This window comes from Rhodopirellula europaea 6C (assembly GCF_000338295.1).
Taxonomy (GTDB): domain Bacteria; phylum Planctomycetota; class Planctomycetia; order Pirellulales; family Pirellulaceae; genus Rhodopirellula; species Rhodopirellula europaea.
In genome coordinates, this window is the sequence record NZ_ANMO01000228.1 from 1 (window position 1) to 54,130 (window position 54,130).

The 54,130-nt window shown below is 55.3% G+C and carries 40 protein-coding genes; 12 read left to right on the forward strand and 28 right to left on the reverse strand.

From position 1 onward, the window contains the following. Positions 1-108 precede the first annotated feature (108 nt). The 3 genes from RE6C_RS32550 to RE6C_RS24090 all read right to left on the reverse strand — a co-directional run bounded on the left by RE6C_RS32550 (position 109) and on the right by RE6C_RS24090 (position 3,357). On the reverse strand, positions 109-273 hold the full coding sequence (locus tag RE6C_RS32550) for a hypothetical protein (RefSeq protein WP_008660809.1): 165 nt from the start codon (positions 271-273) through the stop codon (positions 109-111). A 71-nt stretch (positions 274-344) separates the two neighbouring features. After that, positions 345-2,258, reverse strand: coding sequence for a glucosamine-6-phosphate deaminase (locus RE6C_RS24085; RefSeq protein ID WP_008660810.1), 1,914 nt, complete (start codon positions 2,256-2,258; stop codon positions 345-347). A gap of 43 nt (positions 2,259-2,301) precedes the next feature. Beyond that, the gene (locus tag RE6C_RS24090) at positions 2,302-3,357 is read right to left on the reverse strand and encodes an ROK family protein (protein ID WP_008660812.1); all 1,056 of its coding nucleotides are present in this window, start codon (positions 3,355-3,357) and stop codon (positions 2,302-2,304) included. Positions 3,358-3,534: 177 nt separating this feature from the next. Between RE6C_RS24090 and RE6C_RS24095 the strand changes: the two genes are divergently transcribed. Continuing rightward, complete coding sequence (locus tag RE6C_RS24095) at positions 3,535-4,425, forward strand: alpha/beta hydrolase (RefSeq protein WP_008660814.1); 891 nt, start codon at positions 3,535-3,537, stop codon at positions 4,423-4,425. Between the two features lie 17 nt (positions 4,426-4,442). On the opposite strand, the gene RE6C_RS24100 is transcribed toward RE6C_RS24095, so the two are convergent. Beyond that, positions 4,443-5,306: an AraC family transcriptional regulator gene (locus tag RE6C_RS24100; RefSeq protein WP_039963293.1), complete on the reverse strand. Its 864-nt coding sequence runs from the start codon at positions 5,304-5,306 to the stop codon at positions 4,443-4,445. A 932-nt stretch (positions 5,307-6,238) separates the two neighbouring features. Between RE6C_RS24100 and RE6C_RS24110 the strand changes: the two genes are divergently transcribed. From RE6C_RS24110 to RE6C_RS24120, 3 genes are all read left to right on the forward strand, one after another. After that, positions 6,239-7,471, forward strand: coding sequence for a DUF1559 domain-containing protein (locus tag RE6C_RS24110; protein WP_008660821.1), 1,233 nt, complete (start codon positions 6,239-6,241; stop codon positions 7,469-7,471). Between the two features lie 81 nt (positions 7,472-7,552). Next, positions 7,553-7,753, forward strand: coding sequence for a hypothetical protein (locus tag RE6C_RS24115; RefSeq protein WP_008660822.1), 201 nt, complete (start codon positions 7,553-7,555; stop codon positions 7,751-7,753). A 14-nt stretch (positions 7,754-7,767) separates the two neighbouring features. Further along, a complete protein-coding gene (locus RE6C_RS24120) occupies positions 7,768-10,872 on the forward strand; it encodes a CRTAC1 family protein (RefSeq protein ID WP_008660823.1) in 3,105 nt (1,034 codons plus the stop codon). Between the two features lie 42 nt (positions 10,873-10,914). On the opposite strand, the gene RE6C_RS24125 is transcribed toward RE6C_RS24120, so the two are convergent. From RE6C_RS24125 to RE6C_RS24200, 16 genes are all read right to left on the reverse strand, one after another. Next, positions 10,915-11,856 (reverse strand): metallophosphoesterase family protein, encoded by a 942-nt coding sequence (locus RE6C_RS24125; protein ID WP_008660825.1) that lies wholly within the window; start codon positions 11,854-11,856, stop codon positions 10,915-10,917. Positions 11,857-12,387: 531 nt separating this feature from the next. After that, complete coding sequence (locus tag RE6C_RS24130; RefSeq protein WP_008660827.1) at positions 12,388-13,989, reverse strand: glycoside hydrolase family 183 protein; 1,602 nt, start codon at positions 13,987-13,989, stop codon at positions 12,388-12,390. A gap of 3 nt (positions 13,990-13,992) precedes the next feature. Next, complete coding sequence (locus tag RE6C_RS24135) at positions 13,993-14,277, reverse strand: ArsR/SmtB family transcription factor (RefSeq protein WP_008660829.1); 285 nt, start codon at positions 14,275-14,277, stop codon at positions 13,993-13,995. A gap of 184 nt (positions 14,278-14,461) precedes the next feature. Further along, positions 14,462-15,847 (reverse strand): putative sensor domain DACNV-containing protein, encoded by a 1,386-nt coding sequence (locus RE6C_RS24140; protein WP_008660830.1) that lies wholly within the window; start codon positions 15,845-15,847, stop codon positions 14,462-14,464. A 110-nt stretch (positions 15,848-15,957) separates the two neighbouring features. Next, entirely contained in the window at positions 15,958-17,247 is a 1,290-nt protein-coding gene (locus tag RE6C_RS24145; protein WP_008660831.1) for a DUF1593 domain-containing protein, read from the reverse strand. Positions 17,248-17,669: 422 nt separating this feature from the next. Continuing rightward, on the reverse strand, positions 17,670-18,587 hold the full coding sequence (locus tag RE6C_RS24150; RefSeq protein ID WP_008660832.1) for a ThuA domain-containing protein: 918 nt from the start codon (positions 18,585-18,587) through the stop codon (positions 17,670-17,672). Between the two features lie 52 nt (positions 18,588-18,639). Next, positions 18,640-19,521 carry an NAD-dependent epimerase/dehydratase family protein gene (locus RE6C_RS24155; protein ID WP_039963285.1) on the reverse strand — a complete coding sequence of 294 codons (882 nt, stop codon included), beginning with the start codon at positions 19,519-19,521 and terminating at the stop codon, positions 18,640-18,642. 124 nt (positions 19,522-19,645) lie between these two features. Next, a complete protein-coding gene (locus RE6C_RS24160; protein WP_008660834.1) occupies positions 19,646-20,977 on the reverse strand; it encodes a DUF1593 domain-containing protein in 1,332 nt (443 codons plus the stop codon). A gap of 79 nt (positions 20,978-21,056) precedes the next feature. After that, complete coding sequence (locus tag RE6C_RS24165; protein WP_008660836.1) at positions 21,057-22,502, reverse strand: DUF1593 domain-containing protein; 1,446 nt, start codon at positions 22,500-22,502, stop codon at positions 21,057-21,059. After that, positions 22,499-23,446, reverse strand: a complete 948-nt coding sequence (rbsK, locus tag RE6C_RS24170; RefSeq protein WP_008660838.1) for a ribokinase — start codon at positions 23,444-23,446, stop codon at positions 22,499-22,501. Before rbsK ends, RE6C_RS24165 begins: the two co-directional genes overlap by 4 nt. Position 23,447: 1 nt before the next feature. Then, positions 23,448-24,419 carry an ABC transporter permease gene (locus tag RE6C_RS24175; protein ID WP_008660840.1) on the reverse strand — a complete coding sequence of 324 codons (972 nt, stop codon included), beginning with the start codon at positions 24,417-24,419 and terminating at the stop codon, positions 23,448-23,450. Next, complete coding sequence (locus RE6C_RS24180) at positions 24,413-25,948, reverse strand: sugar ABC transporter ATP-binding protein (protein WP_008660841.1); 1,536 nt, start codon at positions 25,946-25,948, stop codon at positions 24,413-24,415. The genes RE6C_RS24175 and RE6C_RS24180 overlap by 7 nt, the downstream gene beginning before the upstream one ends. Next, the gene (locus RE6C_RS24185) at positions 25,945-26,544 is read right to left on the reverse strand and encodes a DUF2291 family protein (RefSeq protein WP_236618485.1); all 600 of its coding nucleotides are present in this window, start codon (positions 26,542-26,544) and stop codon (positions 25,945-25,947) included. Before RE6C_RS24185 ends, RE6C_RS24180 begins: the two co-directional genes overlap by 4 nt. 53 nt (positions 26,545-26,597) lie before the next feature. After that, positions 26,598-27,587, reverse strand: a complete 990-nt coding sequence (locus RE6C_RS24190; protein ID WP_008660844.1) for a D-ribose ABC transporter substrate-binding protein — start codon at positions 27,585-27,587, stop codon at positions 26,598-26,600. Positions 27,588-27,629: 42 nt separating this feature from the next. Then, positions 27,630-28,037, reverse strand: coding sequence for a D-ribose pyranase (rbsD, locus tag RE6C_RS24195; protein ID WP_039963299.1), 408 nt, complete (start codon positions 28,035-28,037; stop codon positions 27,630-27,632). 154 nt (positions 28,038-28,191) lie between these two features. Continuing rightward, the gene (locus RE6C_RS24200; RefSeq protein WP_039963287.1) at positions 28,192-29,361 is read right to left on the reverse strand and encodes a zinc-dependent alcohol dehydrogenase; all 1,170 of its coding nucleotides are present in this window, start codon (positions 29,359-29,361) and stop codon (positions 28,192-28,194) included. A 288-nt stretch (positions 29,362-29,649) separates the two neighbouring features. On the opposite strand from RE6C_RS24200, the gene RE6C_RS24205 reads away from it, so the two are divergent. Beyond that, positions 29,650-30,444 carry a helix-turn-helix domain-containing protein gene (locus RE6C_RS24205; protein WP_390175928.1) on the forward strand — a complete coding sequence of 265 codons (795 nt, stop codon included), beginning with the start codon at positions 29,650-29,652 and terminating at the stop codon, positions 30,442-30,444. 141 nt (positions 30,445-30,585) lie between these two features. Here RE6C_RS24205 and RE6C_RS24210 read toward each other — a convergent pair whose 3' ends face one another. The 3 genes from RE6C_RS24210 to RE6C_RS24220 form a co-directional block, all read right to left on the reverse strand. Next, positions 30,586-31,800: a type II secretion system F family protein gene (locus tag RE6C_RS24210; protein ID WP_007328284.1), complete on the reverse strand. Its 1,215-nt coding sequence runs from the start codon at positions 31,798-31,800 to the stop codon at positions 30,586-30,588. 84 nt (positions 31,801-31,884) lie between these two features. Then, entirely contained in the window at positions 31,885-33,576 is a 1,692-nt protein-coding gene (locus RE6C_RS24215; protein ID WP_008660850.1) for a GspE/PulE family protein, read from the reverse strand. Continuing rightward, positions 33,573-36,506 (reverse strand): secretin N-terminal domain-containing protein, encoded by a 2,934-nt coding sequence (locus RE6C_RS24220; RefSeq protein WP_039963288.1) that lies wholly within the window; start codon positions 36,504-36,506, stop codon positions 33,573-33,575. The genes RE6C_RS24215 and RE6C_RS24220 overlap by 4 nt, the downstream gene beginning before the upstream one ends. Before the next feature lie 323 nt (positions 36,507-36,829). Between RE6C_RS24220 and map the strand changes: the two genes are divergently transcribed. Then, on the forward strand, positions 36,830-37,627 hold the full coding sequence (gene map, locus RE6C_RS24225) for a type I methionyl aminopeptidase (protein WP_008660853.1): 798 nt from the start codon (positions 36,830-36,832) through the stop codon (positions 37,625-37,627). Positions 37,628-38,021: 394 nt separating this feature from the next. On the opposite strand, the gene RE6C_RS24235 is transcribed toward map, so the two are convergent. After that, positions 38,022-39,017, reverse strand: a complete 996-nt coding sequence (locus RE6C_RS24235) for a DNA integrity scanning protein DisA nucleotide-binding domain protein (protein ID WP_008660854.1) — start codon at positions 39,015-39,017, stop codon at positions 38,022-38,024. 135 nt (positions 39,018-39,152) lie between these two features. After that, a complete protein-coding gene (locus RE6C_RS24240; RefSeq protein WP_008660855.1) occupies positions 39,153-40,484 on the reverse strand; it encodes a hypothetical protein in 1,332 nt (443 codons plus the stop codon). Between the two features lie 26 nt (positions 40,485-40,510). Here RE6C_RS24240 and RE6C_RS24245 point away from each other — a divergent pair, with 26 nt between their 5' ends. After that, positions 40,511-41,071: a shikimate kinase gene (locus RE6C_RS24245; RefSeq protein ID WP_008660857.1), complete on the forward strand. Its 561-nt coding sequence runs from the start codon at positions 40,511-40,513 to the stop codon at positions 41,069-41,071. A 111-nt stretch (positions 41,072-41,182) separates the two neighbouring features. Here RE6C_RS24245 and RE6C_RS24250 read toward each other — a convergent pair whose 3' ends face one another. Then, entirely contained in the window at positions 41,183-43,096 is a 1,914-nt protein-coding gene (locus RE6C_RS24250; protein ID WP_008660858.1) for a DNA gyrase/topoisomerase IV subunit B, read from the reverse strand. A gap of 88 nt (positions 43,097-43,184) precedes the next feature. After that, complete coding sequence (locus tag RE6C_RS24255) at positions 43,185-45,662, reverse strand: DNA gyrase/topoisomerase IV subunit A (RefSeq protein ID WP_008660859.1); 2,478 nt, start codon at positions 45,660-45,662, stop codon at positions 43,185-43,187. Positions 45,663-45,995: 333 nt separating this feature from the next. Between RE6C_RS24255 and RE6C_RS24260 the strand changes: the two genes are divergently transcribed. The 3 genes from RE6C_RS24260 to fliD all read left to right on the forward strand — a co-directional run bounded on the left by RE6C_RS24260 (position 45,996) and on the right by fliD (position 49,955). Beyond that, positions 45,996-46,544: a hypothetical protein gene (locus tag RE6C_RS24260; protein ID WP_236618487.1), complete on the forward strand. Its 549-nt coding sequence runs from the start codon at positions 45,996-45,998 to the stop codon at positions 46,542-46,544. A 98-nt stretch (positions 46,545-46,642) separates the two neighbouring features. Further along, on the forward strand, positions 46,643-47,023 hold the full coding sequence (locus RE6C_RS24265) for a hypothetical protein (protein WP_008660861.1): 381 nt from the start codon (positions 46,643-46,645) through the stop codon (positions 47,021-47,023). A 550-nt stretch (positions 47,024-47,573) separates the two neighbouring features. Beyond that, positions 47,574-49,955 (forward strand): flagellar filament capping protein FliD, encoded by a 2,382-nt coding sequence (gene fliD, locus RE6C_RS24280; protein ID WP_008660863.1) that lies wholly within the window; start codon positions 47,574-47,576, stop codon positions 49,953-49,955. Between the two features lie 28 nt (positions 49,956-49,983). Here the strand turns inward: fliD and ispF are convergent, their stop codons facing one another. Further along, a complete protein-coding gene (ispF, locus tag RE6C_RS24285; protein ID WP_008660865.1) occupies positions 49,984-50,481 on the reverse strand; it encodes a 2-C-methyl-D-erythritol 2,4-cyclodiphosphate synthase in 498 nt (165 codons plus the stop codon). A 332-nt stretch (positions 50,482-50,813) separates the two neighbouring features. Between ispF and RE6C_RS24290 the strand changes: the two genes are divergently transcribed. Both RE6C_RS24290 and RE6C_RS24295 read left to right on the forward strand, forming a co-directional pair. Then, on the forward strand, positions 50,814-52,211 hold the full coding sequence (locus RE6C_RS24290; RefSeq protein WP_008660866.1) for a peptidylprolyl isomerase: 1,398 nt from the start codon (positions 50,814-50,816) through the stop codon (positions 52,209-52,211). Between the two features lie 159 nt (positions 52,212-52,370). Then, positions 52,371-53,795: a Gfo/Idh/MocA family protein gene (locus RE6C_RS24295; RefSeq protein ID WP_008660868.1), complete on the forward strand. Its 1,425-nt coding sequence runs from the start codon at positions 52,371-52,373 to the stop codon at positions 53,793-53,795. The last annotated feature ends 335 nt before the right edge of the window (positions 53,796-54,130 follow it).

Here is a 54,130-nt window from a genome sequence, read left to right on the forward strand (position 1 = left end):
CTGCAAGACCTCCTACGTGGAGGGTCTCGCTTGGCTGCAGGTCTCCATCACGAAACCGCCTTTGTAGATTCAGCATCGAAATCGAAGCCTCCGGCATGAATCGGATCCTCACACACGCAGGAATTGCTGAATGAGCCGAATTACCACAACAACGAACACGATCAACGCAACCAAGAGACCAGCCGTGGCCCCGAATTGGAGGTAGGTGATGCCGCCAATGGCGACGACCAGAGTTTGGCCCACGTAAGATCGATTGATGTCTCGAAGAAGCATGCGGGTTTCTGCGTATTCACTCGGCAAGAGTCATCAGAGGCGAGGTTCGTAGTGCGCCTTCGCTTGAAACCTCAACCCTGGGGCCGCTTGTATTCTACAAAACCTTCGATGGCCTGGTATTGTGCCAAACCGAGTTGATCGTAGGTGCGGGCGGTGTGGGCGTTTCGAGCTTCGGCTCGTTGCCAGAATTCACGAGCATCGGCACCGGGGAACAGGGCTCGGTCTTTTTGCGATTCGTGCTTGAAAATGGCCGCACGCTTTCGATCGACTTCTTGCGGACTCAACGGCACAGCCATTTCAATCTCATGCGGCGCCCATTCTTGCCACGCACCACGGTAAAGCCAAACCACGCACTCGCTCATCCATTCGTCGTCTTGGCATCGTTCACAAGCGGCCAGAAGGATGTCGAGGCAGGTTCGGTGCGTTCCGTGCGGGTCACTGAGATCTCCCGCGGCATAGATTTGATGAGGCTGGACTTCACGAAGGAGGTCCACGGTGATCTGAATGTCGGCGTCGCTGATGGGACTCTTTCGAACCACGCCGGTTTCGTAGAATGGCAGCTCCAGAAAATGCAATCGCTCGGCAGGAACACCACAAACAATCGCTCCCTCTTCGGCTTCACCACGACGGATCAATCCTTTCAATCGCTGCATCTCAGGGATGTCGACCTCGCCGTGATCCTTCGTCCCCAAGAACTCGATCATCCGTTTGGTCAAGTCGACCACCGGCGGTGTGAGCAAGTCAAACTCTTTGCAAAATTCGCGAGCAAACTTGGCAAACCGAATCGCATCGCCATCAAACACGGCGATGTTGCCGGACGTTTGATACGCAACATGCACTTCGTGTCCCTGACCTGCGAGGCGAGTCAAAGTGCCTCCCATCGAGATCACGTCATCATCGGGGTGAGGTGAGAACAGAATGATTCGCTTGGGAAACACCACGCCGGGCTGGTCCGGTTTGCCGGCTGGCCATCCCGTGATCGTGCTTTGCAAATGTCGGAAGACGCGAAGATTGATCTCATAGGCCGATCCATGTTCGGCGAGAAGATCTTGCAATCCGTTCTCGTTGTAGTCTCCATCAACAAGCATCAAGACGGGCTTTTGCAACGACTGAGACAGATCAATCACAGCACGGCGGACCATCGTGTCATCCCAAATGACTTTACCGACCAACCATGGTGATTGAATGACAGTCAACTGAGCCGCCGCCGCTCGGTCGAGTATCAATTCCGCGTCGGCGTGTTCTTGCAACGAAGTCGCGGGAACCGAAGGAGCGAGCTCGCCTTCGATGGTCCGAGCGATGATCGACGATTTACCTTCGCCAAACGCTAGCAGAAAGATCTTGCGAGCTTGCAGGATCGTGGAGACCCCCATCGTGATGGCTCGCCGAGGCACATTTTCGACGCCAAAGAAGTGGCTGGCCGAGTCGATCCGTGTCATGCCATCGAGCGTGATCATTCGCGTCCGAGAATCGGTGCCCGACCCAGGTTCATTGAAACCAATGTGCCCGGTTCGCCCGATCCCGAGCAATTGGATATCGATGCCACCGGCGTCCATCAACTCTTGATCATAGGCGGTGCACCCATCCGCGATGGTCTCGACGGGCTGAGTGCCATCGGGCAAATGGATGTTCTCAGGACGAATGTCAACGTGGTCAAACAGATGCTCGTGCATGAACCGCGCATGGCTCTGCAAGCAATCTGGATTCATCGGGTAGTACTCGTCCAAGTTGAACGTGATCACGTTCGCCATCGACAGGTTTTCTTCGCGGTGCAGTCGGATGAGCTCCGCGTACACGTTGACGGGAGATGAGCCGGCGACCAATCCCAACACCGCCATTCGCGATTCGGCGGCACGTTCACGGATCAGGTCGGCGATCTCATGAGCGACGGCGGCACTCGCGTCGGTCGACTCGGGATACACCCGGTAGGCAATTTTGTTCTTGGGCGATTGTGGAACCAGGTGCGTGGCGTCCGTTCCAGACATGATGTTTCTCTTGGTCGGTTCAGCGAAGTGGAATTCGGCGACGCTATCTTATAGCGGTTCCGGGCCAAGAGGTCTCGCCGGCAACTTGCCGAGAATAGTGAGCCGCACCGACGATCCCGGCATCGTTGCCCAAGGTGGCAAATTCGATCTTCAGATGCGAGCTGATTTGCACCAAGGTCCGCGGGAAACACTCCTCCCGGATCGATTGCAAAAACTGCTTGCCCGTGTCAGTTCCCGGGCCACCAAACGTCATCGCTCCGCCCAAAAGCACAACGTCGGGATCCACGACGTGGGAGAACATCGCGATCGCTCGACCGATCACGATTCCGGTTTGGTGAATAACACGGATCGCAACCGCGTCCCCATCGGCCGCGGCATTCGCAATCGCCAAAGGCGTCAGTGACTTCATTCCCCGAAGCGCACTTGCGGCCTCGGTTTGCTTCAGGATCTCGTTCGCCGTTTGAATCACGCCGGCCGATCCGGCATAGGCTTCCAAGTGCCCAGGAAAGCCGCAACCACACATTCGAGCGTCGTTGGAAAAATCAATCGTTGCGTGCCCAATCTCTCCACCGCATCCATTCGCACCACGGATGGGGCGTCCATCCAGAATGACGCCACCTCCCACTCCCGTGCCGAGCGTCAGCAACACCAATGAGTTCGCACGGCACAATCCATGGGCCGACTCAGCCAATGCCGCTGCGTCAGCATCGTTCAATAGAGCAACCGGTTTCTGAAAAACGTCGGCAAGTTGCTGGCGAAAATTCAGATGATGCCAACGATGCAAATTCGCGGTTTCCGCCAAGGCTTCCGCTTTTGGATCCAGCACACCCGCCATCGCTAATCCGATCGCATGCAAATCCTCCAACGTTTGCGAGGATTCCTTGAGCGTGCGTTCGACACTGTCTCGGCATGACTGAAATGCGGCCTCGGGCGATTCAAAGTCATCCGTTCGGATGTGATTTCGCCAAATCAATTTGTCACCGCGAAAAAGGCCAAACTTGATCGTGGTTCCGCCAAGATCGATGCCGAGCACCCACGTTCCTTCACCCGAATCATCTCCGTTGCTGTGGTTCGATTCTTTGGTGGATGCGAAATTCATTGGCTAACGTCAGGATTCCAAATGGATAGTTTACAAGGATTACTGAAAAGCGAGGGGCGTGACTACTGCGGCGACCAGTCTAATTGAACGCCAAGCTAAATCAGCGAGTTTTGTGTGGACTACAATCTCGCTCCCCTCCTTTGTCCTTCCGATGCCCCACCTTGTGCAGGAAATCTGATGAATCGTTTCCCCGAATCATCCACACCGCAGTTGCGAACCGCCATCGCCGCGACGATTGCTGTTTGCGTTGTTTTCACCTCGTTTGCCTTTGCCGATGAGGCACCTCAAAGGATTCCGTTGTGGAAAGACGGTGCGCCGGGATCCAAAGACCGCATGCATGAACCGGAAGTCGTGACCGGCACAAACGTCTCCAACGTTCACCATCCGTCAATCACTCCCTATTTGCCGAGCAAAGAAGCCTCCACCGGAACCGCAATTTTGATCGCACCGGGTGGAGGTCACAGCAAACTATGCCTCGGCCACGAAGGCGACTCGCTGGCGAAGTGGTTTGCCGAACGCGGGGTGGCCGCCTTCGTGATGCGATACCGACTCTGCCGCGAGCCCAATTCCGACTACACGCTGGAAGGCCATGCGATGGACGACACTCGTCGAGCCATCCGAATGATTCGTTCCAACTCAACGGAATGGAACTTGGATCCAAACCGAATCGGGATCCTCGGCTTTTCCGCCGGCGGAGAGTTGGCCGCGTACTCGGCGATGCATCCGCAGTCCGGGAACCCCAATTCATTTGATCCGATCGAACGAGTCAGCAGCCGTCCCGATTTCCAAGGGTTGATCTACCCGGGCAAGTCCGACACGTTCACTGTTTCAGAAGGCATGCCACCGGCGTTCATCGCGTTCGGCTTTCACGATCGCGAAGACATCGCATTCGGAATGGCGAAGGTCTACTTGAAGTACAAGGAAGCGAACGTGCCTTGCGAGATGCACGTCTACAGCGAAGCCGGTCACGGGTTTGGTTTCCGCGAGAACAACAACACCGCCGCGGGACGTTGGCCGGAACGAATGCTGGAATGGTTGACCGACCGTGATTTGCTGACTCAAAAGTAGTACCGATCGTCGACACTTCAACGAGAGCGTTTCAACTGACTCGGTGGCACGCCATAGACACGCTTGAACGCTCTTGAAAACTGAAACGCGTCGGCGAATTGCAGCATCTCGGCAACGTCGCGGACCTTCATTCCTTGGGTGAACAACAGGTCCGCGGCGTAGTTCATTCTGAGTCGCAGCAAGTACTGGTACGCACCTCGCGAGGCATATCGCTTGAATAGCCGCGAAACGTAGACGGTCGTGTAGCCGCACTGTTCGGCCACTTGGGCGATCGATGTCAGATCACGAAAGTTGTCTTCCATGTACTGCCTAATGTCTTCGTAAACTTCGAACGCTTTGGGCGAATCGCTCCCGGTCGTCGACTTCCGCTGCGCGATCTTGATGATCATTGCTCGAGTGATCAACGAAACGATGTCGCGAGATCGAAATTGATCATCCTTGCCTTCGGTTGAAATGATCGAGAACAGATCGGTCAACTCTTTCACGTTCCGGACGTGCAATGGGTAGCCGCGAAGCAGGTTTGCTTCTAGCAGCAAACTCTTTGCATCGGTACCAAACATATCCAGGTAGTACTTCCGCATTCCGGTCTTCGAGCTGTTTTCGATTCGATGCCGAACTCCGGGACCGTAGGCAAAGACAGTGCCTCGTTTCAAATCAAACCACTCATTCTCGAGCTGCAATTTGCCTTCGCCTTGGTCAACGATCTCCAGTCCCCAGAATGGGAAATCGCTGCGTTCGACAACGTAATCGAGAGACGTCCGTTCCACTCCACCACAGACAACTGTGAAACGACTCGAACTATCTGGATCCAAATCCAAGTAGAAGTGCGAAGCTTCAACCGTTTGCTTGGAGACGAATTCTGGCGTCTGGATATCTTCCATCACGTTGCCTCCGGGTGATCGAGACACACAGGCTTCTGCGGTGCGTCAATCGATTTGTGTAGAAATCAGGTGTATAGATTCTTCGCGGCTGCCTTCTTGACCTCGATTGCCGCGTCGAAGCTTCGAATTCTGGCGCCAGCCCGCTGACATCCGCAGCGATTGGCACGGAAAATCGAAAGTTTAATTACTGCTATCGGTACCATAGAATACCCTCTGCTCAATTGCCCCTCCACCGGAGTTTTTCAATTTGCCACGTGGTCCTACCCGTGAACGCTGTGATTGCTTGCGAAAAGCAATATCCATGAAGCTATTCGCCTGTTAACGCAACAGGGGAATGAAAAGACTGCTCGACCTCGAAACGAACCACAGCGTTGCCAACACCGGAATTCCCCGTCGAAACGCTCCATAGGAAACGTGCCTCGTTGAGCAATTGTCGGTACTGCGGTCCGACTTAGTTGCTCGTTATCTGACCTCGGTTCGGCCTGAATCGTTGATGCGCTGACAAAGGGCGAATTGAATCACCATCCCCCAAACATGGTGACTTCGACGCGACCAAACTGGTGTTGGTAGCGCGATTCACTGACAAGTTAAAAAGTGGCATGTAGCGTCCTCCGATATGTCGAGCTATTGGCGAACGACCAGACATTGCAAACGCTCAAGATACATCCAAACCGAAATCTCAATTTGGTAGCTGCGAGACGTGTGTAAGAAAAGCCATCCTCCAGCAATCTAGCTATGGAGGATTCGCAGGCTCAAGGCAGAATAGTCCCCGTTGCAAGCTGACAGTCATCGGCAAAACGCCGTAAGCGAGCAACGCCTGGCACGTTCTCCCATTTCCGTCGGGAGTTGGTGGATCGTCGTCAGAGACAACGTCTTTTCCTCCTTGAATCGTTTCGATTTTCTCATCCCACTCTCGGTTGGAGTACACCTTGATGCAAAAGTCCCCTTCGCAACGAGCAGGCTTCACGCTCGTCGAGCTTCTGGTCGTGATCGCGATCATCGGCGTTCTTGTTGGTTTGTTACTGCCCGCCGTACAGGCCGCTCGTGAAGCTGCCCGTCGCATGAGCTGCAGCAATAATTTCAAACAAATTGGTTTGGCAATTCACAACTACCACAGTGCGTACAACCAATTGCCGATTCATGGTGGCGGTACCACCGATCCCCATTCCGCGCAGATTTGGCGACCGTCGGAAGTTTCTAACAACGGCCGATTAAGCTGGTTGGTCGGCTTGACCCCGTTCATCGAACAACAGGGGCTTTGGGAGATGATCTCAAATCCACTGAACGAAGATTCGCGTGGTGCTAGCCCGCCGGCCGCAAGCGGCAACGGTGGGGTCAGCGGCGGAGCGACTCGCAATGGTGGCCCATTCAGCCCGATGGGACCAACTCCAGACGAGATCCTGTACACGCCATGGGTCACGCAAATGCCTACGTTCCGTTGCCCAAGCGATCCAGGTGTTGGCCTGCCGTCGCTCGGACGTACGAACTACGCAGCCAACTTGGGCGATTCCGCCGAACGCGCTCACCAAGGTGATTGGAACAACAGCGCCCCAATCGGGTACGGCAATATCAGCTCCGGTTTGGCGAACGAGATCCAAGGTGCAGGACGTGGATTCTTCACGGTGCACAAGAGCCGACGTTTCCGCGATGTTTTGGACGGCTTGTCCAACACGGTCGCTGCTGGTGAGATCGCAACAGACTTGGGCGACAAAGACGCTCGCACCGCTGCCCTCAACCGCGGTTGGTCGTTCGTTCGCAACTACCCACCAAACGACTGCGATAACTTGGTCGATCGGGCTCGTCCTCAATTCTGGGATGCATCGCAAACCACCGTCAGCGGTGTCGATGGTCGCGGGTTCCGTTGGGCCGAACACTTGCCAAACTTCAGTGGTTTCTTCACCGCTCAACCACCAAACAGCCCCATCTGCAACGAGCAGAACGCGGGCAACTCTGGTTGGTATTCCGCATCCAGTCGTCACCAAGGTGGTGTCCACGTCTTGATGGGCGACGGTGCGGTGAAGTTCATTACCGACTCTGTCGAAGCTGGCAACCAAAGCCAATTGGGTGTCAACGCGTACCGAGCTGCTGGATCGAAAAGCCCCTACGGCGTTTGGGGTGCATTGGGCACACGATCAGCCAAAGAAATCATCGAAGATGTCTTTTGATCAAAGCTAAATCTGATGTGCGTCTGCTTCACTTGCCAGCGGACGCACGTTCCTTCCAAACATCCTTCCCACAACAGAACCATGAAATATCGATTCGCTTTGTTTGCCTGTCTTGTCGCTTTTTCCCTGACCGTTGGTTGCGACAGCGGTGAACCAACCAACCTCGCCGGCGAAGTGAGCGACAGCGAGATTGAAGAGTACAATCGCATGCTCCAAGAGTCACAAAAGCAAATGGTTGAATCGGACGAAGCAATGAAAAAGGAAATGAAGTCCAAACGCTAACGGAGACTTCTGTTTTGCTGGTTGCCTCCGCTTCCAACTTGAAGACCTGCTCTGAGTTCGACACCTTGCGTGTCGTGCTCAGAGCTTTTTTATGCGCCGCCTTTTGCATCAGTGTCGGATGCGGCCCGACAAACTCGACATCGAAAACCTCGAATGTCACCGATGGCGATGGCAAGGATAGCTCCATCGAAAACGCTGAAGCTGACGCTGAAACATTCGGCCCCGATCAAATTCTGAACGTGGGGCGAACACGCGGATGGAAAGTCGCGGAACAGATCGCAGCCCAAACTCTGATTCGCTCGCCGGACGATGTGGGCATCTTGGTTGCCTCCGCTGAAGTGAAACAGCGTCTCGGTAAGAAGGACGAGATGGCGATGCTATTGGTCGATGCGACATGTGCTGACCAATTCGTGAACGAGACATTGGTTTTGCAAGCGGTCGCGGGCTTGATGGCGAACGGGCAACTCTTCGAATCCATCGAACTACTCGAAGACGTTGTCAAGAATCATCCGGACCGAAATGAAACACGGCGATGGCTGTTTGATTGCTTGGTCAATTCAGAACAAATTAGTCTGGCTACACCGCATGGCCGTCGGCTCATTCGGGATCGGCACTTTGATTCGGTCCTGTTGTTCTCAATGGGACAAAACGAGCAACGCGACCGTGAAGTGGAATCGCTGACAATTCTCAGCCGTCGCAACCCTTCTGATGCCCGGCTCACCATTGGAATGGCGAGACTCGCGCTGGACCGGGGCGAATTTGACGAATCGGGTAAGTTGCTTCAGAAGATTTTGGAACAGCACCCCACGTTCTCGTCCGCATGGTGTTTGGAAGCCGAACGCTTGTTCTTGGCCGGCAAACACGAGATTTTGTTGGACTGGTTGCAAAACGTTCCCGCCAACGTCAAACGAGACGAATGGAAGTTTTGGGCGACCGTCGGCAACGTTGCCTTGAAGAACGACCAGCCTGCATCGGCCGCCCGTGCTTACTGGGAATCAATTCAACGCAATGATGCCGTTGGCAAAATTCATGCGAAGCTGGCGAGATCGTTGCAGCTCATTGCGAATCAACACGAATGGGTCGACCCAGAGCTACTCGAGGATCTGACGCTGCGAGCGGAGTTGCTGGAGCAGTTGGTGCAGGTCAAAGACCGTTTCTACCGCTCAGAAATGAAGTCTCCCGAAATCGCAACTTCCATCGCTAATCTGCTAGCTCAACTCGGTCGCAACTGGGAAGCAGAAGCTTGGCTCGCGAATGCGATTCGAGAATCCAATGGCCAGGCAAAAGCGGCTGTAGAACTGCGAGCCAAGATTGTTGCTAAGCTACGTTCGGATCTTCCATGGCAAATAGAACCCGATTCTTTCACAAAGTTGAATTCGCATGTCCTCGCAAGTCTACCAGAGCTATCGATCGAATCTTTGCTTGGCGAGATCGAACCAACCTCACCCGCACCGATTACGGTTGCCGGCGAAGAAGCAAAACAGGGGGCAAGCGAGTATCGACTGATCGACGAGAGCGAATCTTGTGGACTCGTGGCGACGTCGAACGATCCGATCCAGTTGCCAAACGGAGTGATTCCGATCTATTCTCAGTTGGGATCCGGCGGCGCGTCCCTGGACTACGATCTGGATGGCTGGCCCGACATCTTCGTGGCTGGTTCTTCCGAGATGATAGATTCAAAAAAGCCCCGACTCAGCGAAAGCGATTTCTTTCGAAACGAAGCAGGGCAACTGCGTCGCATTCGTTTGCAATCCAACTTGCTCAACCGGGGATTTCCTCAGGGGACCGTGACTGGCGATTTGAACGCGGACGGGTTTGTCGATTTGGTTCAGTTGAACTACGGCGTGGACCAAGTGTTCCTAAACAACGGCGATGGAACCTTCTCTGAAGCCTCCTCTTGGTTTGATCAAAACGATCTGGCGTGGTCCACCAGTGGTGCGATTGCGGATCTGAACGCGGACGGGATCTCCGACATGATCGTCCTTCGTTATTGCGAGCCTGACGCTCCCCTTCGTGAGCGATGTCGTCGGCCCGATGGTGCGATCGACTACTGTGCCCCCACCCACTACAACGCGGACATTGATCAATTTTTTCGCGGCAGGCCAACTGGCGGACTCGAAACCGCGAACAAGCATTGGGACATCAGACCAACCAATCCTGGTCGTGGACTGGGATTGATTGTTGGGCAATTGGATGAGACGCCATCCATCGATGTGTTTGTTGCCAACGATATGACCAGCAACCACTTTTGGTCGCGATCGATGCTTGACAATTCAAAATTCGCAGAAAGCGGGACCTTATGCGGGCTCGCTTTGGACTGGCGGTCCCGTCCCCAGGCCAGCATGGGAATTGCCGCGGCAGACTTTGATGGCGACCATGACCTGGACTTCTACGTCACCAATTTTGAAAAAGAACACAACACGCTGTACCTGCAACAAAACCCGGGGATCTGGTCCGATCAAACTCGATCAGCCGGGCTTTACGAATCAAGCTTCGAATCGCTTGGCTTCGGAACGATCGCAATCGACCTCGACAATGACACGTCCGACGAGGTGATGATCTGCAACGGTCACGTTCATCACGACTCGCCGTCCGGCTACGAACAGCACCCACACCTTTGGACGCAAATCAAGCGAGGTTTCCAATTTGTCCCCCGCCCCGAATTGTCCAACTACTTTCAAAAGAAACATGTTGGTCGTTCGGTTTGGAAGCTCGATATCAATCGCGATAGCAACACGGATTTGGTGATCACTCACCAGGGCGAAAGCCCAAAGCTTTTGTGCAACCGTACCAAAGAGGCATCGGAAAACCATTCTTTGAAACTTCGATTGGTCGGAACCGAATCAGCTCGCGATGCGATTGGCTCGGTGGTCTTGGTCACCCACGGTAGCCAATCAAGTACACGTTGGCTTCTTGCCGGCGATGGCTACATGGCGTCGTGCGACAAAGTCCTCTCCTTCGGTCTGGGAACAATTGCCGACGACGCTCGAATCGACGTGTCCATCACATGGCCCGATGGAACCACGCAGTCGATCCAAGCTCGGCCAGATCGAGAACTGTTGGTGGTCCAGAATCAAACGACCGCGTTTGTGTTGGACGAAACTTCGAACTCAGAGTGATTGCATCGACGGATTGATGCATCTGACATCTATGCTCGGGCACTATGCATCCCATCGATAGCTGGCCTGGCGTACAAAACCTTTGATTTCGATCGTACCGTCGGGTTGAATATCCATGACTGAATAGCCATTGCTCTCGGGTCCGGATCCTTCGACCATTGCCGCCATGGTGCAATAGTGGATGCCGCCGATCTCATTCAGGTCATTTTGGTGGCTGTGACCCTGGAAAACCGCTACGACGTTCCCGGACTCCTCGAGTGCCTTTCGTACATCCACGCAGTTCTTGACGCCGTGGTTGTTGCTGACGTCAAGACGTTGGTGAGCGAAGACGACAGTTGGCTTGCTGTTGGACTTCAGGTCACCACGCAGCCATTCCAATTCTTCTGCCGACACATTTGCATCAGTCCAATGAAAGTTCCGCCGACCGTAGGACTTTCCGTCGCCTCGAAAGCAAGCGTCCAGAACGATGAAGTGAATTCCTTCGCGATCGAATGAGTAGAAAGAACGCTCTTGCTCAACACCGCCCAGGAATTCATCTTTGGACAACGTGTCGACGCAATGGTTGCCCAAGACGTAGTGTCGATCGTCACAGATCGAAGCGAATTGTCTGTTGATGGTTTTGAGGTATCCCTGTTCAACATCCACCGAATCCGCGGCGTCAATCAAATCACCTAGTTCGACGACGAAGTCCGGTTGATTGGCAGCGAACTGCTTGCTGGCCGTTTCCAACTTGCCAAGCGTTTCCCGATAGTGACGTGATCCCGCAGGTGACTTGTCCGCGTAGTGCAAATCGGTGATCACCCCCACGCGAACCGCTTTGGAATTGCTTTCCGGTTCTTTGGAAAACAGCATTTTATTCGTCAACGCGGTAGCTGCTAGAACCAGCGATCCATTTCGCAGCATTGCGCGTCTTGCAAACGCGTGTCGATTCAACCGGCAGGTCGGATCAGCAGATTCGACGAATGAATTTGATGCAGGGTTCATGATCAGCAGATACTAGAAGGGAATCACGGAAGGTTGGCTTTGAACAATCTATCGATTTTGCTTTGCTGTGAAAGCGAAGACGAGGCCTCGGCGAAAAACAATTTGGTTCAACGCCATCTTCCCGAAGATAATACAAAGACCGTGCGAAGAATTGATGAAGCGGAGATTCGATCATGGTGCAGATATCCAACGCGAGCTAGAACGGCGGAAATCAGACCACCCCACGTCCTGACCGCTTGTACTGCTTGAGATAGATGTTGGGCGTCATCAAGCGATGCATCTCAATTCTGCTGAACTGCGTTGCCCGATTGGGAACCCAGGGAAGCGTTGCCATACAAAGCTCTACGAATAGCATTCGCGATGACGGATCTCAACTCCGGTGGCTTTCGAATCAGCGACACTTTGGTCGCTCGCACAAATCATGGTAGCTAAAAGCCTAAAATGCTTCGTTCTGAACGATCCAAGGATCGCTACGTTTGAATGAGCACACTATCCGGTCCGACAAGCTGAAGACTACATCAATTGTTCTTGCTAATCAGAAGTGGAAGAGAACGTAGGCGGTCGTGATCGATCCAATCCCGGTGGCGGTATTGGCATCTCGATGCGTTCATCGGACACATCAAGACGGTACATCAATTGGTTGTAGTTGTACCGGGGAACGGGAACCGTCGTTCCCGAGAATGTATTGACAAACGTTCCTTCAAAGAAAATCGTTCGTCCGCCATCCCGCATCAACTCCGGATGTTGTTTGGGATTGTAAAAGTCCATGTGCTGACCTGGTCTGGCATGAGTCGCGACCTTCCGGCAATGAACCCACGGACCGTCGGGTGCATTCGCCGTCGCAAACCAGACCTCACCCAAGAAGCTATCACCGCCTTGCTCGCAGAAGAGCATCGTCCAACGCTTCAAGAAAGGATTCCAGGCGACCGACCCATTCGCCACACGAACCGGGTTGTTTGAGGCAACGTCTCGTAATGCAAACGGTGCTTCTTCCGGTTCGAGCAATCCTTCGCGAATCAGCGTATCGATCTGCTTTTGCGAGGCCGGTTGCTGTCCTTGTTTCCAACTGAATCGAATCCGCCCACCTTCATCACGATCGATCGAACCATCGGCGGCGTAGCAAGTCAAACCTTCGTATTCGCTTGAATTTGTCACCGAGTCAAAATCAGCGTGCACACGAACAGTTGGTGGAGCGCCAATGTAAAAGTATTCCGTCCCATTGGCCTTCACTCGTATCGGATGATCTCGAGGGTACAGGAGTGACTCAGTGGGTAGCGGCAAACGACGGTGTTCGATGAAGACCTCTCCGGCATCGTCGTAGACCATCAATCCGGTCTGAGCGACTGAGAAATCCTTGCGAGCGGCCACGTAGCGAGCAACCAACCTCTCCCGTTGGTTGCCGTCACGCACGACCATCAAACCATCGACCCAAATCGGGTGGTTGCCATCTTGTTCCACACGAGCCATTGGGCTAACGAATCCGCCAGGCTGACGTAGGAAATAGCTGAAAGGGATGCCAATGTTCGCATTCAATTCAGACGGCAGTGGCGACGTCGCGCCCGTCATGCTGTAGTTGCCCAAGGCTAACTTCACCTGGTTCGTGTCCTGCCAGAACCAACGCATTTTGCCGTTGTAGATCACGGTCTGAACCGAGTCAGATCCCGCCACTTGCCCGTTGACCAACGGAACATCCAGGGGCGGATTTTTGCCAAGCAACATAGTATCTCTGTAGATACCGACTCCGGTTTGTCGGTACAACCGCTCCGCGACATTTGTCCGCTGGAGTTCCACGACGGATTCGCTGCCGGGTGTGGTTGTTAGTGCGACGCCGCTTGTCCCATACGGACCAACCGGACTTTCGTAGCCCCAACTGCTGACATCAAACCAAACCTGCTGGCTCATCAAACTAGGTTCACGATACGCGACATAACCGTTGCTATCGGTGAAGTATCGAGCCTGGTCCGTCGTGCGCAGTTCGACCAACGGGATGCCGCGACCGGTTTCGCGATCCACGACGCGGATGGCGAAATACTCTTCCGGTTCCGCGTGAGCGTTCTCAATCGAGAGCAGGCACAAAAGCACACACGCCCCGGTGGCCGTCATTGCGGCGAAATGGCGAGGCGACGTCAACATCGACTAAAGCTCGGTGACGAATGATTTGAGCTTCTGCAGACGGTCTTCGTTGATGCAGTAACACACCTTCGGGCCATCCACCTCGCCCTGGATCAATCCAGACTCTTTCAGAATCTTCAAATGCTGAGAAACGGTGGACTGTGCTAGTGGCAACTGATTCACAATCTCGCCGCACATACACGCTTCTCGACCGATCAGAAACCGAACGATCTGCACGCGAGCCGGATGAGCGATCGCCCACGCGAGCTTGGCGAAATCCTCCGCCGTGGGATCGCTTTTCAGCTTCACCGGAGTTGAATCGCAGGATTTCTTCTTCGTTGTCTTTGCCAAACCGTTGCCTCACTTTCCTTTATCGTTGATCTGCGATCGATGCTAGCTGGGTCAGCCGCAGTGGTCAACGGTTTGGCGGGCACAAATCGCGTTCAAACCAAGCTTTCGCGAAAATCTCAACGGGCTTGGTGAAGACACTCGACTACGGCAAATATGGCCAGTAGGTGAGCTTTCCATTGTGATGAGCGACGAATCGAACGTCGCCATCTTGCGAAACAACCACGGCAATCGACTGGTTCAGCCCGTTGACCAAACGGTAGGCCGAGCGATGTCGCGTGCCGGCCGAATCGGCTCGTTCAGCAACGGTCTGGTGCCCCTCGATGTCGGTCGCTCGATGGATCGTTTGGACGGGCGTGTCACCAAGGATCTCTCCGCCGAATCCGATCAATCGAAAGCTATGGTCGAGAATCAATGCTCCATCAACCGTCATCATGTCCGCCAGAAAGTGGCTGAAATCGATCAACTGATCGTCAAAACGTCGCAGCTCCGCGTCACGGAATTGCTGGTAGTCGCTCCAAGTCAAAATGGCCAGCTGCCGCGTTTTCGCGACCTCCAAAGCTCTTGCCATCAATCGCACCATCATGCCGTGGTAGAGCAGCGTCGAATCATCGGACTGAAACTGAACGCGAAAACGCAACCATTGTTCGCACGTTCCATCTTCGTGCGCCCCGTTTGGCAGCACGACCATCAGTCCGCCGTGCCGTCGATTGCGGACCAATCGAAGCACCCGCCGAACAACACTTTGAGCCAAATCTCGTACAAACGATTCGCAAACCTTGGTGGTGACAGAGTTGCTGACATGGTCCTCCGGAAGCCGACTGAGCATTGCCTCCCGTACGCTTGAGAATCGGCCCGAGATCCATGTCGATCGAAACGGATCAAATCCATCGATCAACAACTGGCCTTGGTTGGTCTCGAGAACTCGCATGTACCCCGAGGATGCAACCAAGTGCCCAGGCCGGATCGCTTGGACAACCAAATTGGGAGGCAGCGAAACACCGTCGAAACGACTGCCTTCAACTCGGTTGACCCATTCGGTTCCGGTCACCACCAAGCCCCAAATCACCAACGCGCCCGACTCATCTGTCGTGACGGCGAGCGCGGCACGATAGAAGTCCGCAGCAGCATACAGCTTTCTTAAATTGTGCGGGCTTAGAATTGCTGGTTCCGCAAATGACAACACATGAGGCTGAGGTTCCTGGATCGCCATGCCTCGCAATTGAGTGGGACTCGCGTAAATCACGCGACAACGAACCGGCGTGTCTTCCTCCCGCAGCAAGCTTGCTTGATAGCAAACGTCCAACAAAGAAACCATGGACGCCGTCGACGGTAGCAACTCCAACGGGAACCCACGCGATTCCCACTGTTTCGCTAGCACCGCCGCCATTTCGGCGGGGTAAGAAGAGAACTGATCCATGCTTTTCGCGGTCCCCGACAAGACATTTTCAACTGAATGGCATCCATGCTGCTGCGTGCCTTCGTTGACAATGTCTAGATCGACCGAGCTTCCACCGTCAACACGCAGCAAAAGACTGTATCAATCGGTATGGAAAAGTCGTGCCAGTCACAGCAGGCAGCTTCGTTCGAGGGGGCACAAACGCAGCGATTTGTCACAAGCAATCGCTGGGGCGTCGACTTTCAAGGAAGACAGCGATTCAATCGCAGTTCGAAATCGTGCAGGTAGTCTTCCCGCCAACGATTGACCGTTTTCGCACCACGATGAGGACCCTCCGAGGCCCCCATGGCTGGGTCGTCCGTCCACCAATTTGGTAAGTCCGCAGATGGTTGATTGGCATGCTTTGGTGACGGGTTCACAACCGTGATCGATCCGCGTTGACCGTCCAGCACTGTTAAGTCGCTCTCGATTCGAAAGTCGTATCGCTTGGCGGCCTTGGGACAAAACCGAAATCGAACCGTCGAGTCCTCACCAAGGTGACCTTCCAAACGCTGGTTCTCGACCACCAAGACTGCCTTCGATGGACGATCGCTTGAATCGATCGCTAGCCCCAACTCCAAAACGCCAAAGATCTCCATTCGATCTTCTTCGACTGGCATACGGTCAAGACGAAGCATCGGTCGTTCCCAGGCTCGGCCAAAGCGTCCACCCCAGCTTGGCTTGGATGGATCAGATGGGTCCCCGTGCAATAACCAAGCGACCGTGGGTGTGTCACCCATTTTGATGTCGGCCATTTGACGCACAAAGAATTCACCGAGTGCTCCTCGGCCTTTGACCTTCGATGCGACGAAGCCTTTGTTGCTCCAGTCACCTGATTGATTCCCGCCAACAAACCAACCTCGGTAAGTCGAGTTCGATTCGATCATCCACAATTGCGGATGGTTGGCAACGATGTACTGGTACGCGTCGGCCGACCACTTCTTATTGGGGCCACCAATCCAGTGCACACGCAACTTCGGCAAGATGCCGGGCGAGTCATGCAGTGCCTGAGCCAGATCCTCCAAACCGCCCCATACCAACACATGCAGCGGACGCGAATCCTCGCGATTTGCACACTTGATGATCCAGCGAGACCCTTCGGTTGACTTCCGGAAACCCGCGTACGGAGCCCGCTCGATTTCACCTTGCTTGGTGATTCCGCGGAGTTGATCTGCCGTCGGATAGCCATCGGAATGCTTCCGCAGATTTCGATAGTCCGCTTCATAGCAATCGATCACTCGCAGGATATCACTCTTTCGCCCATCACCAAAAGGCGAAGCGATGAGACCTTCGATGTCCAGCACATCCGCATACAACAACAAGTGCACCATCGACTGAAAGTCATCCGGGTCCGTCCCGCCGATATCAGTCGAAACGATGACTCGATGGCGAACGCTGGAGTCGGGCATCAAAGCGTCCTGTGCGGCAGCGTTAGGGCTTTGAACCAGCAACGCTCCGAATGAGAGCAAACAGATCAGCAATTGATTGGTCATTTGATCAATTCCACGATGACACGGCAGTAGCGGGTGAGTCGAGGTGAACTATGGTTTGTGGATGCCACGAAGGGTTGCATCGTACCGGTACGCGGCGGCATCATTATCGGTGCCGGAACGGTGAACGAAGCTCATGATTGTGCCTGGACAATTATTCGTACCGTTGGGAAGCGAAAGGCATGAGACAGTTTCTAAAACGGAGGGCGCTTGCCTCTTTAACAGTTTTGGTCGTGAAATCCATTCTTGCGGCAAATGTTGTTTGCTAAACCTTCCGGCACCACCAGTTCGTTTCGTCAATTTCTAAGCTTGAGCGTCCTTCAGTTCGTAAAAACTCGTCCCCTGCTCATGCCCAATTTTGACGTTGTCTTCGGGATCGGCAGCGGCACCGGAACCTCGCTCCGGGCTAGTGAATGAGTAATGAACTATTGACGAAGTGAGGTGTGATCTGCGGTTGGAAAATCCTCTGGAACCTTTTGGGTGACTGTTCCGGTAGCTGCCCACTCCGTGCCACGCTGGAGAGTCGTGATGAACCCGACACACTGCAGCGAGTCGACCGGTTCCGTTTGATTGGGAGCGACGTGCCCGAGCGTGGTGTGAAAGACACGGCCCTTTCCGTACTGGATCGTCATCAAGATAGGCTCGTTCTCGCCGGTTCCGTTGCGCATCGACGTGACTGCCGACGCGGTCGCCAGCACGGTCAAATCATTTGCGGGTCCGCGAAGTTGCGAATACAGCTCGTCGTTTGCATGCATCCACATCGATGGCAACCCCTTCATGATCGGATGATCCGGTGCACGGGAGACGACCGGAAAGTCATGACGGGACGGGTGCACGGCGGTACCTGAAGACATGTCCAAGACAGTCTTTCCGTCCCGCCAACGAACCTTCGGCCCCCACTCTTCCGTGCGTCCCCCCCAGCCGCCCAACCCGGTCATTTCAAGGAAGGCTTGCCACTGCGGGAATGCGTTGTTGGTTGCGTGAACGACGACCAAGCCACCTCCCTGTTTCATGTACTCTTCAAACGACTTCTTCGTGGCATCGGGCCAATCGTCGCCTTCGTAGTCCAGCAACACCGCGTCGTAGTCGCTCCACACCGGATCGAACCCTGACATGTCTTCGCCTGATGCGGGGGTCGTCAGCGTTTTCACTTCAAACAACCCAGCGTCCTTGAGAATTCGTTCGAATGCCGTGCTTTGGACTTGCCAGTTGTGGTACTTGGACGATTGGCCCGTGATCAACAACACGTCAATCTTCTCTTGCCCAACCGCCGACCTCCCCCACAGCAACGTCACCAACATGCACGAAAGAGTGACAAAACGAAAACGGAATGCACTGTTCATGATGCGATAACCTGTTGTTGAAAGGGATAGGGAAGAACTGCAAAGGAAATCATCACGCGTTTCGCCAGCGTGATTGCGGTGAGAATCCCAGCATCTCTTTTGCCTTGTCGATGGAATAGAACGTTTCGTATTCACCAAGCTCCCGTCGCTGAGGGACATCGGCGTAGAAATCCTTGATCACTTCGGCGCTCGACATTCCCACCGAAGAATCTTCGTTGGCAACGTTGAATACCTGATACCCAAGTCCATCGGTCGCCAAAGCACGTTCCACAAAGTGGCTCAGGTCACGCGTGTCGATATACGCGAAGATGTTGCGACGTCTGCATGAAGCATCGCTGTTCCATTGAGGAACCAATTCCTCGTACTCATGAGGTTCAATCACGTTGTTGATTCGCAAGGCATAGATGTCCGTGCCCGAACGAGCTTGGAAGCTACGACCGCACGCTTCATTGCAAACCTTCGACATGGCGTAAGCATCATGCGGGACGGTGGGATGCTGTTCGTCCACCGGAACATAGTTCGGCTTGACTTCGCCGTGCGCAAAACATACTCCATAAGTGGTCTCGGACGAGGCAAGCAAGATTTTTGGTATGCCAAACTTTACCGCGGCCTCCAGCACGTTGTATGTCGATGCGGTGTTGATGCGAAAGCATTCTGGGTCGGGACGCAACTGAATGCGAGGAACTGCGGCAAAGTGAACCACCGCATCAAAGGTGCGCGGGACGTTGGCCGCATCCAAGTCCTCGAAGCCGACGATACCTGACATCGCAGAAAAGACTTGTCCCGCATCGGTGAGATCGACGGTCATGTCCCAAACGCCGTCAATGTTCGCCGGAACGAGGTCCAGGTTCATCACCGTGTGCCCCTGATCTCTCAGATGAGTCACCACGTGGCGTCCTGCTTTACCTGAACCGCCGGTGCAAATTATTCTCATGTTGCTTCTTGTTGTTGAGGGCCAAAGTCGTCCGACTGATCCGATTTAAAATTGCGTTTACCCTTCGTCAAGGAGGGGCGAAGACGGAAAAGAGGCAAATGCGTTCACCAACGGATGGGAGTCGCTATCGTACGTTCAGAATCATCCGACGATAGGAATACAAGACCGGCCGACCATCGTCATACACCTCCAAGATCACGTGGATCGCTTTCTTGGTCGCGTCAATTGGAACGGAGATCTCGGCGGATTCGGAGGATGCGTTTTTAATCGCAACGTCGCCCTTGTAGGTAGAAGGTTCTTGGTAGATCGACCATGAGTAGCTGACTCTGTCATTATCTGGATCTTTGGTTCCCATCGCGTTCAGCGAGACGCTCGCACCAGCTTCGACGGATATCTGTTTTACCTTGCGAGTCGTGTCACCATTCAAAACAGCAACTGGATGATGATTGGCGTCCGAGTACTCGTTCGTGACACTCCAGTCCATTCTAGCCGCGAAGTCGTTGTTATAGCCATTGCTCCAGCGTTTGATCGCTTCGGTTCCATCGGAAGTATTTCCCCACATCTCATACGGATCGAATTTTCGCTCCTCGTTTTTCACGCCAGACATGCTTTTGATACTGGTCTTCTTTTCGAAGCTGAATCGTCCGCCCCACCCACCTTGATCAATTTGGTCAGGATCATTCAAGCCATTTGGGTAGATGTGCATGAAGGCGGGCGAGTCGCCTTCCGTCGCCCACTTTGTGTCCGGGTACACCGCACCGAGTGGCCCATGACTCTGAATGTCATTCTTCTGGTAATCACCATTCTTCGGCGGCTGCCAACCGTAAACCTTCGTTGCCCGAATGTAGAAGACTTGCGGGAAATTCTTGGCAATCCACGCTCCCGCATCATCTTGGCCGAGGATGTCGTAGACTCGAAGCTTCGCGAGAAACTTTTCCAGATCGTCCTTTGATCGTGTCTCGCGGACTTTCCAGATCGCTTGTGCGACGTTGTTTGTCCCACCCCAACCGCCGATCCAAATTGGGCGTGGGTCATCCTTGTCCGCAGAAGCGATGATCATATCCGATCCAGGTGAATCTTTGCCGTCGCCAACATCGCTCATGCCATAGCCAAGTTGTCCCATGACTGATATCGACCGCAGATAGTCTGGTGTCGGGAATCCTTCGGCGTGAACATTCAGGTTGTCGAAGCACTCGCCGTAGGCTTCGACAATCTTGTCCAGCATCTCAGTACTGCTTTGCGTCTTTCTCCAGCATCCCGTTGAAACGACAAGACCCTCGATATCAAATTCGTTCGCACTGACGAGCAGTCGAACCAGCGACTGATCATCATCCGGATCGGCCCCCAGATCGGTCGTCACAATCATTCGAGGTTTGGCATAGTCGGCAGAAGACGCCGTTGTCAGACCGATGAAGAACGAGATCGCAACAGCTCGATATAAAATAGAGTGGATCATAGGGGATATTCAACGCTTCAAATTCGTTAGAAAGGAATCGGGTTGGGCATTCGATGTTCTTAATTGCAACCGGACATCACTATGGTCGAACCGTCACGATCACACGCTTGTATCGAGTGAGCCGGGGTGTGCCGCGATCCGTCACTTTCAAGATAAAATGCATCGTCTCAGGCTGGTCAACTTTGGGAGCGTGCCGGGTTACCTGGTAGACGTTTTCCGGAAAGATTCCAAAGTCGACTTTGATGTCGGAGGACGAACCCGCTTCGGGGTACTGCATCCAGGTGAAGCTCAAGCTGTCACCGTCCGGGTCCGTCGTTCCGCCGGCGTCGAGCCTGAATGCTTCCCCGGAATCAACGGTGAATGTTTCTGGATGAGAGAGAGCAGGGACGGGCGGATGGTTGGCGTCTTCGTAGCTTGAGAGACACCAATCCATGCGAGCCGCGAAATCGTTCTGGAAATCGTCACGCCATCGCCACAAGGTGACCCGATTGCCCGTGTGAGCCTCGTCGTCGGGACGTTCGGCACGCCCGTACTCGCGAATAACGCGAGGTCGATACGTATCGTCGGCGTTCGTCCAAATCGTTCGTGTTTCTGGCTTGATCGGAACGCCGCCCTGAACCTCGCGGCCGACTTGGATTTCTTCATCGGTTGGTTGGGACAGTTCATACCGTCCGCCCCACCCGCCCCAATCCGGCCGCTCGGGAACATTCAGTCCGTTGGGAATCAGGCCGAGATAGGCTGGCGTATCGCCTTCGACTCCCCAAGCGACGTCAGGGTAGGCGGCTCCGAGGGGACCGTGAGATTGCTGGATATTGGTGGCGAACCATTCGTTGCTGATCGTTGTATTGTCGATCCCGTCAATGACTTGATTGATTGCTCCCCAAGTCGAACGCTCGTAACGCCCAGGGCTGACGATGTATTGCAGATTGGGAAATTCGTTCCGCAACCATATGCCCGAATCGTCTTGATCGGAAATCGTGTACACACGCAACTTCTTCACCAGCCGGACGGTTTGCTCCGGCGAACGTGTTTCGCGAATTCGGAACAATGCTTGAGCCAGCGTGTTCGGGCCGCCCCAAACAGAGATCCAAAGCGGTCGATCGTCATCGTTATCCAGCAGTTCGATGATGCGGCTCGACCCAGGCGAATCTTTGTCGTCGCCGACGCCCTTCATTCCGTAAAGCGGTAGCCCTTCGGTAACCAGGTCGAGCAACGATTGGACTGTGGGGAAGTCGGCCTCGTGTTTCAACAGATTGGGTTGGACTTTGCCATACGCGTCGATGACACGTCGAATGGATTCTGGCGCCACTCGATTTTTCTGATGCACGGACGTCGTCGCCACAATCGCTTGAATATCGATCGAATTCGCGTAGAGCAACAGTCGAACCAGCGACTGAGTGTCGTCCGGGTCCGCTTCGATATCTGTTAGCACCACCATCCGTGCCTTCGAAGCGGCACCGTCGTCAGCGATGGCGAGCGAGGATATTGCGAAAAGCACGATCAAAAGTTTGAAGAGGTTGATCATTCAATTGGTCCAGTTTGATTCCAGCGATTGACTTCATCGAGCGACGGAAAGGATGTTTGCGTCCCGATGCGTGTCACCGAGATGGCAGCAACGATTGCCGCGCGGCTGGCAGCGTCGGACAAAGGCAAACCTTCGGCGAGCGAGACTGCCAATGCACCGGTGAAGGCATCGCCTGCGCCGGTCGTGTCGACCGCTTTGACCTGCGTCGCCGGAATTCGAGACATCCCGGAATGGTCGAGAGTCAGAACGCCCTCGCCGCCCATCGTCAGTGCAACCTGCCGAACGCCTCGCTGCATCAGTGTTTGGGCGGCCAAAACACAATCAGCTTCTGTCTCGACCGCGTTGCCCGTGATTGCGGCAATCTCCGTTTTGTTGGGAACGCATGCATCACTCAACGCGAGCAATTCATCTGTGACAAGCTTGGCTGGTGCCGGTGTAAGCATCGTGAGCACGTTGGCCGCACGAGCGATCTTGAACGCTTCGATCGCAGCCTCCAACGGCGTCTCCAACTGACAGATCACAACGTCGGCTGCTTCGATCGCTGTCTTGGCCGAGCGGACGTCATCCGCGCACAACTCCGCGTTGGCGCCCGCGACCACGATGATGCAATTCTCGGCCTCATCATCGACGAGAATGGCAGCCGTGCCAGTCGGTTGGTCTTTGGAGTGACGAATGAAATTGGTGTTGATACCGTCGTTCTCATACGCATCAATGGCCTGAGTTGCGAAACCATCGTTCCCAACTCGAGCGACAAACGAAACGTCCGCACCGAGTCGCGCTGCAACGACAGCTTGGTTGGCACCTTTGCCACCCATTCCTTGATGCAACGAGTGTCCCGCGAACGTTTCACCAGGAACGGGAAGCCGTGGCGTGCGGAAAGTGAGATCGACGTTGGCGGATCCGACGACGGTGATTTTCGGTCGAGTGGTTTGGGCGTTGTCCATGCTAGCGATCCCTTTGACTCATGCGGTCGACGGCAACGGCGGCAAGGATCACAAAGCCCTTGACCACTTGTTGCCAAAAAGGGGAAACGTTTAGCAGAAACAAACCGTTGTTCAACACACCGATGATCAGACAACCAAGAACCGTGCCCATCACGCTGCCTCGGCCGCCCGACAGCGATGTTCCACCGATTACGACGGCGGCGATGGAATCGAGTTCGTACCCCAATCCAGCGTTGGGTTGTGCAGAATCCAAGCGAGCCGTGACGATCAGTCCTGCCATGCCGGCAAGCAAGCCTCCCAGCGTGTACACAGCAATTTTGATCCGATCGACGGGCAAACCAGTCAACAAAGACGCCCTTTCGTTGCCACCCACGGCGTACACATGGCGTCCAAAGCGAGTTTTCCGTGTCAGAGCCACAAACACGCCGACCAATCCGCCGGTGATCCAAACGGGCACCGGGATTCCAAGAAGCACTCCCGTACCGATGTAACCGAACGATGAACCAAGCCCCGTGACCGGAAATCCCCCGGTCCACAGCATGGTCAATCCGCGAGCGATGCTGAACATGCCCAGAGTCGCCACAAACGGCGGCAGCTTGAATCGCGTCACCGCGATTCCGTTGAACAAACCCGCTGCGGATCCAACCAATAGCCCGGACACGATCGAACCTATAACGGTGAACTGCAGCTTCACGCCGAGCGGTTCAATCACGATACCGTTCTTCAGCAACCCAGCGGCGACGGCACCGGACAAAGCCAGGATCGCTCCGACGGACAAGTCGATTCCACCGGTCAAGATGATCAAAGTCATCCCAATGGAAAGACTCAGGTTGACTGAAATTTGCCGCAGGATATTCAGGCCGTTCTCGGGCGTGAAGAAGCTATCGGATAACAAACTCATCGCGATCAGCATCACCGCCAATGCGATCAGCGACTGAAATTTCGCGAGGTGTTCTCGTTTGTTCTCTAACATGGAATCGACGTCCTTTTCGGCAGAGCGGCTTGCAGAATAGCCTCCTCGGTGGCCTCCGCCCGATCAAATTCTTGTGTCGCACGTCCTTCGCACATCACCAAAATCCGGTCCGAAACCGCCATCACTTCGGGCAGCTCCGATGAAACCATGATCACAGCCAATCCGTCCGTCGTCAGTTCATCGATCAAAGTGTAAATCTCGTTCTTCGCATGGATATCAATTCCTCGTGTGGGCTCGTCCAACATCAACACGGCGGGTCCGGTCGCCAACCATTTCGCCAAGATGACCTTCTGCTGATTCCCGCCACTCAAGTTGACAATTTTCTCTCGTAACGATGGCGTTTTCACGCGAAAACGTTCGACGAACCGCCGAGTGTGCTCGCGTTCTTTCGCTCGGTCGATGAAGCCAAACCTTTCTGCCTGTTTCAGACTTGCAAGACTCGCGTTTTCAGCGACGCTCATCGACAGCACCAATCCGTCGTGCTTGCGATCCTCTGGGACCAGAGCCAAACCATGTGCAATCGCATCGGCGGGACATTTCAGGCGAACGCATTCGTCGTGAATGCTCACGTTTCCGCTCGAAGTCTTCGGATGCAAACCGAACAGACACTCCAGCAATTCGGTTCGACCGGCACCCATCAATCCAAAGATGCCGAGCACTTCCCCTTTGCAAACGTGCAAGTCAACTTCATTGACCAAGAAGTCCCCGGGGCGTGTCGGGTGCTTCAACGAAATATTGCCCGCGCTCAGTACCGGGTGTTTGTTGGTGGATGATTCTTTGGAAAGAACCTTCACCTCTCGGCCGACCATCATGCGGACCATTTCGTCGTGACTCAACTCGCCGAACTCAGCTGTTCCGATCAAACAACCATCACGCATCACAACGATGTCGTCGGCGATCTGCTCGAGCTCTTCCAAACGATGCGTGATGTAGACAATCGCAACGCCTTGCTTCTTCAGGTCAGCGATGCAGCGAAACAAGACTTCCGTTTCGCGATCAGTGATCGCCGACGTGGGTTCGTCCATGATCAGGATGCGAACATTCCCCGCCAACGCTCGGGCGATCTCCACCAGTTGTTGTTGTCCAACGCGAAGTCGGCGTACGGGCGTCGTTGGTGAGACATCCAGCTCCAACCGTTTCAGCCACTGCGAGGCTTGCCGATTGAGTTCCGAATAGTCGATCAGCGTTTCGAATCGAAGTGGTTCGCGTCCAAGAAAGATGTTTTCAGCAACACTCAAGTCCGGCACCAAGCTCAACTCTTGGTGGATCATTGCGATTCCGTGATCGTGAGCATGCCGCGGACCGGTGAACTGGACCGGCTTGCGATCCACCAACAATTCTCCTTCATCGGGCGGTTGAACTCCCGCCAAGATTTTCATCAGCGTCGACTTGCCCGCACCATTTTCGCCGAGCAACGCGGTCAAACGTCCTGACCTCAAGGTCAAATCGACGCCGTCCAAGGCTTTCACGCCCGGAAACAACTTGGAAATCTTCTTGGCTTCGAGAACCAAATCACCGGAGACAGTCATTTTGCCTCCACGAAGAATGGGACCACTCGCAGAGGATTCAGATCCGTGGATTCATCGCTGACTTGCGCGCAACCGGAAAATTCGATTTCGGTGCCTGGCGTGGCAATGTCTCGCAACGTTGGCAACACATCCGCTTCGATCCGCCGATTCAATTCCGTTGAAATCGCATTGAAGTCTTGTGTGTTTTGGAATTCATTGACATCCAACAAACCCGTCCCGTCTCGGACCGTGTTGCCGAACAGAATACCCGATTCCAAAACCACCTCCGCTTCATCTGATTGATCAGTGATTGCAAGCCCGACAGAGTTCTTTTCGACCGAGACAACTCGCCCGACACCGGTGACAGTCAAAAAATACGATTGACTCAAACCCACCTGCCGGCCGCGTGCTTGACGGACTTTGCCGGGGTTGGCTTGTATTTCATTGACCAACTCCAACGCATCGACCGCGTTTGCTTTCGACGCCAGCAATTTGTCGTTCCAGAACTGATCGACGAACACGATCGGATCGAACTTCGCCGCCGATGCTTTCGCAGACGCCTCGTTCGCATCATCCAGGGAAACGACGCGAAATAGAGGGAACAGGTACAAGAGCACCAAGATTCCAATGGCGACTGCGAAGCGGGAGATCCATATTTTTTGACGGGAAATCACTCGGAACCTTCTTCGTCAAAGTCACCAAACTTCGATGCATTCCCTTGGTGAACCAACTCAACGGCAACCGGTACCTTTTGCAAAAGGTCGTGGTCTCCCTTGAGATATCGATCGGCGTACTCCGCCGCGGTTTTCGCCATCAGCTTTGGAAACTGCATCCCCGTTGCGGTGATCTTTCCTTCGTGAATCATGGCGACCACATCATCGGCACCGTCGAAACCAAAGATCTTGACTTGCTCTGCTTTGTTGGCGGCTAGCAACGCTTGATAGGCCCCCATCGCCATTGCGTCGTTCCCGCAAAAGACAGCCTTGATGTCTGGGTTCGCTTGCAAAATGGCTTCCATGACTTCCAGCGCCTTAGCGCGATCAAAGTCTGCACTTTGTTGGGCAACCATTTTCAGATCGGGATAGCGATCAACCACACTGTGGAAACCGTCGGAGCGATTCCTCGTGTTGTTGTCCCCCACCAAACCGAGCAATTCCGCATATTCGCCGGACTCACCGACCTCTTTGACGAAGTGCTGTCCAATCGCGACGCAACCGGAATAGTTGTCCGACAGAATTTGCGAAACCGCAGCGTCCGTCGCGTTGATTTCTCGGTCCATGCAAAAGACCGGAACGCCAGCCTCTTTCGCTCGACGCACATTCGCGACCGAACCGTCCGCGTCGGTTGGATTGAAAAGGACAGCGGAATAGCCCGAAGCGATCACGTTGTCGAAATGAGCCGTCTCTTTCGCGGGGTCGTTCTGCGAGTCAAACACCACCGCGTCATATCCCAACTCAATCGCACTGTCGCGGGCTGACTCAGCGAGCACAACAAACCACGGGTTGTTCAGCGTCGAGACAATCACCGCTACCCTCTTGGGAGCATCGGAGTCAGCCGAACCATCAGCGTTTTTCGTTTCATTGCGACATCCACCGATCAGCAGTGCGAACACGCACAATAAGAATTTCGCGAATCGGTTGGGTTGCTTGCCTGGGCTCATCGATGAAGTCTCACTGGAAGGTTAATGGGAATGATTGCGGTGTCAAAACACAACGCCGGATTTCAGAATCACGTTCGCATAGGGCGTGCATTCTCCTGTGCGAACAACCGCCTCACTGTCCTCTGTTCGTTGCTTGAATTCGACATGAGAAACCTCGGTGATCTTCGGCGCCATGAGATGAGCTTCGAAGAGTTTCATCATCTGCTCAAACAACAATTGGTTGCGGTCATGCATCTCACTAGCAATCACGATCTCCTCCACCTTCAGCTCGCTCAAGATTGCATCCAACGTTCGCAGGAATGACGGATAGCCGTCCTCGATTGCTAAATCAATCCGCTTCACACCCGAAGGGATCGGCAAACCAGCATCGCAAAGCGTGATCGATGCGGTATGCCCGAGCCGGCTGATTTCATAGCACAGCTCGCTGTTGAGTAATCGGGTGCGTTTCATGAAGTTCGCGAAAGATCGAGTGGGTTTGAAAGGTGAAGATGATGCAACAAACGCATTGCAGCGATGCGAAACCACACGACGAATCTCGTCGGGAACTTCGCAAGAAAGCAACGACAAAGGTTTGATTCAGCCGACGAGGATTCGCGAAGTGACCTCAGCTTTTGTGCGGAATCACTTCGATTTTACAGCATTCATCAAAGTCAGTGACCGTTCCAAACTTGTCGACGAGTTCGTCCAGACTGAATCGATGCGTGATCAAGGATGCAAAGTCGTAACGATTTGATTGCTGATGCAAAATGTTCAGCACGGGGCGCCAATCGGTTCCGCAGTGGAACACGGAATGGATGTGCAAGTTCTTGGAACTGATATGGCGCATGACATCCAAAGCGACAGGTTTGCCGAGGTCGACCCAGTTGCCGACTTCGATGACGGTGCCGCCCTTTCGAACCATTCGAAGTGCTTCAATGAACGCTTCGGGTTCGCCCGCCGATTCAATCACCAAGTCGGGGCCGACGCCTTCCGTCATCTCTTGGACCTGAGCGATCCGTTCGTCAGTCGAAACCTTTGATGCGTTAATCGTCACGTCTGCGTAAAGGTTCTTGGCTTTCTCCAAACGCAAATCTGACAAGTCGGTCGCGATTCGCAAACCGGCACCGTGAATGCTCGCCATGATCCCGTGAAGGATTCCGAGTGGACCGTTGCCGAGCACCGCGACGGAGCAACCAGGACCAAAGCCTTCGTTGACCGGAGCAAACGGGCCGGCGGCTCTTGCCAAACTGTGATACGCGACGGCCATCTCTTCCACAAATACGGCAACGTCAGTCGACATTTCGTCGGGGACTTTGAACAGGTGTGTGCCAGGCCGAATGAAGATGTACTCCGCAAACCCACCTCGCAAGTAAGGAAGCGTGTCCGCGTTGGGATGCAACCCGTAGGCTTGAATTTGGTTCAGGCACGTTGTGTTGTTGTAGTGCTTGCGGCAGTAGTAGCAGTGCCCGCAATTGACCTCGACGGCGATCGCGACGCGGTCACCGACCTGCAAAAGTTGCTTGTCGTAGTCCAAAACTTTCGCGGCGTTGTCGCCAATCTCGACGATCGTGCCGATCACTTCGTGACCACCAACGTATGGGAAGATCGACTTTCCGCGAATCTCGGATGCTTCGCCTTTGAAGATGTGCCGATCCGTCCCGCAGATTCCGGACATGTCGACTTTCAAGATGGCCGAGTCGTGATCCACCGTGGGATAGGGATAGGTCCGCATTTCGGTGGCACCAGGCGCTGTCATCGCAACGGCACGCACGGACTCGGGTTTCACTACGCTCATCAATGAGGTCCTAACTGATATCTGAAGAGGAGTACTTTATCGGTGTCGCGCCGATCGATTCCGCCAGCAGGTCGGATGATCGACGATCATGAAGTCGAATAGCTGAAAAGCGAAAACGGGCTCTCGTTGCAAATCAATTTCAGGAGTAACAATACACCAGGAATTCGCACATTCTCCCTCGAAAGCTCGCCAGACTTGCACTATCCTTAGACCATGCAACATTTTGACACACAAAGACCTGAGTTCGCCCCCTACGGTTTCACCTGTGAGCTGTGGGAACCGGTTCCGATGCCGCGTCCGGACCGTCACGACGAGATCGAGATCAACTTTCTCGACTCTGGGTCACTGACGTATTTGATTGGTGGCAATCGGATCACGGTGGACGCGCACACTCTCACGCTGTTCTGGGCCGCGGTTCCGCATCAAATCGTCGAGTTTCGCGATGTGACGCACTACTACGTCATCACGATTCCATTCGGATGGTTCCTGCAATGGGGATTGCCCGAGAGCCTTCAAACGCAACTGATTCTGGGAAACGTGTTGTCAGGCGACTGTGATTCAACCACAGCGACTCGCGACAAGTTCCTGTTTCAACAGTGGCATTCGGACGTATCGAACGATCCGGAGAACACGCGTGAGTTCGTGTTGCTCGAACTCAAAGCCAGGCTGCTGCGTTTGGCTCGATCGTACAGCAAGAATCCCGTGCTCTCGTCGGACGCACGAGACGCGAGCCTGAAAAACTCGTCACCGAACCTTGCCAAAGCCGAATTGATGGCGTGTCACATCGCTCGCAACTTCAAATCCAGATTGCAAATCAAGGACATCGCCGAATGCGTTGACCTTCATCCGGACTACGCATCGACTCTGTTTCGAAAGACGTTTGGATTGACGCTGAATGGATTGATCACACGTCATCGCGTCGCCGAAGCTCAACGATTGCTGATCTCGAGCAACGACCAAATCATCGACATCGCATTCGCTGCCGGCTTTGATTCGCTGAGTCGGTTCAATCGCGCATTCAAAGAAGTCACCAGCATGACACCTCGCGGTTTCCGAAAGGAATGCCGTCTCAACAATCGATGACGCGGAGACTTCGCGTGGCGACAACCATTAAGCCAGTGCACTAGCCGTTTGGAGTTGGCCACGATTCCTTGAACAAAACCGTGGCTAAGAACAGAAACCGTGGCTAACGCCAAGCGGCTAGTTCTTGAAATCACTGTCTCGTTAAAGACTGGTGCTGCTTTTGAGGACGGGCACGAGCAACGCCATCACGACGGCGAGAACCAGAATCGCCATCACGAGCAACATGATCGGCTCGAGCAATCGCACGAACAAATCCAATCGCCGAAACGTTCGTTTTTCCAACGAATCAGCGATTTCGGGAAGCACCCGGTCGAGCGAGTTGCTTTCTTCGCCGACGCTGATCATTTCCACCACGGAGATCGGGAAATAGCCCGACTGACGAAGCGGTTTCGCGAGGCTTTCACCACTGCGGATGTTCTCACTCGCGTCCGCGATCGATTGGCTGAGCAATCGGTTGCCCGTCGCCGTGCGACTGATATCGAGCGACTTCAGAATCGGAACACCGTTGGCCAGCAAGGTTCCCAAGACGCGGCAGAATCGCGCGACCGAAAGGTTCATCAGAATGTCGCCCAGCACGGGAACTTTCAACTTCACCTTGTCAAAGATGTCTTGCCCGCGTTCGGTCTGCATTTGTTGGCGGAAAAAGATGATCAACCCAACCGCCAAAACGATCAGGATCCATCCGTAGCCCTGAAGAAAGTTGCTGAAGCTCAGCAACGCTTCCGTCATCGCGGGCATTTCACCTTTTTGACGTAGCCGATCAAACAGCATGTCAAACTTGGGAACGAAGAACACCAACAACGCGGAGATGACAACGCTACCGATCGTGAACAAGAACACCGGGTAGGCCATCGCACTGACGGTGCGTCCCTTCAGGTCTTCTTGTAGTTCAGTGAACACGCCGACGCGGTCCAAAGCGTCCTCTAGAAATCCACCTTCTGTACCGGCACGAACCATGTTCACCGCCATGTCGCTGAAGACACCGGGATAGCGAGACATCGTGTCGCCAATCGGTTCACCGTCTTCGACCCGTCCACGAATCTCGGCAAGCACTTCGCCCAGGACCGGCGTGCTGGATTGTTCCCCAAGAATGGTCAACGAACGGATCATCGGCACACCGCTGCGAAGCAACGAGGCGAGCTGGCCATAGAAGGTGGCCATGATTTGGCCTTTGACCTTCTTGCGTTTCTTACCAAAGATCGACAAACCCGAACCAGAAGTTTGTTCCGCAATCTTGGTTGGGAACAAATCACGTCCGGTTAGCAACGACGTCGCTTCGCGCTGCGACGCGGCTTCGAGCGATCCTTGGACGCTCTTACCGGTCATGTCTCGTGCGGTGTATTGAAACGTTGGCATGGTTGTCGAAAGGCGGGAAGCAGGCGGGCTTGGTAGCGGAGGGTGAAAGGCTTATCGACGAGGAAAAGCCGTGGCGAGGATGAGTTAGAGAGCTTCGCCCTTCGTCACTCGAAGAACTTCGTCAACACTGGTCACACCAGCGACAACTTTGTCCCAAGCATCCATCCGTAGTGTTCGCATGCCTTCCTTGACCGCCTGGCGGCGAATGTCCCAACTGCTGGCGCGGTTCTGAGCCATTTCACGAATGTGTTCGCTGCTGACGAGAAGTTCGTAGATCCCCAAACGACCGGAGTAGCCAACGTTGCGACACTCACGGCAACCGACGCTGCGATAGATTTCTTTGCCAGCGATCTCATCCCAAGGAAAATCCTTCGGCAAATCGTCACGATCAGGCCGGATGGCTTCCTTGCAATGAGGGCACAACCGGCGAAGCAGACGTTGAGCCATCACAGCTTCGACCGTACCGGCGACCAAGAACGGTTCGACGCCCATGTCGACCATCCGCGTAAATGCACCGGCGGCATCGTTGGTGTGCAGCGTGCTGAACACCATGTGACCGGTCAACGAAGCTTGCGTCGCGTTTTCGGCGGTTTCCAAGTCACGAATTTCCCCGACCAGCACGATGTCAGGGTCGTGACGCAGAATACTTCGCAGCGACGCGGCGAACGTCAGACCGATCTTCGAGTGAACTTGGATCTGGTTGATTCCATCGAGCTGATACTCGACCGGATCTTCCGTCGTGATGATCTTGTTTTCCGGACTGCGAATTTCCAACAAACTGCTGTACAGCGTCGTCGTCTTACCACTACCCGTTGGACCAGTGACCAAGACGATCCCGTGAGGCAACTTGATCAGTTTGCTGAACCGATCGTAGATCTCTTTGGACATCCCGAGTCCTTGAAGATCAAACACCATCGATGATTTGTCGAGGACACGCATGACCAAGCCTTCGCCGTGGATCATGGGGATCACACTCAAACGAATGTCGACTTCGCGTCCGTGGACTCGGAGTTTGATCCGACCGTCTTGAGGCAATCGCTTTTCGGCGATGTTCAATCGAGCCATGATCTTCAGGCGGCTGATGATTGCCGCTTGGAAACGATTGATCTCCGGAGGAACCGGTTGCGGATGCAAAATCCCGTCGATCCGATAACGAATGACCAAACCATCGGATTGCGATTCAATGTGAATGTCACTGGCTCGCGAATCGACTGCTTCGATCAAAATCTCATTGACCAGCCGAACGACAGAGGCTTCCTGAGCCATCTCCGACAGTTCACTGCCGTCGGTCTCGATGCCCTCCAGCAATTCGACTTCTTCGTCGCCGGCCGCCGCGACCAATCCTTCGACTGTTTCGCTACCGACACCGAGGTGCTTCTTCACCAAACGGCTGATTTCGTTTCGCTCAGCAACAACGGGCACGACCGTTTTACCGGTCGTCGCGCAGGCTTCGTCGAGTGGATACAGATCAAACGGGTCTGCCGTCGCAACCAATAGCGCGCCGTCGTCCCAACCGATCGGGAACATGGAGTGGCGATAGATCAGTTTTTGCGGGAATCCCTCCAAAGCGGACAGATCAATTTCCGACGTGCGAAGGTCGCGAAACTCCAAGCCGACCTCATCTGCGATCGCGGACAGGGCATCTCGCGCCGACACGTACCCCAGGGTCACCGCATTGTCGACGACCGATTGAGGGTCGCCGTTGCGGCTTTGTTCCAATTGTTGGGGCGTCAGCAATCCGCGTCGTTGCAGAATCTCGCCAGCATGCATGATCATCTTCCTCGTCCTCCGCCTGTTTGTCCGCCGCGACCACCGCGACCTGTGTCTCCGCCACCTCCACGTCCGGTCGTGCCACCACGTCCGCCGAAGCCACCTGGAGCTCCGCCGCCACCGCCGAACCGTGATCGGAAGAATTCAATACGACGCTGGATGTCTTCCTGCGACGAACCGGTGGGTGCCGATCCAGATGAACCGGATGACCCACTGCTGGAACCTCCGCTAGTCGATGTTGCCGTGGTGGCTTTGATGCCGAGCATCGACTCCAACGCTTGTTGTAACACTTCTGCACGCACGCCACCTGCGATTGGCATGACAACGGTCTGTTCTTCTTGTTCCATGCCTTGTTGATCCAGAATCTCAACGAGTTCTTGGACTTGCTGGAAGTCTTGAGGTGTGGCGGTCACGACCAAAGCGTTACTGCGTTCATCAACCGCCACAATGATCTTGGTCGGTTCGCTCTTGGGCTTTTCAGCACCGCCACCGCCGCCGCCACGTCCGCCGCGTCCACCACGGAACGCATTGATGATGTCTTCGGGAGAAGGCTGCCGGCCTCCGCCGCCGCCACCGCTGCTCTGTTCTTGGAACATCTTCTCGGCAAAAACGGCTTTCACGATCGCGGAAACGTCCGAAGCCTCTTGATAAATTACCGGAATCAGCCGGGGCTGCGGAACCGTCCGCACCAACTCGGGGCTTTCCTCTTGGTCGATCTCTCGGATCACCAGCCGAATGAATTCGAGGTCCGCGGGGCTGGCTTGAACGATCAATGAGTTCAAGTGACCGTCGGCAACGATGTTGACGCTGCCACGACTGGTCAAGATCGATCGGCTGCTCGAAACCTCTTCGCCACCACCACCGCCCATGCCCAACAAACCGCCCAGCATCCCGCCGCCGAGTCCGCCCATGACGGATTCAGTCAGCGATCCGGACGACGATTCCGATCCACCGAGAACGCTGGCGATCAATTCTGATGCGACGTCGGCTTTGATGTACTTCAAACGAAAGATGGTCGGCAAGTCGCTGGCCATTCCTGACGATGTGCTGATGGAGCTGAGCAATTGCTCAAAGGCGTCGAGAGCTTCGCTGTCCTTCGATGCAATCACCAAACCAGCGGGAGTCATTTGAACGACGATTTCAGCACCAGCGTGTGGATTGGCAGAATCATCCTGCAACAGTTTCGGGCCGGCGACTTCGCTATCGGATTCGTCATCCGCAGATTCCGAGCTATCCGATTCATTGACGTCCAACTCGTCGAAGGCTCGCACCAAGTACTCACCGTTACCGTGCGATTCGCGTTGTTTCCAAGACGCTTCTTGATCCAGATCGCGTTGGAATTGCTGACGGATCGGCTGTGTGTCTCGGCTTCCATCTTGTAGTTGGTCGTCATCACTGGACGTTGGCACGATCACTCGCAATCGATTCTCACGGCCGGTCATCGGCCACAAGCTTTCCAGTTGCCGAAGCGTTTGATTCGCTGACGATCCGGTCATTGGCAACACGCGAACGTTTTCACCCAAGCCACCGGCCAATGGATCGTTCTCGAGTTCATCGATGAGACGTTTGACCGTTTCGATTTGCGCCGCCGTTCCGCGAACCCAAAGACGTCCGGTTTCTGGATCGCCATCAACCGTTGGGCCCTGGCCTCCCGTTTCGGTCACGCCAAAGAACTTGTTGATCGTCAGCAGAGCGTTGGCGGGTTCCAAACGACGCAGGTTGATGATGGCAAAGTTGTCTCCGTCGCCTTCGAGTTCCGAGATCGTGTCGGAGATCAACTGCTGAGTCTCGGGACGAGCCGATGCGACGATGACGCCACGTTTGGTGTCCAGAGCGATGCGAGTTTCCGGTGTTCCGGCCAACATCGTTTGCAAAACGTCAAATGCGGTCTGCAGGTTTGCTGATGCAACCGAGTGCGTTTTCAACACGGGTCTGACAATTTCAACTTCTTCTGCGTCTTCGCTGCCGGGCATCGCCTTGTCAGCTTTGGTGAAGATGCTTTTCAACAACGACAATTTCGCGGGCGATCCCGTCGCGAAAACTCGGTCGCCGTAAAACGAAACCGAGATACGCAGGTCTTCGCCGAGATTCTCACCCGGTTCCAGACCAACCAACGGACGCGCGACTTCCAGAATTTCTTCCGCAGCTCGATGCTCCAGCGCGATTTCAACGACGCTCGATTGAGCTTCCTCGGCGGCGGACAAAACCGTCTCGATGATACGCAGCTTGCCGACCGTCTCGGTCACGACGACTTGGCGAGCTCCCGCCAAGACATTGATGCGTCCCCAAGGCCCGATGATCTGTGACAACTCTTCGCGAGCTTCATCTGGGGACAATCCTCCCAAAGGAAACACGCAACGAACGATGTCGCTGTTTCCGCGTTGGTCGAACGTGTCCGGGGTGACCAATTCGGCCATTTCGCTGATCAGCTTTTCCGCGTTCTCCGCTTCCAAGTCCACCAGCAACAGCATGCGACCTCGACGAACAACGGCCCAGCCGCGATCGAGCAGCAGCCGGTTGATCAAATCCAGGCCTTCGCCAACGGAATAGGTTTGAGTCGGATCGGTGAAATTGACCGTTCCGGCCGGCGCCGAATCCATCTGCAATGACAAATCGGCTTGCTCAGAGAACCAACGAAGGACATCGCCCCAAGGTGCTCCTGAGAAATTGAATTGCAATTCTTTGTCGGAGTTCGTGGCAACGCTCGCGTTTGCGGAGGCTGCTTCGGACGCAGTTGCCTCCTGGGCGGCGGCGTGTTGTGCCCCCGAGCTCAGGACGATCATCCCAGCCAGAGCGGCACCGCGAAGGGCCCATTTGGCACGCAGGCTTCTTCGAATCACGGTCCGGAAAGAGCGAGCCTCCACTTGCGTGGGGTTGCATCCTCGGGTTGACCAAGCAGTAGCGGCTTGCGTCGCGTTGGAGACAATTCGATTCATTTCGATAGATAAGATGTGGGACCGAGCTGGGCGAAGTAAAAATCGTTTGCCTGGAAACTCGGGTGCCAGGATAGTTGCCGGAAAAGCGATCGGACGAGCAAATGGTCTCGTTCCGTATCGAACTAACCCTTCGGGGCCACAAAAGTTCCGACCGAGGGCGTTCCGGATTGATCGAAACCGCCGAATGTACCGATCATTCCTGCCCGGATCCCTCACTTGGCCGGGATCCAAGGCCGTTTGGGTTTGCCAACACCTCAAACCTGCTATGCTGACGCCGTGCCTTTGATGGCCCCAATTCATCCGAACTGACACCATTTAGCAGCATGCTGACCAAGCAACGAAAACTGATCCTTTCCGAAACCCAACGCGACATGATGCGGGCCGCCGGCCAAGCGAATGCGGCGCTACTGGACTACGTTCGGCCACACGTCAAACCGGGGATCACGACGGGCAAGATCGACCAAATGATCCACGATTGGACGTACGGTCATGGTTATCGCGCCGCCACGCTCGGGTACCAGAAGTATCCCAAGAGCTGCTGCACCAGCGTCAACGAAGTGATCTGTCACGGAATCCCGGACGATTACGAGTTGAAAGAAGGCGACATCATCAACGTCGACATCACGACGGTGGTCGATGGCTGGCACGGTGACCAAAGCGAAACGTTCTTGCTGGGCGAAGTCAGCGACGAAAAACGAGCCGTCACCCAGTGCGCCTTTGATTGCATGCACTTGGCCATCGACGCTCTGACCCCCGGTTGCCGAGTGGCAACGATTGGCGAGGCCGTGGTGCCGGAAGCCGAAGGCCGCGGATTCACCGTCGTTCGCGAATATGTCGGTCACGGATTGGGTAAACAGTTTCATCTGGATCCATCGATTCCACACTTCCCAAACCGCCAAAGCCGAATTGATCGGTTGTTCCCGGGAATGTGCTTCACCATCGAGCCCATGATCAACGCCGGATCGCGGTACACCCAATGCGACAAAGCGGACGGATGGACAGTCCGAACCCGTGACGGACGTCCATCGGCACAGTTCGAGCATTCGATCTTGATGACCGAGTCAGGCCCAGAAATTCTGACTCAAACCAAAGACGGTCCCCAAAAGGGACACAAGTTCTAAACGGGCCGCGGCATTTGGATTAGCCGTTTGGGCATCAGCCCCGGTTTTCGAGGCGATCCAGTTTGTTGATGCGCGTATTTATGCTGCTTTCGCGTACATCACCTCTCCTGCTGCGGCTTGCCGATTATGTCGTCAACGAGGTTTTAACGCTTGTAGGATGGGCACTCTTGCCCGTCCAAGTTGCGGATGTCGGCCAAGAGTGGCCAACCTACAGTAGAATCGCTAAGCCCATTGCCAACGGGCGAGGTTCGCAAGACGTCACGAACACAGCACTCAAAACTGCACGGCCCTTTTCTTAAAGGAACCGTGGGCGACGCTTACTCGATCGAAAATGCCAACTCGGCATAAATTCAGAGGCCAGCCCACCTGGACCGGCCTCACTAACGCACGCCGCTTAGTTTTCGTCGGCTGATTGCGGCGGTGGCTCGAAAGCAAACTCCTGCCACTTGATCGCTTTGTCCATCGGGACGATCTGCAGGATCAGGAAGCCGTTCTGATACAGCCTCACCGTTCCGGTCGATTGGCTGACCACGACCGAGACCGCTTTGGTCTTCCGCGTGATCGCGGCGGCTGCCCAGTGTCGCGATCCGAGGCCCTTGGTCATCTTGAGGTCTTCGTGTGAAACCTCCAGCATCTGACGGCTTCGTTCGATGATGCCATCGGAGGTGACTACAAAGGCACCATCAAGCTGGGCAATCTCCTTGGCATCTTCCTGGACCTTGGGGTCGAGGATGTTGCGGTGCTTTTTGTTGTATCCGCGAAAAGGGTCCGCTCCGCTATCACTGGCATGCTCCAGGACTCGGCGGTGATCTCCAACCACAAACATCGTTCCGACGGCCTTGCCTTCGCGGCCCTCTCGGCCAATTTGAGATGCCAAGTCGACGACGGCTTTGATCGTCTTCAGCGGAACGCTGCTTTCGAGCGTCTGCAGATCGCGAACGGTGAATCGACGCATCCGCTCATCAAGTTGCAGGTGACTGATCGAATCCAATCGGCCTTGTTGGAACCCGCTGTACACCGCGACGACTTCGCCGTTGGTTTTGATCAGCTCATCCGCGGCGGCTTCCAACAAAGCTTCTTGCAACCGTTCCAGCAGCGGAGCCTTTTCTTTGTTCAGTGCCAACGGCTTCAGACCAGCTTCAGCAGCACCGTCCAAATCTTCGATCGTGTCGACGGCAACGATGACCACGTTCTCGTTGGCTTCGGTCAGTTCAGAGATTCGTTTCCAATCGGTGCTGCCATCGAGCAACAACAAAAGCGCATCCGCGTTCCGATCGGCTCGAAGTGCGACGGCGGCCGAGATCATCGCGGCATTCTGCTTGGTCAAACGTTGCGTGGCCATCGAGTCTTCAGCGGCTCCGGATTCAATGCGGTCGACCAAGGGGAACAATCAGTGTTCACCACTTTAGTCCAATGAAGTCCGCATCCAAAGAGGACCGAGACCGTTTGAGGCCCGTTTTAGCCCGACTTTTGCGTCATTTCCGGTCGAGCGTCACCGATCGGTGCCATCGGCCTGACACGCCGCCTATGCGAATTCGATTGCGTTGTCGCGAGGCATGGCGTCACCGGCCGACTCGTTCGTTTCAGTGTGTTCAATCAAACCACATTGTTCCAACACGATTGTCATGTGCATGTCATGACGCCGGCTGACCTTCAACAACACCACGTCGTCATCATCGGCTTCCGCGTGAATGGAGTGAGTCAGCCATCCGCGAATCAATCGAGGTGAGGAGCCACATTGCAGAACGTGCCCGTCGCTTCCCAATCCCCACGACAGCGGCGACCAAGGTGTCGCGGGAGTCAACAACCATCCCTCGTCTCCACGACGCAATCGCAAGCAACTTTTCGCGGGAAAGGGACCGACGGCACTTTGTGCAAACACGATCACACCGCGTGGATCCGGTGTCGCGAATCCGGGCCAAATTCTTGCCAGAACCGGGTCCAGCAACATCGTTCGGTAGAACTTCACCCGGCGGGCGGCCCAGCGAAAGATCAACGCGGCAACGAACAGGATTGCGAAGTTGAAGACGGTCGCCAGCGTGGGACTCAGCGCGTACACGGCCATCAAAGCCGCGCAAAGCGATTTGTTGCAGACCTCAAAGATGGCATCGACGGTTGGAAACGGAGTCAACCATACCAGAAACTCGAAGAAGAACTTGACGCTGTTGATCACCAGCATGTTGACCGTCATCGCGACCAGCAACAACGCGTTGGCGGTGAAGCTGAAAATCCCCGCCGTATAGACCGGCATCGCTTCGGCCGCCAACTGAGCCTCGTCTGTGCCGACCGAATCCGCTGTCATCGAAGCGGTGATTTTGATCGCCAACAAGATGACGATGACTGAATACGCCTCCAGCTGATCCATCGCCTGAGCAAACGGTTTGCTAACCTTGGACAACCGAGGAACGCTGGTCAAAACCGCCAGCACGGAAAAGACCGCGAACAGCGGAACGCTGCGAAGTGGCCCGGCTGATCCCAACAGCGCGTTGTCGGTGATCCAGTCCGGTCCCCAGAGCGACAAACCCGATAAACAAGCGACGCCAAAAAAAGGCGATAGTGCCAGCGGAGCGAGCGGCCCCAACCAATCCGCCAGGTGCAACTGATCCGCCCAAGCCGTCGCGGCGGCGATGTCCCGCGTGTCGAATTCTCCTTCCAGAGCTTTCGGTACGTCATCGGCGTCAACTGCGGATCGGGTTCGAGAGAGAGCATCCGATTCCATTTCAGCGGTCTCATCGCTTGCCGCTTCGACACGGTCGCTCTGCCCGGTGGCTTGAACTGCCAACCCGATGATCAGCACCACGGCCAGTGTCACTTTTGCAATCCAACTCATCTCATTCCCTTCGGACTTCTCAATCAAACCGTGGGCTGGTAGCGTTTCGCATCATGAACAACGACGAAGTGAAACCTCAGCACCTCTATTTGACCGGCTACCGCGGGTGCGGCAAAAGTACGCTTGCGAAACTTTTAGCGCAGAAGCTGTCGCTGCCAGCCGTCGACTTGGACGATGTGATCGAATCGACCGCAGGAAAATCGATCGCCGAAATCTTCGCGGAGGAAACCGAAGTCGGTTTTCGCGACCGGGAAGAAGCTGCGTTGGTGGAGGTTGCCAAGCGACCGACACACGTGATCGCACTCGGCGGAGGCACGATCCTTCGCGAAGCAAACCGGAACATCATCGCAGGCTCCGGCTGGTGCGTTTGGCTGGACGCGGAACCAGAAATCTTGGTCGCACGGTTGGCGGGTGACGCGACCACTGCCGAACGTAGACCTTCGCTGACTGATCAGTCGGTGTTCGATGAAGTCCAGTCAGTGATGACGAAACGTGAACCGCTTTATCGTGCGTCCGCGGACTTGCGAGTGGATACCAGCCATCGGACCATGGACGAGATTGTGGAGGAAGTCTTGAAAGCGTGCCCGCCGAGCATCGGACGAGCCCCGAACTAGAACCAGATCGACGGTCTTGGAAGACCATCGTACGAGGCGGGGTTGTACGATGGTCTTCCAAAACCGTCGCTGGAGCGTGGATTCGACGGGTTTGGGAACCCATCCTACGGTCTAGACGTCAATTTCGCTGGCGTCTTCGGCTCGCTCCATGATGAACCGGAACCGGGCCGATGCATCGCGGCCCATCAAATCGCTGATCGTGCGATCGGTTTCCAAGTGGTCATCGATCTCGACCTTCAACAAAGTCCGCTTGGTCGGATCCAGCGTTGTGTTCCAAAGAACCTTGGGCATCATCTCCCCCAATCCTTTGAAGCGTGTGATCTCTGGCGTCGCTCGACCATTGTGCTCGGCCAAAATCCGCTCACGATCTTCTTCGTCGGCTGCCCAAAAGGTTTCTTTGCCGATGTCGATTCGATACAGCGGCGGAACCGCGATGAACAACCGACCGTCCGCGATCAAGGCTGGCATGTGACGGTAGAAGAACGTCAGCAACAACGTTGTGATGTGGTGACCATCGCTGTCAGCATCGGCCAACAAGATGATTCGGTCATATCGCAAGTTCGCCAGGTTGAGCGACGGACCGATGCCGCAACCGAGAGACGCGATCATGTCCTGAATTTCTTTGTTGTCCAGAATCTTCTTCAGCGTCGCCGACTCGGTGTTCAGCACCTTACCTCGCAGAGGGAGGATCGCTTGGCAGTTTCGGTCGCGGCCTTGCTTTGCACTCCCGCCTGCCGAGTCACCTTCGACGATGAACAATTCGGACTTGCCTTTGCCACCGGACACGCAATCCGAAAGCTTGCCTGGCAACAACGTTCGCTTCGAACCACCTTTTCGCGAAACCGCTTCGCTTGCGGCACGCGATGCGGCGCGAGCTCGTGCGGCGGCGACAATCCGCGCGATCACCGCATCGGCGACCGAGGGATTGTTGTTCAGCCATTGTTCCATCGCACTTCGGACACCAGATTCAACCAACCCGTGAGCTTCGGGGTTGTTCAAGCGATCCTTCGTTTGACCTTGGAATTGAGGCTCGGAGACAAAGATCGAAACAATCGCGATCAATCCTTCGCGAATGTCTTCGTGTGTGATCTTCACACCGCGAGGAGTCAGGCTGTGCGTGTCGATGTGGTTTCGAACCGCTTTGACGACGCCGCCTCGAAAACCGTTTTCGTGGGTGCCGCCGCTGCCGGTTGGAATCCCGTTGACGTAGCTGCGTACATGTTCGTCAGTCGATTCCGTCCACTGAAGTGTGACTTCCACCCGGTCGTCATCGTCGACCCGGTAGGTGAACGGTGCTTCGTGAATCGTGCGAGCCTCACGTTCCTTGATGACTTTCCCGAGGTAATCCACGATGCCGTTTTCATGCAAAAACGTATCGCGGGTCTTCGCGACTTCGTCGATGTAAGTGACCTTCACACCGCGATGCAGAAAGCTGGCCGTTTCCAATCGCTGCTTGATCGTGTCACCGTTGAACGTCGTTCGCGGAAAGATCGTCGGGTCGGGCGTGAACGTGATCGAGGTTCCCGTTCCACGGACGGTGCCGCGAAGTTTCTGCAGCTTTGAAGTCGCTTGACCACGACTAAAAGCCATCCGGTATTGGACGCCATCACGCTTGACAATCGCGACGAGTTCTTTGCTGAGCGCGTTGACGACCGACGCACCGACACCGTGCAAACCGCCAGACGTCTTGTAGTTGTCGCCTTCGAACTTGCCGCCGGCGTGCAAAACAGTCAGCACCATTTCCAAGGCAGATTTCTTTGTCTTGGGGTGTTTGTCGACGGGAATCCCACGACCGTTGTCGCTGACCGAAATCGTTTCGCCGTCTTTATGCAGAGTCACCGTGATCTCAGACGCGTGACCGTTCATGGCCTCGTCGACGGAGTTGTCAACGATCTCCCAAATCAAGTGGTGAAGACCAGCCGAGCCGACACCACCGATGTACATGCCGGGACGCTTGCGGACAGGCTCGAGGCCTTCCAGCGCGGTGATGTTTTTGGCGTTGTATTCTTTCGGTGCAACGGACATGAAGTGAAGACGTTGAAAGTCGAAGGATTGATTGAGTGAATGCGTTCAGGCTGGCCGCCCGAACAACGTTTGGCCACGCGAAATTGCGTCAGTCTTCAAAAACCGGAGGCGGCTCGATTGGATCACGAACGATCTCCGCGATCTTGCCGTTCTTTTGCAGTTCGATGCCGCGTCCGCCGCGTGATGTCGTTCGGTACTTGGCCGTCGAAACCGTTTTCTTCGCACCACGATTGGTCACCACGTTCAGCAAATCGCGGTCACCCGTCGAAGGCTTGAATCCGAGCAACTTGTCGCTCGCCGCCAACTTCAACAGCAGCACACCTTTGCCGGCGCCGGACAGATAGTTGATCTCATCGGCTGGACACACCATCGCTCTTGCGTCCGCAGAGACCGCCAAGACGGTTTCGGTTCCCACAATCGGAACAACATCGACGATGCTGGCCCCTGGTTTCACGCGAGCGAACTTGCGGCCGGCACGCGTCGATGGTTCGGCAAATGGCTGCAAACCGAATCGCAAGGCATACCCATCCGTCGATGCGGCAAGTGCGTGCGTCGCAGGATAGTACTGGCCCTTGGGGTCTTCGCTGATGTCGCCAAGAATTCGCGGGTCCATCGAAAGAGCCGCGATGATTCGTTCGCCGTCTTTGAATTTAAAGAGCTTCTGAATCGGCTCGCCAAATCCCGTCGACGCAGGAATGTCGATCATCCGAGCGGTGTAGCACACGCCCAAACTGCTGAAGAACGCGAGCGTGGAACGCGTATTTCCAGCGACGCACGCCAGCACCGCGTCGCCCTGACGCAGACGACTCTTGGACGGATCGGCGATCTGTTTTTGCCGTTTGACCCAGCCGTCGACGGTGACCATCACGTGGCAATCTTCGGCGACGATGAAGTCCTCTTCGGTGTACTCCACCTCTTCCGTCGGCACCACGATTGTGCTGCGTCGGCGACCTGCGGGAGTGTTGCCGTAGTCTGAGATCAGTGACTGCAATTCTTCTTTGATGATCGCCCAACGTCCGGACGACGTGTAATCGTCGCGGTCATCGGCGAGCAACTTGTTGATCTCGTCGACGCGTTTGCGTTTCTTTTTCAGTTCGTCCAGCACGACGTTGATTTCCAAACGTGCCAAGCGATACAGCTTCAGTTCAAGAATCGCATCGGTTTGCTCCGCGTCGAGTCCGTTCGAAGCTTGCCTCTTGCGACGTGCTTGGGCTGGCGTCAGTTCTTTGACTGGGAACCGCTTCATGATCTTTTCCGCCGCGTCGGCTTTGCCTTCGCTGCTGCGGATGATTTTGATGATCTCGTCGAGAGCATCGAAGATCAACGCCAAGCCTTCGAGAATGTGAATCCGTTTCTCGAGGGCTCGTAATTCGTTCGTCAATCGCGCGGTCAGCACATCCAAACGGAAGTGCAAGAAGTACCACAGGATCTCTTTCAACCCGAGACGCTTTGGTGCACCGACTTCTGGATTTTCCGTCGGCGTCAAACAGGTCAGGTTGACGTTGAAATTGGTCTGCAGCGGAGTGTGTTTGTAGAGATACGCGAGCACCTTGTCGGCGTCCGCGTTCTTCTTCAGCAACAGATCGACCCGAATGTCTTCGGTCGACAAGTCGCGAACTTCTTGCACGAGAGGCAACTTACTGCTGTAGACCAGCTCAGCAATTCGCTCCACCATTGCGGCTTTGTTGACGCCAAATGGGATCTCGGTGATCCGGAGCGTGTCACCCGTGCGAGACTTCTCCGCCACTTCAGCAACGCCACGCAGCTTGATCGTGCCCGTTCCCGTCGCATAGATTTCGCGAAGTTCTTCTTTGGTGTTCGTGATGTGCCCGCCCGTCGGGAAATCGGGACCTTGGATCGCATCGCCGGCGACCAATTGGTAGTCCTTGATTTCCGGATTGGCCAGCAACTTCAGCAGTGCGTTGCAAACCTCTTTCAAATTATGCGGCGGGATGTTCGTCGCCATCCCGACCGCAATTCCCGTCGCTCCGTTGACCAGCAAGCTGGGAACACGTGACGGCAGCACGACGGGTTCTTCGCGCGTGCCGTCGTAGTTGGGTTTGAAGGCCACCGTTCGGCTGGACAGATCCGCCAGGACCTCCGACGCGATTGGCGTCATGCGGCACTCGGTGTATCGCATCGCAGCGGCGTTGTCGCCGTCGATGCTGCCGAAGTTGCCGCTGCCGTCGATCATCGGCATCCGCAGCGAAAACGATTGGCTCATCCGAACCAGCGCTTCGTAAATCGAGCTGTCACCGTGGGGGTGGTAGTTACCCATCACGTCGCCGACGACCTTCGCACACTTTCGGTGCTTGGCCGTCGCGTCGAGCCGCTGCTGCGACATCGTGTACAAAATCCGCCGCTGAACCGGCTTGAGCCCATCGCGGACATCCGGCAGCGCTCGGCTGGTGATGACCGACAGCGAGTAATTCAAATAGCGATCTTGGGCCGCGAATCGCAGCGGAATGTTCTGAATCTCCGCCAACAGCGATTCATCGAACGGATCGGCTTTGCCCCGTTTGGAGCGACTGGATGCGGAACTGGATGTTTTGCGACGTTTCGCCACGCGGAATCAACCTAAATCGTTGGGGACGTTCGTTGTGAGGAGCTGAGAACAGGAAGCGGATGAAAAGCGGACTTGCAGATCAGCCTGCGAGTTTGGGGGTTATAGCGACCGCGGGGTTGTTAGCGAAACCGCGGATTACCGCGTTTGATTCGCATCGGTCGCCGAATTGGTTTGGAAAAGCTCGTCTGAGCTGGGCGAAACGTGCCTGCTGGGCGAACTTCCCCAACTGTCGCGATCATCACGCCGCAACAGTATCGGCTGTTTTTCCTCTCGATTCGCGTCGAAACCAAAAGCCAGACACCTGGTCCGTCGTCGTTCGAGGAGGAACGCGAGATGAAGCGAAATTGGAAAGCAGCCGTAGCGACGGCCCAAACAATCGCCACACAAATCACCCGCCGCTCACGCACCGTAGCAGCGATCGCCATCGGCACCGCTAGCATCACCTTGCTGGCTCCCGCCGCGATGGCACAAGGCGAACACATCGTCAGCTCGCGAGTCGTCAGCGACACCGTCGTCGGCACCAGCGAAACCGGCGGCTGTGCAAGCGGCGATTGTGGTGGAGCGACCGGCGAAGTCGCCGTGCAAGGCCGCGAGTATGGACAGCCCGACCTGTTCTACAACTACTACACGCAAGGCCCGGCCAACGCAGCGAACGCACAAATGTACGTGTCGCCTGTGCCGGTTCCTCCAAATGTCGGGCAGACCTACCTGACGTATCAGCCTTTCTACCCCCACGAAATGCTTTATTGGCACAAAGACCGCTACCACAACTATTATGACAATGGTCGTGGAATGAACCGAACTCGAGCGATCTATTACAGCCCACCGGTTCGTCAAGCTGCCAGCAATTTCTACTGGAACACGTTGCGTTTGCCTCGCTGATCCAGCCACCTGACTCATTGGTAGAACGGACTCCCCCTGTCCGTTCGTCGCAGCGAATTGTTGCTACCAAATCCACCGTCCTCGAGGATCCCCGAGCCATGAAACGCATCGTCCTTTGTCTCGCCGCCTTGGCTGCTTTCAGCGGCTTGGCCGGTTCAACCGAAGAAGCCCAAGCTGGTGACCCGTACGCGGTGACCCAAGTTTGGAACCACAACTTCGCTCAAACCCGTGCATGGCACGGAAACTATTACTACGCACCGTACGGGCAACCGACGGCACTGGTCGTTCCGCCAACCGCACACCTTCGACAAACGTATTCGTGGGGCGTCAGCCAAAACACGAATCACCCGATTTATCACCAGTACGGTCGCAGCGCCAGCACACCAGGTGCGGCTGCTCCGGGGCGTTTCCAACCGACTCCGAACTGGCCAAGCCACACGGACCAATTCGGCGTGTACTACGTCCGAGGCCCTTGGTGAGCAATCACTTTGTGTGACACGAACAACTGCTGATTCACTAGTGCGGCTTTGACCGTTTCCAGTATCAGCAACGACGACATTTCGGGACGGTGTTCCCGCCGAGTCGCCTCGTCCGGGGGTGATTTGGCGGAGACACCGTCTCGTTTTCTATGCGCGAAGCGAAGCATTCGGCCCAGTGCGACCTTCAAACATCGCGGCGTGCGCTGACTGGAAGCGACGCGGTCGCCTCACGCAGCATCGTCCGAATCGCCCACATCCGGCGCATTCGGCAAATCTCTCTCAGACCGCCTGTCTTTCCGTCGCTGCAGGACGGTTGTTCAGTGCTCCGGCTGCCGACACGTCGATCGCGACCTAGGTTTCAGTGTCACAATCCAGCGATTGCGCAATTGATCACGTTCGACACCGAACCGAAAAAATGCCATCGGACATTTGATTGACAGTCCGAGCGTCGAAGAGTGGACCAAACAGGCCGACTTTGCCGATGAGAAGATTGTTGGATTGAGACGAAAGACTTTTCTGTCTCACAAATTCACGTGTTCCTTGGTGCGTCATGGCTCGTTTGCAATCATCGATCGGATTAGTCACCGGTACCGACATCGTCGGGACCGTCGACCAATTGATGGCGATCAATGCGCAACCGCGCGACCGAATTTTGGCCAAAACAGAAGAACTGCTCGGCCAACAGCAACAAATCGCTTCGCTCACCGCATCGGTCATCGGTGTGCAACTGGCGGGTGATGCGCTCGGTTCGTCCGCGTTATTCAGCAGTAAGAACGCGACGACATCGAACGAAAACGCTCTATCGGTTTCGACACGCGATGAAGTCACCAACGGAAGCCACCTGGTACGAACACTTCGAACCGCTGCCACGCACAGTGTTTCCTCCGCCCAAAGCTTCAGCTCCTTCGACGAAGCGTTGAGCCTGGCGGGTTCGCTCACGATCAAACCCAGCGGCTTTGTTGACACTAAAGTCAGCCTTTCGCAACTGAACAATGGTTTGGGCGTCGAAGGCGGATCGATTCGATTGACCGACCGCAGCGGCGCATCGGCCGAAGTCGATCTTTCCCAAGCTCGAACAGTCGACGATGTTCTGCAAGCGATCAACGACGCTGACGTTGGCATCCAAGCCACAACGTCCGGCGGAAAGATCAAGCTGATCGATCAGACCGGCCAATCCATCAGCAACCTAAAAGTCGAACAACTCGGAACCGCTGAAACGGCAGCCGATCTTGGATTGCACGGAATCGACGTCGCCGCGAACAGCGTTGACGGCAACGACATCCCGTTGCCCGATGGCGTGGATTCACTCAACGGAGCCAGCCTCTCGCAACTGGGTGGCGGCAATGGGCTGGGCACGCTCACCAGCCTGGACATTCAAACCGGTGACGGCACATCCGCCAGCGTCGATGTGTCAGGTGCAACATCGCTCAACGAAGTGATCGACGCGATCAACGGCAGCGGACTCGATGTCATCGCTCGAATCAACGACGCCGGCAACGGTTTGCGAATTCGTGACGTGTCCGGTGGTCCCGGCACATTTGAGATAAGCTCGTCAGACGACACCGCAACCAGCCTTGGCGTCGCCGCATCGACGACCGACGATATCGTCGTTGGCAAAGACCTGAACCTGCAATCGGTAACGCTCGAAACAAAGCTCTCTGAACTGAACTCCGGCGACGGTGTCGGATCGGGCAGCTTCACGATCCGCGACAGCAACGGTGCAATCGGCGGTATCAACTTGGCAGTGTCTGAGATTGAAACAGTCGGTGAACTGATCGACGCGGTCAACGCGTTGGACATTGGTGTCGAAGCCGCTTTGAACGAATCCGGCGACGGCATCGTGATCACCGACACCGCGGGCGGCGCCTCATCGTTGACGATCACCGATACCGGCGAAGGAAAAGTCGCGGCCAACTTGGGATTGGCGGGCACCGCCGACGCGGGAACCAGCTTGATCGGTAGCGAATCGCTGACGATCGAAATCACCGAAGACGACACGCTCGAATCCATCGTCGAAAAGATCAACGCATCTGATCGCTACGCCGATGCGTCGGTCGTATCGAACTCGGACGGCTCCTATTCGTTGCAAATTCGCAGCAAAAAGGGCGGCGAAGTCGGACGCATCTCCGTGAACCTGGACGGCGTTGACCTGAACCTCCGAACAAATTCGAAGGGACAAGACGCTCTGATTTCCATCGCGACCGACGGCGGTACCGAACGCTTCATGACGTCGACCGATGGAGTCTTCGAGGACGAAATCAGCGGATTGAACCTGACGGTCAAAGAATTGTCCGAGGATCCGATCACCGTCAACGTCGATGACGATCCTGACACGATCGTTTCCGCCGTCAAACGTTTCGCCGATCAATACAACAAACTGATCGAAAACATCGAAGAGGTCACTTTCTTCGACGCCGAAGCAAACGAAGTCGGCCTACTGTTTGGGTCCACGGAAACGCTCCGCATTCAAAACGGCTATTCACGATTGCTGACCGGCACCGTTCCGCTGAGTAGTGGTGATTCGATTCGTTCGTTCAGCCAAATCGGCGTTCGAATGGATGAAAACGGTGAACTGCAAGTCGACGAAACAAAACTCAAAGCGGCTCTCGCAAATGACATCGACGCGGTCGAGCAATTCTTCAACAAGACCAACGATGACGATGAAAACGTCGGCATGGTTGGCCAACTGAAGAAGCTTGCTGACACCTACGCCGGTGCGGACGGCGGAATGCTGATTCGCAAAACGCAAACGCTCAGCGCCCACATTGAACGCAACGACTCTCGCGTTGAATCGATGAACGATTTGCTGGAATCACAACGGGAACGTTTGCTGAAGCAGTACTACGACATGGAACAAGCGATCGCGAAACTTCAGGCGAACACATCGTCGATCGGCGCCATCGAGTACATCGGCCCCGTTGGATCTGAGTGATCAAGTTCGCCGCAGCGATTAGCTTCAGCTAACGGCGGCTGAGCATCACGACCACGCGTGCCGCGATCGCTTCGCTGCGACCGACCGCGTCGACACCCTCTCCCGTCTTCGCCTTCAACCCCACTTGCTCGATTGTGGTTTGAAGCAATTCAGCAACCACGGCCCGCATCAGATCAATGTGCGGAGCCATCTTTGGTTTCTGAGCCAGGATCACGGCATCGACATTATTGATTTCGTAACCGGCAACCTGGACGCGGCGAAGAGCCTCCTGCACGAAGTCGCGACTGTCACGCCCCCGATTTTCGTCGGCATCATCGGGAAACAAACGCCCAATATCCGGTCCCGCAATCGCGCCCATCAATGCATCGGTCACGGCATGCAACAACACGTCAGCGTCGCTGTGGCCAATCGCATGGAATTCACCCGGGATATCCACGCCTCCAACCCGCAGCGGACCAACTGGGCCCAACCGATGCGAGTCGTATCCAAGGCCGATTCGAAAAGCGAGTGGTGGCGATTTGGTCATCAATGGAACCGTCTGAAAATCTCATGGGCCGTTTGGGCGTTCGCCCCGGTTGGCCGAGGGTCGGTGGCTGGCGCCAAAACAGCGAAAATGTCGGAAGCAAGTTGTCGGATTGCGCTGCTTGCGTGCTTCAACGGGCAGCCTCGCTCCTCCGCTGAAAGCCTAATCCTTGAACAAGAACAAACCATCCCCCGAGTTCTTACGTAACTGCCGAGCAAGGCTCGGTATCGCCCCCTTTGTCGCTCATTTTTGATCCACCACGGGCCTTTCGCGAAAGCGCCCGATTTGGTGTGCTTTCTAGCTCATTCGAACGTTCTCTATCCTCGGCTTTTCGCATGTTCGCTTTCTCGAACCCACTTTTTCGACGTTCGCGCAGACCAGCGACCGCTCTGACCACCACAATGCTGATCGCCGGATTGAGCCTGAGCTGCCAAACGGGCTTGATCGGCCAAGCCTTCGCCCAGCCCCCAGGATCGGATGGGGCCGCCAGCGAGCCGGAATCTGCGGCTCCCTCGAACGACGCCGCGCCATCGACCGACGGAGTCGACGGCGGGCGAATCAAAGATGATCCCGAGATGATCGCGAAAGCGATGGAGGAGATGCCGGAGGACATCCGGAAAGACGCGGAAGAAATCTACGCAGAATTCCGGTCCACTCATGAAGAACTGCTCGACTCCATGTTGAAGCTTCGCGAGATCCACATTCGGTTCAACAATGATGTCGATCGCAGCCGCGAAGCCACAAAGGCTTTCCGAGAACAACAGCACAAGACATGGGACTTGATGCAGAAGCAAATGGAAAACTCGGTCAAGGTTTTTCGTTTGCTACCCAGCCCCGAGGCGGCCAGCTACATGGTCACGATGGTTCAGCACCATTTCGACAATGATATCTACGATCGGACAACGTTCGAAGCCGCAGCGAGATTGATCGATATCGGTCAAAACTATCGCTACCTCTTCCTCACCGCCGCTCGTGCCGGCATCTCCACCGGTAACTTCGAAACGGCCCGAAAGGTCTACGAATCGCTCCAGCCCGACGAACTGGAGAAAGTCGACATGGCCAACAAACACTTCCTCGATTTGCTGGAGAAGCAATACAAAGAAGAAACGGAGCGAATGGAAAAGATTGACCGCGACGCGTTGCCACAAGTCCTCTTCAAAACCACACGAGGCGACGTGTTGATCGAGCTCTATCCCGGCGAGGCTCCATCAACGGTCGCCAATTTCATCAAGCTTGTCGAAGAAGGCTTCTACGACGGCATGGATTTCTCGCAAGTCGTTCCCAACATGCTTGCCTTGTCAGGTGATCCGACCGGCGACGGGCGAGGCAACAGCGGCAAGTTCCTGATGGACGAACACGACAACGAGAACTCGCACCATGCCCTTCGCGGTTCGGTCGTGATGGCAAAAATTCCGATGGGCGAAGGCCGCTTCATCGAAAACTCGGCCAGCTCTCAATTCGCGATCTTCTTTCTGCCTGTCACATCGGCATCCAGTCAACAAACGGTTTTTGGCCGAGTGATCAAGGGAATGGACCGGGTCAGTGCCATGCGGCGGAAAGATCCTTCTAAGACCGACGAGAAGAAAATTCAGCTACCACCCGATGCGATCATTTCCGCCGAAGTCGTTCGCAAAGGACCGGAATTGCCCGAACCAGAGTATGTCGACGTGGAAGCGGAGCTGCGAAAGGCCGAGGAAGCTGGTCTGATCAAGCGAAAAACGCCGGCCAAATAGGCGATCCGTCGCCGGAATTGTTGGGTGAAGCCCGCCATCCGTTGGTTCGCAGCTTCCACCTGGGTTAAACTGTGACCAACACAACGCTGGCTCTCGATACTGCCCGCTCCCACCTCGCCGACATCCCGCGTCGCTGTCATCCCACCTCGCGAACACTTCATGCCTGAACGAACTTCCGCTCGAAACGAGTGTCCGCCATCGAACCAGACGGCGGATCAACCGAGTCCCGCGTCCCAGCGGTCTGCCGCTTTGCAGCAACGAGCGAGTCGTCGTACTTTCATTCAGAGCGGCGGCATCATGCTGGCCGGCGGCAGTGTTTTGGGCACGAACCTGAGCGTTGCTCGTGGTGCTCACGCGTACGGCGATGACACACTCAAGATCGGATTGATTGGCTGCGGCAGTCGTGGCACCAACGCGGTGATCCAAGCCATGAACACCGACGGTGCCACTCGGCTCGTCGCGATGGCGGATGTCTTCGAGAGCAACGTTCAGTCGGCTTACCGAGCCATCAACAGTAAACACGGAAAGAGCGGATCGACCGGCAAACGTGTCGCGGTGGAAGGGGCTCGTTTCGTTGGTCTGGACGGATGGAAGCACGTGCTGCAAAGCGACGCTGACATCGTGTTCCTGACAACGCCTCCAGGCTTTCGACCGCTTCACTTCGAGAAAGCCATCGAAGCCGGCAAACACGTCTTCATGGAAAAACCCGTCGCGACCGACGCTCCCGGCGTTCGACGTGTTCTGGCCGCCAATGAGATCGCCAAGCAAAAAGGTTTGGCCGTCGCCGTCGGTTTGCAACGTCACCACGAAGCTCGCTATCGCGAATGCATCGAACGACTCCACGCTGGCGCGATCGGTGAACCGGTCTTTGCACGAGCCTACTGGAACGGCGCGGGGTCTCGCCTGCGTTCCAAACCCAAAAACGTTTCCGAACTCGAATACCAACTTCGTCAGTGGCAGCACTTCAATTGGATCGGCGGCGATCAAATCGCTGAACAACACATCCACAACTTGGATGTGATCAACTGGTTGCTCGGCGAACACCCCGTGTCGGCTCAAGGTCAAGGCGGACGAGATTCCCGATCCGATCAGAAACTCGGCGAAACATTCGATCATCACATGGTCGAGTTCACTTATGCCAAGGACGTGCGGTTACTCAGCCAATGCCGCCACGTTCGCGGCTGCTGGAACAGCGTCAGTGAACATGTTCACGGAACGCAGGGCAGTTGCGACATCAGTGCTGCGATCATTCGTGATCCCAGCGGCAAAGTCATTTGGCAGAGCTCGCAGAAACCGTCGAAAGATCGCGGTTGCCAACAAGCCCAACACGACTTGTTCGCCTCACTTCGAAAAGGCGAGATCCCAAATGAAGGCGACTATGGCGCGACCAGCACCATGACCGCAATCATGGGACGAATGGCCAGCTACTCCGGCAAGATCGTTCGCTGGAACGAAGCTCTGCAAAGCGATCAAATGCTCGCTGATGTTGATGCGATGCAATCCTTGAATGACATCGCGCCGGTCCAACCTCTTCCCAACGGCAACTACGAAGTCGCAATCCCCGGCCAAACCAAGGTCATCTAAGCAGACTCCGCACGAGAACGATTGCTTAGACGCCGGAACCGTCCGTGTCGCAACGACCAGCCGCTAGCGGGCTGTTGATCGAGTCATCTACCGAATGACAACAACTAACCGATGGGCGTTAGCCTGGGCTGTCCAATCTTTGGTATGGACACCGGAATTGGCATGGATTCTTGAGGCGGTTATCTGTCTTCGGTCACCTCTCCCCCGGCGGAGGTCGTGCGGTTATTTGATGCCGCTTTTCGGCAGATTTACACACGACGCACCTCTCCTGAAACGAAGTTTGGGGAGAGCGACCGTAATGAATCTGGCAAGTGTGAGCGATCAAAAATCTTAGA

Coding starts and splice junctions, on each gene's coding strand:
- RE6C_RS24110 (WP_008660821.1), top strand. CDS start 6,239: ATGCAAAAGTCCCCTTCGCAACGAGCAGGCTTCACGCTCGTCGAGCTT.
- RE6C_RS24130 (WP_008660827.1), bottom strand. CDS start 13,989: ATGTTGACGTCGCCTCGCCATTTCGCCGCAATGACGGCCACCGGGGCG.
- RE6C_RS24160 (WP_008660834.1), bottom strand. CDS start 20,977: ATGATCCACTCTATTTTATATCGAGCTGTTGCGATCTCGTTCTTCATC.
- RE6C_RS24265 (WP_008660861.1), top strand. CDS start 46,643: ATGAAACGCATCGTCCTTTGTCTCGCCGCCTTGGCTGCTTTCAGCGGC.
- RE6C_RS24250 (WP_008660858.1), bottom strand. CDS start 43,096: ATGTCCGTTGCACCGAAAGAATACAACGCCAAAAACATCACCGCGCTG.
- RE6C_RS24190 (WP_008660844.1), bottom strand. CDS start 27,587: ATGAGCCCAGGCAAGCAACCCAACCGATTCGCGAAATTCTTATTGTGC.
- ispF (WP_008660865.1), bottom strand. CDS start 50,481: ATGACCAAATCGCCACCACTCGCTTTTCGAATCGGCCTTGGATACGAC.
- RE6C_RS24085 (WP_008660810.1), bottom strand. CDS start 2,258: ATGTCTGGAACGGACGCCACGCACCTGGTTCCACAATCGCCCAAGAAC.
- RE6C_RS24260 (WP_236618487.1), top strand. CDS start 45,996: ATGAAGCGAAATTGGAAAGCAGCCGTAGCGACGGCCCAAACAATCGCC.
- RE6C_RS24145 (WP_008660831.1), bottom strand. CDS start 17,247: ATGACCAATCAATTGCTGATCTGTTTGCTCTCATTCGGAGCGTTGCTG.
- RE6C_RS24095 (WP_008660814.1), top strand. CDS start 3,535: ATGAATCGTTTCCCCGAATCATCCACACCGCAGTTGCGAACCGCCATC.
- map (WP_008660853.1), top strand. CDS start 36,830: ATGCTGACCAAGCAACGAAAACTGATCCTTTCCGAAACCCAACGCGAC.
- RE6C_RS24100 (WP_039963293.1), bottom strand. CDS start 5,306: ATGGAAGATATCCAGACGCCAGAATTCGTCTCCAAGCAAACGGTTGAA.
- rbsD (WP_039963299.1), bottom strand. CDS start 28,037: ATGAAACGCACCCGATTACTCAACAGCGAGCTGTGCTATGAAATCAGC.
- RE6C_RS24290 (WP_008660866.1), top strand. CDS start 50,814: ATGTTCGCTTTCTCGAACCCACTTTTTCGACGTTCGCGCAGACCAGCG.
- RE6C_RS24165 (WP_008660836.1), bottom strand. CDS start 22,502: ATGATCAACCTCTTCAAACTTTTGATCGTGCTTTTCGCAATATCCTCG.
- RE6C_RS24210 (WP_007328284.1), bottom strand. CDS start 31,800: ATGCCAACGTTTCAATACACCGCACGAGACATGACCGGTAAGAGCGTC.
- RE6C_RS24125 (WP_008660825.1), bottom strand. CDS start 11,856: ATGAACCCTGCATCAAATTCATTCGTCGAATCTGCTGATCCGACCTGC.
- RE6C_RS24295 (WP_008660868.1), top strand. CDS start 52,371: ATGCCTGAACGAACTTCCGCTCGAAACGAGTGTCCGCCATCGAACCAG.
- RE6C_RS24175 (WP_008660840.1), bottom strand. CDS start 24,419: ATGTTAGAGAACAAACGAGAACACCTCGCGAAATTTCAGTCGCTGATC.
- rbsK (WP_008660838.1), bottom strand. CDS start 23,446: ATGGACAACGCCCAAACCACTCGACCGAAAATCACCGTCGTCGGATCC.
- RE6C_RS24090 (WP_008660812.1), bottom strand. CDS start 3,357: ATGAATTTCGCATCCACCAAAGAATCGAACCACAGCAACGGAGATGAT.
- RE6C_RS24150 (WP_008660832.1), bottom strand. CDS start 18,587: ATGAACAGTGCATTCCGTTTTCGTTTTGTCACTCTTTCGTGCATGTTG.
- RE6C_RS24215 (WP_008660850.1), bottom strand. CDS start 33,576: ATGATCATGCATGCTGGCGAGATTCTGCAACGACGCGGATTGCTGACG.
- RE6C_RS24245 (WP_008660857.1), top strand. CDS start 40,511: ATGAACAACGACGAAGTGAAACCTCAGCACCTCTATTTGACCGGCTAC.
- RE6C_RS24205 (WP_390175928.1), top strand. CDS start 29,650: ATGCCGCGTCCGGACCGTCACGACGAGATCGAGATCAACTTTCTCGAC.
- RE6C_RS24200 (WP_039963287.1), bottom strand. CDS start 29,361: ATGAGCGTAGTGAAACCCGAGTCCGTGCGTGCCGTTGCGATGACAGCG.
- RE6C_RS24220 (WP_039963288.1), bottom strand. CDS start 36,506: ATGAATCGAATTGTCTCCAACGCGACGCAAGCCGCTACTGCTTGGTCA.
- RE6C_RS24155 (WP_039963285.1), bottom strand. CDS start 19,521: ATGAGAATAATTTGCACCGGCGGTTCAGGTAAAGCAGGACGCCACGTG.
- RE6C_RS32550 (WP_008660809.1), bottom strand. CDS start 273: ATGCTTCTTCGAGACATCAATCGATCTTACGTGGGCCAAACTCTGGTC.
- RE6C_RS24115 (WP_008660822.1), top strand. CDS start 7,553: ATGAAATATCGATTCGCTTTGTTTGCCTGTCTTGTCGCTTTTTCCCTG.
- fliD (WP_008660863.1), top strand. CDS start 47,574: ATGGCTCGTTTGCAATCATCGATCGGATTAGTCACCGGTACCGACATC.
- RE6C_RS24180 (WP_008660841.1), bottom strand. CDS start 25,948: ATGACTGTCTCCGGTGATTTGGTTCTCGAAGCCAAGAAGATTTCCAAG.